General features: G+C 71.8%; 51 protein-coding genes and 1 pseudogene (1 of these 52 running past the window's edge). 27 read left to right on the forward strand and 25 right to left on the reverse strand.

Features of this window, described 5'->3' with window-relative positions; translation table 11 throughout:
* Positions 1-924: RICIN domain-containing protein (locus IE267_RS37945; protein ID WP_373304642.1), on the forward strand; the 924-nt coding region annotated here is incomplete at its 5' end.
* Positions 925-1,521: 597 nt separating this feature from the next.
* Here the strand turns inward: IE267_RS37945 and IE267_RS37950 are convergent.
* The 4 genes from IE267_RS37950 to metG form a co-directional block, all read right to left on the reverse strand.
* Positions 1,522-3,501 carry an ATP-binding protein gene (locus tag IE267_RS37950; RefSeq protein ID WP_189766393.1) on the reverse strand — a complete coding sequence of 660 codons (1,980 nt, stop codon included), beginning with the start codon at positions 3,499-3,501 and terminating at the stop codon, positions 1,522-1,524.
* Positions 3,498-4,280: a Pvc16 family protein gene (locus tag IE267_RS37955; RefSeq protein WP_189766394.1), complete on the reverse strand. Its 783-nt coding sequence runs from the start codon at positions 4,278-4,280 to the stop codon at positions 3,498-3,500. The genes IE267_RS37950 and IE267_RS37955 overlap by 4 nt, the downstream gene beginning before the upstream one ends.
* 110 nt (positions 4,281-4,390) lie before the next feature.
* Positions 4,391-5,068 (reverse strand): helix-turn-helix transcriptional regulator, encoded by a 678-nt coding sequence (locus tag IE267_RS37960; RefSeq protein WP_189766395.1) that lies wholly within the window; start codon positions 5,066-5,068, stop codon positions 4,391-4,393.
* Between the two features lie 181 nt (positions 5,069-5,249).
* Positions 5,250-6,830, reverse strand: a complete 1,581-nt coding sequence (gene metG, locus IE267_RS37965) for a methionine--tRNA ligase (RefSeq protein ID WP_189766396.1) — start codon at positions 6,828-6,830, stop codon at positions 5,250-5,252.
* A gap of 271 nt (positions 6,831-7,101) precedes the next feature.
* Here metG and IE267_RS37970 point away from each other — a divergent pair, with 271 nt between their 5' ends.
* Together IE267_RS37970 and IE267_RS37975 are read left to right on the forward strand one after the other, a co-directional pair.
* Entirely contained in the window at positions 7,102-7,755 is a 654-nt protein-coding gene (locus IE267_RS37970) for a response regulator transcription factor (RefSeq protein WP_167159723.1), read from the forward strand.
* 13 nt (positions 7,756-7,768) lie between these two features.
* Positions 7,769-8,908 carry a sensor histidine kinase gene (locus IE267_RS37975; RefSeq protein WP_189766397.1) on the forward strand — a complete coding sequence of 380 codons (1,140 nt, stop codon included), beginning with the start codon at positions 7,769-7,771 and terminating at the stop codon, positions 8,906-8,908.
* Here the strand turns inward: IE267_RS37975 and IE267_RS37980 are convergent.
* The 4 genes from IE267_RS37980 to IE267_RS37995 form a co-directional block, all read right to left on the reverse strand.
* On the reverse strand, positions 8,889-10,289 hold the full coding sequence (locus tag IE267_RS37980; protein ID WP_189766398.1) for a VWA domain-containing protein: 1,401 nt from the start codon (positions 10,287-10,289) through the stop codon (positions 8,889-8,891). The two genes, IE267_RS37975 and IE267_RS37980, sit on opposite strands and share 20 nt — an antisense overlap.
* 108 nt (positions 10,290-10,397) lie before the next feature.
* A complete protein-coding gene (locus IE267_RS37985) occupies positions 10,398-11,369 on the reverse strand; it encodes a hypothetical protein (RefSeq protein ID WP_189766399.1) in 972 nt (323 codons plus the stop codon).
* 13 nt (positions 11,370-11,382) lie between these two features.
* Entirely contained in the window at positions 11,383-12,870 is a 1,488-nt protein-coding gene (locus IE267_RS37990; RefSeq protein WP_189766400.1) for an APC family permease, read from the reverse strand.
* 221 nt (positions 12,871-13,091) lie between these two features.
* On the reverse strand, positions 13,092-14,036 hold the full coding sequence (locus IE267_RS37995; protein WP_167158597.1) for a LysR family transcriptional regulator: 945 nt from the start codon (positions 14,034-14,036) through the stop codon (positions 13,092-13,094).
* 187 nt (positions 14,037-14,223) lie between these two features.
* On the opposite strand from IE267_RS37995, the gene snpA reads away from it, so the two are divergent.
* Both snpA and IE267_RS38005 read left to right on the forward strand, forming a co-directional pair.
* Positions 14,224-14,865, forward strand: a complete 642-nt coding sequence (gene snpA / locus IE267_RS38000; RefSeq protein WP_167158599.1) for a snapalysin — start codon at positions 14,224-14,226, stop codon at positions 14,863-14,865.
* Positions 14,866-14,885: 20 nt separating this feature from the next.
* Positions 14,886-15,101 (forward strand): hypothetical protein, encoded by a 216-nt coding sequence (locus IE267_RS38005; protein ID WP_161252494.1) that lies wholly within the window; start codon positions 14,886-14,888, stop codon positions 15,099-15,101.
* A gap of 555 nt (positions 15,102-15,656) precedes the next feature.
* Here IE267_RS38005 and IE267_RS38010 read toward each other — a convergent pair.
* The 4 genes and pseudogenes from IE267_RS38010 to IE267_RS38025 all read right to left on the reverse strand — a co-directional run bounded on the left by IE267_RS38010 (position 15,657) and on the right by IE267_RS38025 (position 20,460).
* A complete protein-coding gene (locus IE267_RS38010; protein ID WP_167158601.1) occupies positions 15,657-17,615 on the reverse strand; it encodes an FUSC family protein in 1,959 nt (652 codons plus the stop codon).
* A 267-nt stretch (positions 17,616-17,882) separates the two neighbouring features.
* Positions 17,883-18,890, reverse strand: coding sequence for an endonuclease/exonuclease/phosphatase family protein (locus IE267_RS38015; RefSeq protein WP_373304646.1), 1,008 nt, complete (start codon positions 18,888-18,890; stop codon positions 17,883-17,885).
* An 84-nt stretch (positions 18,891-18,974) separates the two neighbouring features.
* Positions 18,975-19,313, reverse strand: a pseudogene (locus tag IE267_RS38020) (alpha/beta fold hydrolase); the annotation flags it as partial.
* A 271-nt stretch (positions 19,314-19,584) separates the two neighbouring features.
* Positions 19,585-20,460, reverse strand: coding sequence for a hypothetical protein (locus IE267_RS38025; protein ID WP_189766401.1), 876 nt, complete (start codon positions 20,458-20,460; stop codon positions 19,585-19,587).
* A gap of 176 nt (positions 20,461-20,636) precedes the next feature.
* Between IE267_RS38025 and IE267_RS38030 the strand changes: the two genes are divergently transcribed.
* From IE267_RS38030 to IE267_RS38040, 3 genes are all read left to right on the forward strand, one after another.
* A complete protein-coding gene (locus IE267_RS38030) occupies positions 20,637-21,047 on the forward strand; it encodes a hypothetical protein (RefSeq protein ID WP_167158605.1) in 411 nt (136 codons plus the stop codon).
* 284 nt (positions 21,048-21,331) lie between these two features.
* Positions 21,332-22,420, forward strand: coding sequence for a tryptophan--tRNA ligase (trpS, locus tag IE267_RS38035; protein WP_189766402.1), 1,089 nt, complete (start codon positions 21,332-21,334; stop codon positions 22,418-22,420).
* Positions 22,421-22,873: 453 nt separating this feature from the next.
* Complete coding sequence (locus tag IE267_RS38040) at positions 22,874-23,545, forward strand: lytic transglycosylase domain-containing protein (RefSeq protein ID WP_189766403.1); 672 nt, start codon at positions 22,874-22,876, stop codon at positions 23,543-23,545.
* Here IE267_RS38040 and IE267_RS38045 read toward each other — a convergent pair.
* Positions 23,542-24,261, reverse strand: coding sequence for a helix-turn-helix domain-containing protein (locus tag IE267_RS38045; protein WP_189766404.1), 720 nt, complete (start codon positions 24,259-24,261; stop codon positions 23,542-23,544). The genes IE267_RS38040 and IE267_RS38045 overlap by 4 nt on opposite strands.
* Before the next feature lie 147 nt (positions 24,262-24,408).
* Positions 24,409-24,789, reverse strand: coding sequence for an SH3 domain-containing protein (locus tag IE267_RS38050; protein ID WP_189766405.1), 381 nt, complete (start codon positions 24,787-24,789; stop codon positions 24,409-24,411).
* A gap of 572 nt (positions 24,790-25,361) precedes the next feature.
* On the opposite strand from IE267_RS38050, the gene IE267_RS38055 reads away from it, so the two are divergent.
* Positions 25,362-26,753, forward strand: coding sequence for an MFS transporter (locus IE267_RS38055; protein ID WP_373304647.1), 1,392 nt, complete (start codon positions 25,362-25,364; stop codon positions 26,751-26,753).
* 52 nt (positions 26,754-26,805) lie between these two features.
* Here the strand turns inward: IE267_RS38055 and IE267_RS38060 are convergent, their stop codons facing one another.
* Positions 26,806-27,501, reverse strand: coding sequence for a TetR/AcrR family transcriptional regulator (locus tag IE267_RS38060; protein ID WP_189766406.1), 696 nt, complete (start codon positions 27,499-27,501; stop codon positions 26,806-26,808).
* A 91-nt stretch (positions 27,502-27,592) separates the two neighbouring features.
* Here IE267_RS38060 and IE267_RS38065 point away from each other — a divergent pair, with 91 nt between their 5' ends.
* Both IE267_RS38065 and IE267_RS38070 read left to right on the forward strand, forming a co-directional pair.
* Positions 27,593-28,807, forward strand: coding sequence for an alpha/beta hydrolase family protein (locus IE267_RS38065; RefSeq protein ID WP_167158619.1), 1,215 nt, complete (start codon positions 27,593-27,595; stop codon positions 28,805-28,807).
* A gap of 127 nt (positions 28,808-28,934) precedes the next feature.
* Positions 28,935-29,417, forward strand: coding sequence for a hypothetical protein (locus IE267_RS38070; RefSeq protein WP_189766407.1), 483 nt, complete (start codon positions 28,935-28,937; stop codon positions 29,415-29,417).
* A 278-nt stretch (positions 29,418-29,695) separates the two neighbouring features.
* Here the strand turns inward: IE267_RS38070 and IE267_RS38075 are convergent, their stop codons facing one another.
* The 4 genes from IE267_RS38075 to IE267_RS38090 form a co-directional block, all read right to left on the reverse strand.
* A complete protein-coding gene (locus IE267_RS38075; protein ID WP_189766408.1) occupies positions 29,696-30,352 on the reverse strand; it encodes a contact-dependent growth inhibition system immunity protein in 657 nt (218 codons plus the stop codon).
* The gene (locus tag IE267_RS38080; RefSeq protein ID WP_189766409.1) at positions 30,349-31,248 is read right to left on the reverse strand and encodes a hypothetical protein; all 900 of its coding nucleotides are present in this window, start codon (positions 31,246-31,248) and stop codon (positions 30,349-30,351) included. Before IE267_RS38080 ends, IE267_RS38075 begins: the two co-directional genes overlap by 4 nt.
* A gap of 158 nt (positions 31,249-31,406) precedes the next feature.
* Positions 31,407-31,835 (reverse strand): hypothetical protein, encoded by a 429-nt coding sequence (locus IE267_RS38085; protein WP_189766410.1) that lies wholly within the window; start codon positions 31,833-31,835, stop codon positions 31,407-31,409.
* Positions 31,836-31,857: 22 nt separating this feature from the next.
* Positions 31,858-32,352, reverse strand: a complete 495-nt coding sequence (locus IE267_RS38090) for a DUF4279 domain-containing protein (RefSeq protein WP_189766411.1) — start codon at positions 32,350-32,352, stop codon at positions 31,858-31,860.
* Between the two features lie 205 nt (positions 32,353-32,557).
* Between IE267_RS38090 and IE267_RS38095 the strand changes: the two genes are divergently transcribed.
* Positions 32,558-33,034, forward strand: coding sequence for a hypothetical protein (locus IE267_RS38095; protein WP_189766412.1), 477 nt, complete (start codon positions 32,558-32,560; stop codon positions 33,032-33,034).
* 78 nt (positions 33,035-33,112) lie between these two features.
* On the opposite strand, the gene IE267_RS38100 is transcribed toward IE267_RS38095, so the two are convergent.
* A complete protein-coding gene (locus IE267_RS38100; RefSeq protein ID WP_189766413.1) occupies positions 33,113-33,376 on the reverse strand; it encodes a DUF397 domain-containing protein in 264 nt (87 codons plus the stop codon).
* The gene (locus IE267_RS38105) at positions 33,373-34,203 is read right to left on the reverse strand and encodes a helix-turn-helix domain-containing protein (protein WP_189766414.1); all 831 of its coding nucleotides are present in this window, start codon (positions 34,201-34,203) and stop codon (positions 33,373-33,375) included. The genes IE267_RS38100 and IE267_RS38105 overlap by 4 nt, the downstream gene beginning before the upstream one ends.
* A gap of 166 nt (positions 34,204-34,369) precedes the next feature.
* Between IE267_RS38105 and IE267_RS38110 the strand changes: the two genes are divergently transcribed.
* The 6 genes from IE267_RS38110 to IE267_RS38135 all read left to right on the forward strand — a co-directional run bounded on the left by IE267_RS38110 (position 34,370) and on the right by IE267_RS38135 (position 41,309).
* Positions 34,370-36,313, forward strand: coding sequence for an APC family permease (locus tag IE267_RS38110; protein WP_167158633.1), 1,944 nt, complete (start codon positions 34,370-34,372; stop codon positions 36,311-36,313).
* Positions 36,314-36,587: 274 nt separating this feature from the next.
* A complete protein-coding gene (locus IE267_RS38115; RefSeq protein WP_189766415.1) occupies positions 36,588-37,619 on the forward strand; it encodes an alpha/beta hydrolase in 1,032 nt (343 codons plus the stop codon).
* On the forward strand, positions 37,612-38,817 hold the full coding sequence (locus IE267_RS38120) for an acyltransferase family protein (protein WP_189766416.1): 1,206 nt from the start codon (positions 37,612-37,614) through the stop codon (positions 38,815-38,817). Before IE267_RS38115 ends, IE267_RS38120 begins: the two co-directional genes overlap by 8 nt.
* Positions 38,818-38,827: 10 nt before the next feature.
* A complete protein-coding gene (locus tag IE267_RS38125; protein WP_229861659.1) occupies positions 38,828-40,174 on the forward strand; it encodes a histidine kinase in 1,347 nt (448 codons plus the stop codon).
* Positions 40,171-40,833, forward strand: coding sequence for a response regulator (locus tag IE267_RS38130; RefSeq protein ID WP_268251643.1), 663 nt, complete (start codon positions 40,171-40,173; stop codon positions 40,831-40,833). Before IE267_RS38125 ends, IE267_RS38130 begins: the two co-directional genes overlap by 4 nt.
* A gap of 134 nt (positions 40,834-40,967) precedes the next feature.
* On the forward strand, positions 40,968-41,309 hold the full coding sequence (locus IE267_RS38135; protein WP_167158635.1) for a hypothetical protein: 342 nt from the start codon (positions 40,968-40,970) through the stop codon (positions 41,307-41,309).
* 71 nt (positions 41,310-41,380) lie between these two features.
* Here the strand turns inward: IE267_RS38135 and mgtA are convergent, their stop codons facing one another.
* Positions 41,381-44,101, reverse strand: a complete 2,721-nt coding sequence (gene mgtA, locus IE267_RS38140; protein ID WP_189766417.1) for a magnesium-translocating P-type ATPase — start codon at positions 44,099-44,101, stop codon at positions 41,381-41,383.
* 541 nt (positions 44,102-44,642) lie between these two features.
* Between mgtA and IE267_RS38145 the strand changes: the two genes are divergently transcribed.
* From IE267_RS38145 to IE267_RS38160, 4 genes are all read left to right on the forward strand, one after another.
* Positions 44,643-45,077, forward strand: a complete 435-nt coding sequence (locus IE267_RS38145) for a hypothetical protein (RefSeq protein ID WP_189766418.1) — start codon at positions 44,643-44,645, stop codon at positions 45,075-45,077.
* 106 nt (positions 45,078-45,183) lie between these two features.
* Positions 45,184-45,792 carry a trimeric intracellular cation channel family protein gene (locus tag IE267_RS38150; RefSeq protein WP_189766419.1) on the forward strand — a complete coding sequence of 203 codons (609 nt, stop codon included), beginning with the start codon at positions 45,184-45,186 and terminating at the stop codon, positions 45,790-45,792.
* Between the two features lie 140 nt (positions 45,793-45,932).
* The gene (locus IE267_RS38155) at positions 45,933-46,358 is read left to right on the forward strand and encodes a hypothetical protein (RefSeq protein WP_189766420.1); all 426 of its coding nucleotides are present in this window, start codon (positions 45,933-45,935) and stop codon (positions 46,356-46,358) included.
* A 361-nt stretch (positions 46,359-46,719) separates the two neighbouring features.
* Positions 46,720-46,992, forward strand: a complete 273-nt coding sequence (locus tag IE267_RS38160; protein WP_189766421.1) for a hypothetical protein — start codon at positions 46,720-46,722, stop codon at positions 46,990-46,992.
* An 89-nt stretch (positions 46,993-47,081) separates the two neighbouring features.
* On the opposite strand, the gene IE267_RS38165 is transcribed toward IE267_RS38160, so the two are convergent.
* Complete coding sequence (locus tag IE267_RS38165) at positions 47,082-50,117, reverse strand: AfsR/SARP family transcriptional regulator (protein ID WP_189766422.1); 3,036 nt, start codon at positions 50,115-50,117, stop codon at positions 47,082-47,084.
* A gap of 178 nt (positions 50,118-50,295) precedes the next feature.
* On the opposite strand from IE267_RS38165, the gene IE267_RS38170 reads away from it, so the two are divergent.
* Entirely contained in the window at positions 50,296-51,660 is a 1,365-nt protein-coding gene (locus IE267_RS38170; protein WP_189766423.1) for a helix-turn-helix domain-containing protein, read from the forward strand.
* 277 nt (positions 51,661-51,937) lie between these two features.
* Positions 51,938-52,864 (forward strand): ornithine carbamoyltransferase, encoded by a 927-nt coding sequence (locus tag IE267_RS38175; RefSeq protein WP_189766424.1) that lies wholly within the window; start codon positions 51,938-51,940, stop codon positions 52,862-52,864.
* An 89-nt stretch (positions 52,865-52,953) separates the two neighbouring features.
* Here the strand turns inward: IE267_RS38175 and IE267_RS38180 are convergent, their stop codons facing one another.
* Both IE267_RS38180 and IE267_RS38185 read right to left on the reverse strand, forming a co-directional pair.
* Entirely contained in the window at positions 52,954-53,166 is a 213-nt protein-coding gene (locus tag IE267_RS38180) for an MbtH family protein (RefSeq protein ID WP_161248062.1), read from the reverse strand.
* A 147-nt stretch (positions 53,167-53,313) separates the two neighbouring features.
* Positions 53,314-53,595, reverse strand: coding sequence for a hypothetical protein (locus IE267_RS38185; RefSeq protein WP_161248064.1), 282 nt, complete (start codon positions 53,593-53,595; stop codon positions 53,314-53,316).
* Between the two features lie 397 nt (positions 53,596-53,992).
* Between IE267_RS38185 and IE267_RS38190 the strand changes: the two genes are divergently transcribed.
* The 3 genes in view from IE267_RS38190 to IE267_RS38200 are tightly spaced (at most 2 nt apart) and all read left to right on the forward strand, a layout consistent with a single transcriptional unit that may run on beyond the window.
* A complete protein-coding gene (locus tag IE267_RS38190; RefSeq protein ID WP_189766425.1) occupies positions 53,993-54,574 on the forward strand; it encodes a cobalamin B12-binding domain-containing protein in 582 nt (193 codons plus the stop codon).
* A complete protein-coding gene (locus IE267_RS38195; protein ID WP_189766426.1) occupies positions 54,571-55,887 on the forward strand; it encodes a methylaspartate mutase in 1,317 nt (438 codons plus the stop codon). Before IE267_RS38190 ends, IE267_RS38195 begins: the two co-directional genes overlap by 4 nt.
* A 2-nt stretch (positions 55,888-55,889) precedes the next feature.
* Positions 55,890-55,901, forward strand: partial view of an asparagine synthetase A gene (locus tag IE267_RS38200; RefSeq protein WP_308428890.1) — the start only. 1,005 nt of this gene lie beyond the right edge of the window; the window shows 12 of its 1,017 coding nt (coding positions 1-12); the start codon lies at positions 55,890-55,892; its stop codon lies beyond the right edge, outside the window.

The raw sequence follows: 55,901 nt of genomic DNA on the forward strand, positions 1-55,901 counted from the left end.
GACCCCGGCCGGGCCGGTTTCGCCGAGGTGGAGCTCACCGCGGTGAACGTGAGCTGGTTCGGCGGAACCCGCCAACACCCGTTCACCGTCGCGGTGTTGAGGTCCGGCGACCCGGCTCCGCAGGAGTTGCGCGGCACCTATCTGCAGCCGTCGGTGTTCCCGCGCTGGGTCCTCGCGGTGGGTTCGATCCTGCTGGCGCTGCTCGTGGTGTTCGTCATGATCTGGCTCCGGCACGACACCGGCGTCAAGAGCCAGGCCGCCGAGCAGGCGCCCGCCAAGCAGATACCGCTGCCGCAGGGCTCCCAGAGCCCGCTGCCCTCCGCGCCGCCGTCGCCGTCCAAGGCGCCCGAGCCGCCGCCGTCGGCCCCGGCGCCGCCCGCACCCAAGCCGAAGCCGGAGGGCGGCGGTTCCGGTGGCGGTGGTGGCGGTGGTGGCGGCGGTCCGAAGAAGCCCACGTACGACCCGACCAAGCTGGTCCGCATCCAGTCCGGGCTCGGGATGTACCTGACGACGGCGACGGACCAGAAGCCGGAGGGGCGGTACGTCTACACGGCGAACGAGATCAAGGACAACCCCACGTGGGACCAGTACTGGTACGTCCGGCCGCTGCCGCGCAACGAGTTCGCCTTCACCTCCTCCTCCGAACCCTGGGCCGTCGCGGACAACACCCGTGAGGGCAACCAGATCCAGATGTGGGGGGCTTCGGGTGGCAAGCCGAGCCTCACGAACGGGCAGATGACCAGCAACCAGAAGTGGTCGATCGAGCCGATCGAGGGGGCGGACGGGTTCGTGCGCCTGATCAGCAAGGACGGGGCCTGGTGCATGTCCGACCTGTCGCCCAACGACAAGGTGCTCCAGGTGTCGGAGGTCCGCCCCTGCGGCGCCCTCCCCGCCGACCAGCAGCGCTGGCGCATCGTCCCCTAGCCCCCTGGGGCTCCGCCCCGCCCTTCCCCAACGGCCCCCGCGGTCCGCAGACGACAGCGGGTTGAGGGGCGCGGGGAACTGCGCGAGCAACCACGCACGGTCCGCAGGCGACAGCGGGTTCGGGGGCGCGGGGAACTGCGCGAGCGGCCACGCACGGTCCGCAGGCGACAGGGGGTTGAGGGGCGCGGGGAACTGCGCGAACGGCCCCCGCGGTCCGCAGGCGAGAACGGGTTCAGGGGCGCGGGGAACTGCGCGAGCAACCACGCACGGTCCGCAGACGACAGCGGGTTGAGGGGCGCGGGGAACTGCGCGAGCAACCACGCACGGTCCGCAGGCGACAGCGGGTTCGGGGGCGCGGGGAACTGCGCGAACGGGCCCCTCGGTCCGCAGGCGAGAACGGGTTGAGGGGCGCGGGGAACTGCGCGAGCGGCCACGCACGGTCCGCAGGCGACAGGGGGTTGAGGGGCGCGGGGAACTGCGCGAACGGCCCCCGCGGTCCGCAGGTGACAGCGGGGTTCAGGGGCGCGGGGAACTGCGCGAGCGGCCACGTGCGGTCCGCGGCCGAAGGCGGGGTTGGGGCCGCGGACCAAGGGGACGCTAGGGGGCCCAGGGCATGCCCGTGCCCGGGACGAGGCGGCCGGACTTCACGTACTCGCGGCGCGCACCCGCCCGCACGTCCGCGACGGACACGGCGGAACCCCGCCCCGCCGCGAGATACCCCGCCGTCACCGCCGCGGAGCGAATCGCCCCGCCCGCAAGCTCGAACTCCTTCGCGCACGCGTCGAGTTCCGCGTCGAGATCCGGCTCCTGCGGCACCCCGGCCAGACAACTGCGCCACAGCACGGCGCGCAGCGCCACATCCGGGAACGGGAAGTCCACCACCAGGTCGAGCCGCCGGGTGAACGCCTCGTCGATGTTGGCCCGCAGGTTCGTCGTCAGGACCGCGATCCCGTCGAACGCCTCAAGCCGCTGCAGCAGATACGCGCTCTCCAGGTTCGCGTACCGGTCGTGCGAGCTCTTCACCTCCGACCGCTTGCCGAACACCGCGTCCGCCTCGTCGAACAGCAGCACCGAGTCCGTCCGGTCCGCCTCGACGAAGATCTTCTCCAGGTTCTTCTCGGTCTCCCCGACGTACTTGTCGACCACGGACGACAGGTCGACGACATACATGTCCAGGCCCAGCTCACCCGCCACGACCTCCGCCGCGAGCGTCTTGCCGGTGCCGGAGTCGCCCGCGAACAGTGCGACCACGCCCCGCCCGCGTCCGCCGCCCGTACGCAGCCGCCACTCCCCGAGCACCCTGTCCCGGTGCCGGGCCCGTCCGGCCAGCTCGTGCAGCATGCCGAGGGGTTCCTCGGGCAGGACGAGGTCGCCGAAGCCGACGGCCGGCCGCACCCGACGGGCGTGCCGGTCGAGCAGCGGTGCCGAGAGCAGCCGGGCGCTCCGCTGGACGTGGGCCAGCCCCACCGGCGTCCCCTCGAACCCGGCGAGCGCCACCGCGCCCCTCGCGGCCCGCCGCACCTGTCCGGCACCGAGCCGGTAGGGGCCGACGGCCTCCGCCAAGTCGCCTTCGTATGAAGGGAGTTCCTCGGTCCAGGCGGTCAGCGGATCGGTCTCGGCCGTCGTGTCCTCCAGGGCGAGCAGGGATGCCCCCGGGGCCCACGTCGGGTCGTACGGGACGGTCCCGGCGAACACCACGGTCACGTCCGGCACCGCCAACTCCCGCACCAGCGGCCCGGGTTCGTCCGGCAGCTCGACGACGACGGCGGTCCCGGCGCCGCGCAGCCGCGCCTCGCGCAGCAGGGCGCGGGCCGCGACGGGGTCGGCGCGCTCGGGGCGGTGGCGCAGGACGGACCGCCCGGCGCCGCGCAGGGCCGAGGTCACCGCGTCCGCGCCGCTCCCGGCCCGCCGCTCGCGCAGATGGACGGCGACCGGTTCCGGGGCGAGCGCGATGCGCGCCGCGAGGCCGTCGGTGGGTGCGGTCCCGTTCGGCGTCAGCAACTCGACGTGTGCGTCGGCCAGTTGGCCGTCCATCGTGTCGTCGCCCAGCAGGTGGGCCACCACCCGCTCGGGCACGCGCAGCGCGCGCCCCGGCAGCGGCCGGTCCTCGTCCTCCAGGGTCACGAGCCCGCCGGTGATCAGCGGTGCCGCCGCGTGCAGCCGGGCCCGTGCGGCCGGGTCGTGCGGCCCGGTCCCGGCGAGTTCCAGGGCGAGCGCGACCGAGGCCCGGCGGCGGCCCACGTCGTCGTTGAGGTAGCCGTACAGCGGCTCGAAGCGCCGGTCCACGTCGGGCGCGAGCGCCGCCACGAGGAGCAGCGTGTCCAGCTCGCCGAGTCCGAAGTCCTGTGCGAGCGCCGCCATCCGGTCACCGGGCGCGGGCGTGAACGAGTGGTCAGGGACCGGGAGTTCGGGGGCCGGGGAGTTGGCAAGGCGGGACGCCGTCTCCGCCGAGACGTACAGGCCCCGCAGCGGGTCCTGCGCCGTCGGATCGTCGGCGGAACGGGCCTCGACCAGGGCCGCCACCGACGTCCGCAGATGGTCGAGCCGGAGCAGCAGCGCGCGGGCAGCCTCGTTCACCGGGCGCCACCGTCCTTGCCGGCCCCGTCCTTACCCGGGGCGCCCTTCCCGGCCCCACCCTTCCCGGCCCCACTCTTCCCCGAGGCGTCCTTCCCGGCACCGCCCTTCCCGGCACCGTCCTGCGGGCCACCGTCCTGCGTACCGGCGTCCTTGCGGGCATCGCTCAGCGAGCCCCGCATCAGACGGGGCTTCGCGTCGGCGGGGACGCCGTCGCGGCCGCGTACCGTGATGACGCCCTCGGTGACCGGCGGTGCGACCGGGTACACCGGCGTGACCGGGAACGGCGTCGTGATCACCACGTCGAGCGAGGGCTTCAGCTCGCCGCCGAGCGCCGACCAGATGTCGGCGAGCGAGCGCGACTCGGCCGGCGGCACCGCGACGGTCAGCGGTATGGACACGTTGTAGGCGTCGAGCGCGCGCGGCACGAACTCCTGCGGCAGCATCTCGTGCGGCAGCAGGCACGCCAACGCCCCCGAAAGAAGCCGGTGTTCGTCCTCGGGGCGGCTGGTCCACGCGGTCAGGAGATACGAGAGCCGGTACCAGCGCGGCGGCTGGCGCCTGCGCAGCACCACGCCGTTGGCGTCCCGCTCGGCGTACGAGCCGCGCTCGCGGCGGGCCACGTCCTCGCGGATGTCGTACAGGTAGGCGTTGAGGGTGGGGGTGTTGCGACGTGCCGCCCAGTCACGGGTGGGGGCCTCGAAGACGACCTCCCCCGTTCCGTCGGGCAGCGCTCCGCCGCGCAGGATGCGCCGCAGCGCCTCGTCGATTTCGTGGATCATTGAGCCAGTTTCCCGAGTTCCCGGACACGGCCGCACCGCGGGGTGCGGCGGTGAGTGAGCGGTGCGGGCCCGCGGTGGCCGGGCCGGCCCGGACCGCGAGCCGCGGCGGCCTAGATGTAGCCCTCGCGCAGCGCGTAGGCCACGGCGTGCGCGCGGTTGGTGAGCTGGAGGCGGGTCATCAGGGCGTGCAGGATGTTCTTGACGGTCCGTTCCGAGTAGGCGAGCTTCTCGGAGATCTGCCGAGTGTCGAGCCCCTCGGCGACCAAGCGCAGCACGTCGACCTCGCGCGGCGCCATCCCGAACAGCGGCGGGGCCGAGGACGAGCCCGCGGAGGCGGAGGTGGTCTCCGAGCGGCGCAGGCGGCCCACTTGGACGAGCAGTCGGCTGATCAGGTCCGGCGGCAGCTCTCCCTCGCCGCGCGCCGCACTGTGCACGGCCTTCAACAGGCGCTGTTCGGTGGCCTGGTGGCGCCACAGGATGGCCCGCACCCCGTATTCCACCACCGTCAGGAGATCGGGTTCGCGCAGCTCGCGGGCTATGAGCACGACGCGCTGCTCACCGCCGCGCACCACCCGGCGCAGCTCGGCCGACGCGGCGTCGTCGACCTGGTCGACGAGCATGACGGCGACCGTGGGGTCGGCGGGACGTCCGTCGGTCTCACGGGCCTCGCGGCTGTCCCGCAGGACTTCCACGGTCGGCTGGTGCTGGAGGTGACTGATGACCCCGGCCCGGCTCAGCGGATCGGAGGCGTGAACGGTCACCGTGACACGATTCGCGAGCAATGGCATTCCCTGTCCTTTCCTTCCCCGTGCTAACCGACCGATACAGACTGGTCGGCCCCGATCAACAGCGAATCAACAACCGTTGAATGGGCCACGGATACTGCCAAGAACAGTCGAAGTCGGCAGGAAAAGTGGTGGGGGCCCGGGATCGGTACGATCCCGGGCCCCCATCCCTCAAGTCGCCGCCCTATGCGGGCTTCTCCTCCAGGCGGGGGAAGAGCACCGCGCCCTTGGTGACCTTCGCACCCGGAGCCGACGCACCCCAGACGCCCGCGTCCTGGACCCGCTGGCCGGCGAGCGCGCCGAGCGCCGCCTCGGCGCCGAGCGAGTCCCACAGCTTCTGCGAGGTCTCCGGCATCACCGGGTTGAGCAGCACCGCGATCCCGCGCAGCGCTTCGGCGGCCGTGTACAGGATGGTCGCGAGCCGGTCCCGGCCCTCGGCCGATTCGTCCTTGGCCACCTTCCACGGCTCCTGCTCGGTGAGGTAGCCGTTGACCTGCTTCACGAAGTCGAAGACGGCCAGGATGCCGCCCTGGAAGTCGAGTTCGTCGCCGATGCGCCGGTCCGCCTCGGCGACCGCCGTCGCGAGCCCGTCGTGGACGGCCCGCTCCGCGTCCCCGTCGGCGGGCGCGGCGGGCAGCTCCCCGCCGAAGTACTTGCCGACCATCGCGGCGACCCGGGACGCCAAGTTGCCGTAGTCGTTGGCGAGTTCGGAGGTGTAGCGGGCGGTGAAGTCCTCCCAGGAGAACGAGCCGTCCTGGCCGAAGGCGATGGCCCGCAAGAAGTACCAGCGGTAGGCGTCCACGCCGAAGTGCGAGGTCAGGTCCTGCGGCTTGATGCCGGTCAGATTGGACTTCGACATCTTCTCGCCGCCGACCATCAGCCAGCCGTTGGCCGCGACCCGGCCCGGCACGGGAAGGCCGTTGGCCATCAGCATCGCGGGCCAGATGATCGCGTGGAAGCGCAGGATGTCCTTGCCGACGAGGTGCACGTCGGCCGGGAAGATCTCCTCGAAACGGGCCTGGTCGGCGCCGTACCCGACCGCCGTCGCGTAGTTGAGCAGCGCGTCCACCCACACGTAGATGACGTGCTTGGTGTCCCACGGCACCGGGACGCCCCAGTCGAACGTCGACCGGGAGATCGACAGGTCCTGAAGACCCTGCTTCACGAAGTTGAGCACCTCGTTGCGGGCCGACTCGGGCTGGATGAAGCCGGGGTTCGCCTCGTAGAACTCCAGGAGCTTCGGGCCGTACTCGCTCAGCTTGAAGAAGTAGTTCTCCTCCTTGAGGAGCTCCACCGGCTTCTTGTGGATGGCACACAGCTGGGTGCCGCCCTCGCCCTCGATCAGGTCGCCGGGGAGCTTGTACTCCTCGCAGCCCACGCAGTACGGGCCCTCGTAGCCGCCCTTGTAGATCTCGCCCTTGTCGTACAGGTCCTGGACGAACTCCTGCACCCGGTCGGTGTGCCGCTTCTGGGTGGTGCGGATGAAGTCGTCGTTGGCGATGTTCAGGTGCTCCCAGAGCGGCTGCCACGCCTCGCCGACGAGCTTGTCGCACCATTCCTGCGGGGTGACGCCGTTCGCCTCGGCCGTGCGCATGATCTTCTGACCGTGCTCGTCCGTGCCCGTCAGGTACCAGACCTTCTCGCCGCGCTGGCGGTGCCAGCGGGTGAGCACGTCACCGGCGACGGTGGTGTAGGCGTGGCCCAGGTGCGGGGCATCGTTGACGTAATAGATGGGCGTGGAAACGTAGTACGTCGGCGAAGGCATGCGCTGAATCCTATCCGCCGGTGCCCGGGCACCCGCCCGGGATGTCCGGATGCCGGACGGCCTGCAGGCGCCTGCCGGACGCCCGGCGGACGGGTTCCGGTGGTCCGCCGGGGAGCTGTGACGACGGCTGCCCGGCGGGCGGGTGCAGGCCGTCCGCCGGGGAGCTGTGACGACGGCTGCCGGAACGCGGAGAGGTTTGCGAAACACCCCCTGTCGTAACAAGGACGCATCCTGGGACGGAAGGGGGCACGTGCACACGAAGGACGAGAACATGCGGGTACTGGTCGCCGAGGACGAGGAGGTCCTCGCCGAGCTCGTCGCCACCGGGCTGCGCCGGGCAGGCTTCGCCGTGGACACGGTCTACAGCGGGGACGCGGCCCTCGCCTACCTGGGCCTGCACGACTACGACGTGGTGGTCCTCGACCGGGACCTGCCGCGCGTGCACGGCGACGAGGTGGCCCGCCGTCTCGTCGCGGACGCCTCGCGCACCCGCATCCTGATGCTGACCGCGTCCGCCTCCATGGAGGACCGCGTCGAGGGCCTCGACCTCGGCGCGGACGACTACCTGGGCAAGCCCTTCGAGTTCCCCGAACTGGTCTCACGCGTCCGCGCGCTGCGGCGGCGCAGCGCCCGCCCGGTCCCGCCGGTCCTGGAGCGGCACGGCCTGAGCCTGGACACCGTGCGGCGCACCGCGCACCGAGACGGCCAAGAGCTCGACCTCTCGCCCAAGGAGTTCGCCGTGCTCCAGATCCTCCTGGAGGCCGACGGCGCGGCCGTCTCCGCCGAGGAACTCCTGGAGCGCGCCTGGGACGCCAACGCCGACCCGTTCACCGGCGCGGTCCGCGTCGCCATGAGCAAGCTGCGCGGCAAGCTCGGCGAGCCCGCGCTCATCCGTACCGTCCAGGGCGTGGGGTACGCGCTGTGAAGGGACGCCCGCGGTGATCAGGGCCCGTATCGCGCTGATCTTCGGCGGAGTCTTCCTGACGCTCGGCGCCGCGCTGCTCGCCGTCGTCAACCTGCTCTCGCGGGCCGGCACCCAGGAGCAGGCGACCGCGATCGCGACCCGCGCGACCACGCTCCGCACGCCGGGGCTGCCCGCCTACTACCGGACCCAGGGCGGCACGGCCCTCGAACCGCTCACCGTCTACCGGCTCAGCGCCGACGTCAGCGACGCCGCCTCCGACCAGACCGCACTGTGGTCCACGCTCGCGCTCATCGCGATCGCGCTGCTCGCGGTCGTCGTCGGCTGGTGGACGGCGGGCCGGCTGCTGCGGCCCGTGCACGTCATGACCGCCCGGGCCCGCAAGCTGACCGCCAGCAATCTGCACGAGAGGGTGGGGGCCGCGGGTCCGGACGACGAGCTGAAGGAACTCGGCGACACCATCGACGACCTCCTCGGCCGTCTCGAAGCGGCCTTCGACAGCCAGCGCCGCTTCATCGCCAACGCCTCGCACGAGCTGCGCACCCCGCTCGCCACCCAGCGCGCCGCGATCCAGATAGGCCTCGACGACGACGCGAGTCCGGCCGACCTCGCCCGCACCCGCACGACGCTGCTCGACAACAACCGGCGCAGCGAGCAGCTCATCGAGGGACTGCTGATGCTGGCCCGCAGCGAGCGCGGCCTGGAGCGGCGCGAGGAGGTGGACCTCGCGGAGGTCGTGCGGGAGGAGGCGGCGCGCTACGACACCGTGACGGTGGACGCGGCGCCTGCCGTGGTGCGGGGCAACCGGGCGCTGCTCGCCCGCCTCACCGCGAACCTCCTGGCCAACGCGGTCACCTACAGCGAACCGGGCGGCCCGGTCGAGGTCACCGTGTACGGGGGCCGGCTCGTGGTGGCCAACCCCGCGGGACCCGAGGTCGCCGCGGACCGGATTCCCGCCCTGTTCGAGCCGTTCCGGCGGGGCGAGGGGCGGGACCGGATGGGGCCGGGGGCGGGCCTCGGCCTGTCCATCGTGCGCTCCATCGCGGTGGCCCACGGCGGAACGGCCACGGCGGAGCCCGGCGCCGAGGGCGGGCTCACCGTGACCGTCTCGCTCCCGAAGGCGACGCGGGCGCGCGTTACGGGCGGTAGGAGCTGAGCAGTCCCCGGTAGACCTCGGCGTCGCTCAGCTCGCGGGGCGCGGGCCCGGCGTGGAAGAACCCGACGTGGTCGTGCTCGCCCTCGGCGCCGCGCAGGAAGTCGAACGCCTTGGAGTCGTCCTCGCCGAACGCCACGAACTGCCAGTACAGCGGCTTGTCCGAGACGTCGGTGAGGGCCTGGCGCGCGGGCAGCTTGGCGTCCGGTGCGCCGTCCGTCTGGAACACGACGAGCACCGGGCCCTCGTGGCCGGACTTCTCGACGTGCTCGACGACCTCCTCGACGGCCCGGTGGTAGCTGGTCCGGCCGAGCCGGCCGAGCCCGGCGTGCGCCTCGTCGACGACACCTTCGTACGCGTCGAGGGTCACGTCGACCGAACCGTCGATGTCGGTCGAGAAGAACACGGTGTGGACGGTCGCCTCCTCGTCGAGGTGCGCGGCCAGGGCGAGGACCTGCTCGGCGAGACCCTGGGCGCTGCCGTCCTTGTAGTACGGCCGCATCGACCCGGACCGGTCGAGCACGAGGTACACCTTGATCCGGGCCCCGTTGAGCCCCGCCTTCTTGAGCGCGGCCCCGGCAGCCTTGTAGGCGCCGGACAGCCCCGGAGCCCGCGACTTGACCCGGGCGGCGGAGACGGCGGGCTTGGCAACGACGGGCTCCGCCCGGACGGCGTCGGGCTCGGGCTGTACGGGCTCGGCCTCGGCCTCGGCCTCGGCCTCGGCCTCGGCCTGTACGGGCTCGGCTTCGGGCTCGGGCTCCGCCTTCGGCTCGACCACGGCTTCGGGCTCGGGCTCGGGCTCGGCGACATCCTCAACCGGTACGGGTACGGGCTCGGGCTCTACGACGGGCTCGGCCGGTACGGGCTCGGGCGCGGGCTCCGGCTCGGCGATGGGTGCGACCTCGGCCTTGGCCGCTGCCGGCCCGGGCTCCGCCTTCGGCTCGACCACGGGCTCGGGCACTGCGGGCTCGGCCGCGGGCTCCGCGACGGGCTCGGCCTTCGCCGCTGCCGGCTCGGGCTCCGCCTCGACGGGCTCCGGCTTCGCCTCCGTGCGGGGCTGGGGGACATCGGCGGCACCCGTCGAGCCGTCGGCGGGGGAGCCGTCGGAAGAAGGGGCGTCGGAAGGAGAAGCGTCGGACGGGGAGGCGTCGCCCGGGGTTCCGGCCGGCGGGCGGGGCCCGTCGAACGCGGCGGCGACGAGCTTCTCCGCCGGGGACAGGTTGCGCCGCCCCGGCGCCGGGACGGAGGGCGCGGCCGCGTCGGCCGGCGTCTCGGCGGCCTCGGCGGTGCGTTCCGTCTGGGGCGGTACGGAAGCCGCCGTCGGCTCGGCACGCTCCGTGCCTTCGCGTCCGAACACCTTGCGCAGCAAGCTCCGAATGCCCATGGGAGAGGCCTTTCGCATGAGTTGGGTGCGATACGTACCGCACTGCGCCACAGATCCGGGAGCAGACCCCTGGCCAGCGCAGACACGTAAGGTTAGCGACCCGGTGGGCTAACTCGGCGGAGCGCCCCCGCGCCAGCGCCCGATCTGCTGGGCGGGATCGCCCGTGTAGACCCAGGGAACCAGGGCGATCCGCTCTCCGAGCAGCCCGACCAGAGCCGCGCCCTCACGCGTGAGCCCCGCACAACAGGCCGCGTGCGCAAGGTAGTTGAGCTCCGCGGCCTCCTCCGCCCGGATGGGCCCCGGGACGCGGCCCCCGAGCCAGCGGTCGTAGGTGCGCAGGAGCTCGGTCACGGCGAGCTCGTGGTTCCAGTGCTGCCCGAACCCCCGCACGGGACGCCCCTTCGCGGCATCGGAGACGTACCGGTACTCCTCGACGCGGGCGATCTGCACGAGCACGGGCAGCGGGGAGCCGGCCGGGGCCGCGCCCGCCGCGTCCCGCGCGAAGTCGTACATCGAGCCGTGCGTCCCGTGCCAGCGCGCCGAGAAATAGCGCAGCATCTGGACGTGCCCCTCCAGGTGGTACGGGTCGCGCCGCCGCAACTCCTCCCACCATGACCGGAGTTCACTGCGGGCGACCCCGCCCTCGTACAGGCGCACCACGGTGAGCAGCGAGGCCCAGGGGGTCGGGTCACCGGGGCGGGCGTCGGCGGCCGCGAGGCAGGCCATGACGGCGACGTCGATCCGGTCGCGGTCCGTCCCGGCGCCGCGCCCGGCGGCGATGGCGCCGTTGAACACCCGGGTCACCTCTGTGGCGGCCCGCAGGACCGCCACGTCCGGGTTGGCCGGTTCGGCCGCCCGCCAGGCCTCGACGACGGACGACCCGGCTGCGGCGTTCGCGAGTGCCCGGATGCGATGGGTGCGCAGCGGCCAGTGGTCGCCGGTGGCCCGCAGCAGGTCGCGTACGCCCTGCCAGCGGCCGATGACGATGTCGTGCCGGGCCGTGGTGAGCGCGCGGTCGCCGAGGTCGGCGTCGAAGGACAGGTCCGCGCTCCGGCCGGAGCGGCGGCGCAGCGCTGCCATCCGTGTCCCCCTCTCAGAAGTCGGTGGGGTGACCGGCGTTGACGTAACTCGGGCCCCTGGTCGGCGAGTTGGGGTGACCGGCACCGGCCTCGAAGGAGCGGGTCGCGTCCAGGCGGGCGGGGCGGTAGTAGGCGCTGCCCCGGCGCCAGTACCAGAGCAGGGGAATCAGCCCGGCGAGCAGGCTGCCGAGGCCGATCGTGACGGCGGCGGCGCTGAGCCGGGTGAGCGAGGCGCCGAAGACGCAGAACATGAAGACCGAGCCGAGCAGCGGCCAGAGGCCGCCGAGCAGGAACGAGCCGAGGGATTCGGTGAGGGTCCTGCGGTAGGCGACGACGGCGGCGAGCCCGGCGAGGCCGTAGTAGAGGGTGGTCTGGAGGCCGATCGCGGCGAGCGCGTCGGCCATGATGTCCCGCACCGAGCCGAGCGCGTTGGAGGCGACGAACAGGAGCAGCGCCACCGCGCCGACGACGAGGATCGCCACCCACGGGGTGTTCCAGCGGCGGTGCACGGCGCCGAGCGCGCCCGGCATCGTCCGGTCGCGGCCCATCGCGAACAGGGAGCGGGTGACCTGGATGAGGGTGGTCTCCAGGGTGGCGATGGTGGACAGGACGACGGCGAGCACCATGAGTCTGCCGCCGAAGCCGGGCCAGATCCGTTCGCCGAGCAGGGCGAGGACATTGGTCTGGCCGGCCTCGATCTCGCCGCTGGTGAGGAGGATGTTCACGGCGACGGTGTAGGCGACGAACAGGGCGAAGACGACGGCGACGCCGACCAGCGCGGAGAGCCCCGCGGTGCGGCGGCTGTCGCGGGTCTCCTCGCTGAGGTTGCTGGTGACGTCCCAGCCCCAGTAGTAGAACGCGGCGATGAGGGTGCCCGCGGCGAACCCGGAGACCCCGTCGAAGTGCCCGAAGCCGAGCCAGGCCCAGTCGAACGCGACGACCCCGCCGCCCTCCCCGATGTGCACGAGCGCGCCGACGCAGAAGCCGCCGAGAATGGCCAACTCGACGCCCGAGACGACGAGTTGGGCACGGGCGGAGAGCCGGGCGCCGCCCAGGACGACGGCCAGCATCAGGAGGAACCACCCGGCGCCGGTGGTGGTCGCGAGCGCGGTGTTGTGGGCGAGGGCGGGGTCGAAGAGGCCCAGGGTCATCTGGCCGGCGGGCAGCGAGCCGGCCACCATGAACAGGGTCGCGGCGACGACGAGCGCCCAGCCGCTGATGAAGCCGAGGAAGGGGTGCAGGGTGCGGCCCACCCAGGAGTAGGCGGCCCCCGCGTTGACGTCGATCCGGCCGAGGCGCCCGAAGGCGAGGACGATGCCGAGCATGGGTATCGCGCAGTAGAGCAGCGCCGCCGGGCTGGCGAGCCCGACCGCCGCCACGAGGACGGAGGTGGTGGCGGCCAGCGAATAGGCGGGCGCACTGCCGGCGACCGCCATGACAACGGTGGCGAACGTGGACAGTACGTTGGGTTGCAGTCCTCTGCCACCGGTGCTGTTGCTCATGGCCCGAACATCCTTTGACGGTGCGACATATGGCGGTATGTCAGAAACTCCGGGCCTTGCGACGCTTTGCAGTACCACGACAACCCGAAGTCGACGGCATCGTAGTCGTCACCCCACCCCTCCAGTGGTCCAGACCGGACAGGTCGGTAGACAGGGCGAGAGACAGGGCGGGCCGACCGGCCGGACGGGTCCGGGCCGCCGGTGCGTCCGCACCCGGGCGGCTACGGCAGGCCGCGCTCCTTCAGCCAGCTGCGGTACGGGGGCGAGTGCGAGGCGGCCTCCCAGTACGCCGACGCCAAGTCGGCGCCCACACCCGCCAGTTCGCCCCCATAGGCCCCGCTGCGCACCGCGAGGAAGAGCCGCACGCCCAGCGGGTCGCCGCGCAGCGGGCGTACGACCATGTCCGGGCGCGGCCGCGAGGTGGGCTGGCACAGCGTGACCACCTCGCCGGTGGCGACCAGGCCCGCGGCCGTCAGGTAATCACCGTGCAGTACACGGGGGTTGAGCCCGGCGGCATTGAGGACCCGCCGCAGTCCCTCCCACTCGCCGTCGACGCTCGGGTCGATCATCCACTGGTCGGCGGCGAGGTCGGCCAGGTCCACGATGGTCCGGTGGGCGGCCGGGTGGTCCACGGCCAGACACACGAACTGCGGCTCGCGCTCCACGAGCGTGCGGATGTCGAGTCCGGGCGGCAGCCGCAAGGGGCAGCCCTCCACCTCGTGCACGAAGGCCATGTCCAGTTCGCCCGCCGCGACCCGGCGCAGCAGCGCGGTGGCCGAAACCGCCACTTGGAGCTCGGTCTCCGTCCCCGGCAGGCGCTCGCGCAGCCGACGCAGCCAGCCCGGGATCGCACGGCTCGCGGTGGAGCCGATGCGAAGCCGCGGCCCGCCTCCGGTGCGGGCGGCCGCGGCCCGCGTCTCGGTGACGAGCGCACTCAGCGAGGCGAGCAGCGGCCGGGCCCGGCCGACCACTCCCTGCCCAAGGGCGGTGGGCACACAGCCGGTTCGTTCGCGCGAGAAGAGCTGTCCGCCCAACGTGTTCTCGATGCGCCGCAGTTGGTTGGTCAGGGCAGGCTGGCTGGTGCCGAGCGCCCGCGCGGCCCCGTGCAGACTACCGGCGTCGGCGATCGCGCACAGCAGCCTCAGATGTCTCACCTCCAGCTCCATGCGGCAGAGGTTAGGACGCGCTAACTCTTTCCACCAGATGTCCAAAACCACTCTGATACGCGGGAGTTATCGCAGATCGGCATCATTCCCGTACGCCGCTGTGGCCTCCACAATCACCGGGAACACCCCCACCCGTGGCCGGCCCACCCAGCCGGACGCGGATCCCCCCAACGATTGGTAACCCCCCATGAGACACCCCCGTACCTTCGCCGTGACCGCTGCCCTGGGCCTGGCCCTCGCCGGTTTCGGCGCGATCCCCGCCACCGCCGCCCCGGCTCCTGCGGGCGCCGCGCACTACACCGCCGCCGGCAAGCACTCCGCCGCCAACGACCAGGCGTTCTACGACGCCGTCATGAAGTCGGTCGCCAAGAAGCGGGCCGCGAACCCGCTGGCCGCGGCGGTGACCGTGTACTACAGCACCTCCAACGCGCCGAGCTTCCGCTCCCAGATATCGCAGGCCGCGCAGATCTGGAACGGCTCGGTGCAGAACGTCCGCCTCGCCGAGAGCAGCTCGGGCGCGGACTTCCAGTACTACGAGGGCAACGACCCGCAGAACGGTTCGTACGCCTCGACCGACGGGCACGGCAACGGCTACATCTTCCTGGACTACGGCCAGAACCAGCAGTACTACTCGGTGCGGGTCGTCGCGCACGAGACCGGGCACGTGCTGGGTCTGCCCGACCACTACTCCGGGCCGTGCAGTGAGCTCATGTCGGGCGGCGGTCCCGGTACCTCGTGCCGCAACGCGTACCCGAACGCGACGGAGAAGTCCCGGGTGAACAGCCTGTGGCGGAACGGGCTCGCCTCGGCGTTCAAGCCGGCCGCGTAGGCCTCTGGCAGCATGGGGGGATGACGTCCGTATCCCCTCGCCGGTCTTGCCCGTCCTGCGGTCGCTCCGTCGCCGTGGTGGCGGGCAAGTTCGTACGCCACGATCCGCGTACGCACGAGGGTGCGGAGCTGAAGCTCTGCCCCGGCTCGAAGCGCCGGGCACCCTTGGATGCCACCCAACGAACCCTGGCCGCCTTCGAACTGTCCCCCACCCCGGGCCAACTCCCGCTGTTCTAGCACCCCGGGGGGCGCCCACCCGTGCAGCGGGTTGCATCGGCTGAGCCCTGGGCGGGGGCTCCGCCCCCTGCACCCCCGTTCGCGCCTGAACGGCGCTCGTCCTCAAACTCCCCCAAGGCCTCAAGGGCCAGGGGGGACCCCCATGACGGGCTGAAATGCCCTGGTGCTGGCCAGCACCGAAGCTTTTAGGGGCGCGGGGAACTGAGCGAGAAGCGACCACGGCGCGAGGCCGACCACGGGTTTCCAGGGGCGCGAGGAACCGCGCGACCAGCCACCCACGGTCCGAGGCCGAAAAGGGGGTTGGGGGCGCGGGGAACTGCGCGAGAAGCGGGCACGGTCCGCAGCCGAAAACGGGGTTGGGGGCGCGGGGAACTGCGCGACCAGCCACGCACGGTCCGCAGTCGAACCACCGGGCCCCGGGGCGCAGCCCCAAGAGGCGGCCCACTTCACCCCCGGAGGGTTGCGGGAAGGGGCGGGGAGGGGCCAGAAACCGGGGCCCGGGGCGGAGCCCAGGCGCACCCCGGGTAAGCGGCAACAGCCCGCCCCCGCAGGGGGCTACCCGCCCGGGGAGGCGATCGCTCGGGCCGCGCGGACCTCCTGGCGGAGGGGCGCGAGGACACCTTCCTCGGGGCCCGCCAGGGCGACCCGGACGCCCACCAGCCGCGAGCTGCGCCGCAGGCCATCCGCCAGCTCGCGGAGCTGAACCGCGACCTCCACCGCCTCGCCGGCCGCAGGCCACGGCGCCCCGTGGTTGACCCGGACCCGCGCCGCGGTCGTCGCATCCACGATGCGTTCGACGGCGACGACCAGCGGCCACCACGCCGCCGCCCGCGCCCCCATGGGCGGCGGCTCCGTCAACGCCCGCTGGAATTCGCTCCGTACCGTCGACAGGTCCCGGTAGAGCCGGCGTCGGCGCCGGACCCGTTCGGCCCGGTCGTCCTCCGAGCCGAACGCGTACTCCACGTAGTCCGCCGTCGCCGAGACCGCTTCCGCGAGCCGCGCCCCGATGCGCGTGTGCCAGCTCTCGGGCCACAGCAGGTACCCCGCGACCAGCGCGATCGCACAGCCGATCAGGCTGTCCCACAGGCGCGGCATGACCAGGTTGAAACCCTGGTGGTTGAGGACGTCGGAGAGCAGCAGGATCACCGGCGTGATGGCCGCGGTCTGGAAGGCGTACCCCTTCGCGGAGAACGCCGGGATCAGGGCCGCGAGCACCAGCATCACCGGCACGTCCCACCACCCGCGCGGCACCTCCGCGAGGACGGCCGCCGCGACGACGAGCCCGCCCGCGGTGCCGATCGCGCGCATCAGCGCGCGGGCGAAGACCGATCCGAAGTCGGGCTTCAGGACGAAGACGATGGTCAGGGCGACCCAGTACGAACGCTCCACCGGCACCACCGAGACCAGCACCTGCGCGAGCCCGATGCACAGGGCGAGCCGCAGTCCGTAGCGCCAGGAGGCGCCGGAGAGCAGGACGTTGCGCGCCGCGCGGCGGAACCGGATGCGCAGGGCCGCCGGACGGCCGAGGCGGTCGTCGATGTTGGTGTGGTCGGGGTCGGGGTGGTGCACCACGGCGAAGGCGTACCGCAGCGCCGAGTCGAGGGCGCGCTCGGCCGGGGTCGTGGGCTCGGGCAGCTCGGGTTCGACGGTGCCGGTGCGGCCCTCGTCCACCGCGTCCGCCAACTGCCGTACGGCGGACGGGATCGCGGGGTCCACGCCCCAGCCGCGCAGGTGTACGGCGGGGGCCGCCTCCACGATCGGGATCAGCACGTTGAGCTGGGCGGAGAGCCGTACCAGCTCGCCACGGCGGCCGTGTTCACGGGCGCGCCGGCCGAGGATGAGGTCGTACGCGGTGTTCAGGTCGTTCGTGACGGCCTGGCGTCTCGTGTCGTACGCGTCGGTCGCGGCCGCCTCGATCGCCGCGGCGACCGCACGGTACGTCCCCGCGACGGCGTCCCGTTCGGGCTCGGTGCGCCGCAGCGGCCAGGCGAGCAGGCTCAGGAGGAGCACGAACAGGCCGCCGAGGGTGAGCAGCAGCGGCGCCTTCCACCACGGGCTGGGCATCGGAAGGCCCGCCCCGACGACGGCGTTGAGCAGGAGCAGCAGTCCCGAGACGGAGGCCACCGCGCCGATCGAGGAGATCATCCCGGACACCAGGGCCACCAGTGTCAGTGCGCCGACCGCGAGCCAGCCGTGCCCGAAGACGAGGCTGCCGACGGTCACGCCGATCGCCCCGTACAGCTGCGGTACCGCGATGTTGAAGATCCGCATCCGGTACGCGTCGGCGGTGTCGCCGATGACTCCGCTGAGCGCGCCCATGGAGGCGAGCGCGCCGTACGCGCTGTGTCCGGTCGCCATGCCCACGGCGAGTGGCGCGGCCAGGGCGATCGCGGCGCGGGCGACCGCGGGCCAGGGGATCGGCGTGGGGGCCGGCCGCAGCCCCCCGATCAGCCACTCCGGCGGCGCGAGCCGCCCCTGCCGCCCGCGCTCGTCCGCCCGCTTCCGATCAGCCATGAACACACGACACCGTAAAAAGATCACTTGGTGCAAACGGGGCGCCCAACAAAACCGTAAAACTTGTCCACAGCCTGTGGATAATTTTTACGAATCCGATCACGACGCCGCGTCATCGCTTCCGGATCATCCCCGAGATGCCCGCCCCGCACGGCGAAACCGGGCCCGCCCCGCGCGCCGCCCGCCCCACCGCCCGCCTCGGCCCCTGTGGATAGTGGACAGAGGGAGGCGGGGAGGCGGGAGGGGGAGAACTCCTCTGCGGGGCGGCTAGCCGCCGTACAGGCTCAGGCCCACGAGCAGCGCGCGATGGTCCGTGCCGCGCAGCTTCAGGAAGCGGGCCGACGTCGCCTTGAAGTCGCCGCTCACCAGGACGTGGTCGATCTGGGTGCGCAACGGCGTGCTGCGGTCGGCCGGCCAGGACCAGGTACCGGATTGGCCGGTCAGACGGGCGCTGTCGTGCAGGGCGCCGTCGTCGAGCACCGAGCGGAACAGGGCGTGGTCCTGGGTCGCGTTGAAATCCCCGGCGACGATGACCGGGCCGCCCTTCGCCTCCCGCGCGAACTCCCTTATCCTGCCCAGCTCTTGATGCCATTTCGTATCGTCGCCGGGCAGCGGCGGCGAGGGATGCGCGAGCTGGAGCCGTACGTCCCGGCCGCCGATGGTGACCACCGCGCCCGGCATGGCCATCACCGACTCGATCGGCTCGACCATCCTGAGTGGGAACCGGCTCAGGATCGCGGAGCCCGCCGAGCCGTCCTCCCGGACGACGTCGCGGTACGGGTAGTCGCCCTTCGGCAGGTCGGCGGCGAGCGCGTCGGCGCAGCGGAAGCTGCACTCCTCGACGAACACCAGGTCGGGCCGCTCGCGCTTGACCGTGGCGATCAGATCGTCCGTCGCCCACCCGAACTCCGTGTTGGAGGTGAGGACTTGGAACTCGGCGAGGATCGAGCCCTTCGGCTGGGTCGAGGCGGCGCCGTACGGCTGGGTGTACCAGCCGGTGACCGCGAGCACCGCGACCCCCCACACCATGCCGGTACGCCACCGTCCGAGCACGGCGAGCGCGAGCCCGGCGCCGCCCGGCACGAGCAGCCACGGCAGGAAGGCGAGGGCCTGCGGGACCGGGGTGACCCCGTCCGAATCGGCGGCCCGGCAGCCCACCACCACACTGACCCCGGCAAGGAGCAGGGCCCCGGCCAGTGCGGACGCCACCCGCCAGGGACGCCGGCGGCGCACGCCCACCATGCCGTCCCGGTACGGCATGGTTCCGGTGCCCATGGTGTCCATGGCGGCCGCCTCCCGCTGGCTGGTCACAGAGCTCGCATCCTCCCTCAAGGACGGGCCCTCGTCCGGCACGGTTGCTCAAGCCTTTGCGCGAGCCTTGGTGTGTACAGGGGCTTTGGTGTGTGCACGGGCAGGGGAGTGTGGTGCGGGGGTGTGCGCCGCCACGCGCGACAGCAGGCCGCGCAGGGCGTCGTTGAAGACGCCGGGCTGCTCCAGGTTGGGCAGGTGGGCCGCGTCCTCGACGACGGTCAGGGCCGAGTCGGGGAGCGTGGTGTGCATCGCCTCCGCGTCGGCGACGGGCGTGTGGACGTCGTCCCGGTCGACGACCACCGGCGCGGGAACATCGACCGTGGTCAACAGGGCACGATAGTCCGGCCGTTGGGCCCGTCCGCGCAGGGCGGCCGCCGCGCCCGCGGGGATCGCGGAGTTCTCCCGTACGCACCGGGTGATCGCCCCCGACCTGCGCGGCTACGGCAGCGCACCGCTCGACCCGCGCACCGCGAACGGAACCCCGCCGCCGCTGGCCGCGTACGCCCCGGACCGGACTACTGCTGGTGGAAGCTGCCCGCACCCTGGCGGGCCGAGACGTTCGCGGCGGCCGCGGCGGGGCGGCTCGGGATCGCGGTGACGCCCGGCACCGCGTTCGCGGTCGGTGCCGCCGTGCCCGATGCGGTCAGGATCGGCCTCGCTACTCCGCCGGTGCCGGTCCTGGACGGGGCGCTTCGGCGGCTCGCCGCCCTCGCTGCCACGGCCGGCCCGTGAGCCACGCCCCGAGCGCGAGCGCGAGCCCGAGCCCGAGAACCACCCAGGCCGCGGTGCTGAGGAAGTCGGTGAGCGCGTCGTAGACCGCACCCGCCGCCGACGGGTCGGAGTCCGTGGGCAGCCCGTCGAGCGTGAGCTTGCGGCCGACGGCGACGAGGACCCGCAACACCACCGCACCGACCGCGAGCCCGAGCCCCACCCCGACGAGCGCGCGCCGGCGGCGCACCGCCACGAGCACGGCACCGGCGGCGGCGACCAGGCAGCCGACCGCACCCCAGATCCCGATGCGCCGGAGCAGGCGGAAAGCGGTGCGTACCGGGCCGAGTTTCGTCGACTCGACGACGGTCAGGTCGGTGTGTTCCACGGGAATCCTGTTCGCGAACGGCACGCCCTGTGCCACGAGTTGGCGCTTGACCTGCTCGATGGCGGGTGCCAGGTCGATGCGTACGTCATTGCCGCCGCCGTTCTTCGTGAGGGCGGACACGACACTCGCGTGCGCGGCCCGGTTGGCGGTGTTCCACACCCCCTGGAAGGCGGAGGTGGCGGTGAAGGAGCGCACCGCCCCGCCCGTCAGCGCGGCCACGGAGTCCTGGAGCGGGCCCACGTCGATGTTCTTCATGATCGCGTCGGTGACCTTGGTGATCACCTCGCCCCGTACGGCCTCGTCGCGGGCGAGCGGAGCCATGGTGGCGACGTACCGGTCGCTGTCGCCGATCTCGGTCTTCACCCAGGCGGCGATCGCGCCGAGCGGGACGAGCACGGCCGCGAGCACGATCAGCACCACCGACAGGAAGCTGCGCACCCGTCCACGTAATCCCGGGTTGCCGGTCGGCGCGCGCGGGTGTGGGCTGTATGGGGGACGCACACAAAGGCGTGCCACATGGGTGGGCCCCGCCTGTGGGTGTCCCCGTACGGGCCCGGCAGATGGGTCCGGTACGGGCCCGGCAGGCGTTCCGGGCAAGCGGAAGGAGTGCCGCCATGGCCGCACACGCTTCACACGCTTCGGTACCCGTGACGAGCCGGCCCACGGCTCCCCGCCTCGGCAGGGCCGCCGTCGCGGTCCCCGTCGTCCTGGGAGTGGCGTACGGAATCTGGGCCGCAGGCATCCAGCGCAACGGCGGCAACGGCGTGATCACCTGGGGGCAGGTGGTCCTGGGCGTAGTGTCGGGCGTGGTCCTGATCGCCCTGGGCATCGGCCTCCTGCGCATCCAGTCGGCCCTGCCCCGCGAGATCCGCGCGGCGGCCTACGGAGCCCTCTTCGGGTGCGCGATGGGGTTCCTCTACAGCCTGTCCGACCACAGTGTGCTGCGGTCGTCCGGGATCGGGGCGGCGTTCGGCGCGGGGATGTTCCTGACCGCGTTCTATGTGTTCTACACACACGAGAACTGAGCGGGCTGTGGGCGATACGGGCCCCGGGTGACGATGGACCCTGGGCCCCGGTCCGCGGCCGGGCTAGAGTGAAGCCATGTCGTCCGCAGCGCAGCACCGCTCCCAGCTCTGCTGGTGGCGCTCCTCCTAGGAGCGGCCACCCCAGACACGCACGACATCGTCACCCGGGCCGTTCCTCACTGGACGGCCCTTTTCGTTGCCCTCGCCCTGCCCTCGCCGGGATACCGCAGTGGCCGCCGCCGTCCAGGCCCGCCCGCCGTCCCACCGCCTGGCAAGGAGCCACGATGACCACGCAGATCCACGAGATCCAGCGGATCCACGAGACCCACCAGACCCACCAGACCCACCAGATCGAGCCGACCGGCGTCCCCGGTGCCGTCCCCGGTGCCGTTCCGGCCAAGGACCGCATCCTGACGGGCGACCGGCCCACGGGACCCCTGCACCTCGGCCACTACTTCGGCACGCTCCAGAACCGGGTCCGCCTCCAGAACGAGGGCATGGACCTCTTCCTGGTCATCCCGGACTACCAGGTGCTCACCGACCGGGACGTGGCGGACCGGCTCGCGGAACACGTCGAGGGGCTGGTCCTGGACTACCTGGCGGCGGGTGTCGACCCCTCCCGGGCGACGATCTTCACGCACAGCGCGATCCCCGCCCTCAACCAGCTCCTGCTGCCGTTCCTGAGCCTCGTCTCGGTCGCCGAGCTCGGCCGCAACCCCACGGTGAAGGACGAGATCGCGCACTCCCGGCAGGCCGCCGTCTCCGGCCTGATGTTCACCTACCCCGCGCATCAGGCCGCCGACATCCTGTTCTGCAAGGCCAATCTGGTGCCGGTCGGCAAGGACCAGGAGCCGCACCTGGAGCTGACCCGGACGATCGCGCGCCGCTTCAACGAGCGGTACGGCCCGGTCTTCCCCGAGCCGCGCACCCTGCTGTCCGAGGCGCCGCTGCTGCTCGGCACGGACGGCACGAAGATGAGCAAGAGCCGGGGCAATTCCCTTGCGATCCGGGCGAGTTCGGACGAGACCGCGCGGTTGATCCGGGGCGCGAAGACGGATGCGGTCCGCCGGATCTCGTACGACCCCGAGGGCCGGCCGGAGGTGAGCAACCTGGTCCTGCTCACCGCACTCTGCCAGGGCCGCTCTCCGTACGAGGTGGCGGCGGAGGTGGGGGATGCCGGGGCGGCGGGGCTCAAGGCCGCGGCGACGGATGCGGTCAACACGCACTTCGCTCCGCTGCGGGCCCGGCGTGCGGAGTACGCGCAGGACCTGTCCTACGTAAGGGAGTTGCTTCGTGAGGGCAACGCCCGGGCGGGCGAGGTGGCGGACCGGACCCTGGCGGAGGTCCGCGACGCGATGGGCATGCGCCGCTGACCCCTGTCCTCGATCTCCCCCAAGGCCTCAAGGGCCAGGGGGGACCCCCATGACGGGCTGGGCGCCTGCCTCGGTCGGCGAACCGGCTTCCGGGCCGGCACGTACAGCGGTCCTCGCCGTGGGGTAGGACGGGTGGCCGAAACCCCCTCGGTCGAGCGGCGGAGACCGCATGGTCCCGGGGGTTGATGACCCCGGCCACCCGCTCGGGGAAGCTCTGAGTACGGGGGAAACGGGGAACCCGGGGCAACCCGGGGACGTGGCGGCGGCCTCCTGCGGCTCGGCCGCCGCCACCAACTCCTTCCCCACCCGCTCCTTCCGCACCGACTCCTCCTCCGCCACCTGACTCCGCACCAACTCCCGGCCCTCGGCCGTCCCCCCGCCGTCCCTCCGCCGGTCGCCCCGCCTTCGGGGCCTTCGTGGCGGCCGCGCCACAGGGCGTGTTTAGCTGGCTGCATGGTGAAGGCTGAGCGGAGGCGCGGCGGGCGGGCCCGGTGGCTGGTGCTGCCGGTGGTCGCGCTGGCCGCGTGGGGATGCGTACGCGGCGGAACGGACACGGGGAGCCCGGCGCACAAGCCCGCACCCTCGGCCTCCGCGTCCGCCTCGGCCGCGCCGGCGCCCGGTGCGTCGTCGCCGAGCGGTACGTACGACCCGGCCGACTACGCGCCCCAGGTGCGCAAGTACGCCAAGCAGGCCGGGATCAGCGCCCAGTTGCTGATGGCGATCCTCTACAACGAGGACTACAAGCCGCACGACCCGGCCTTCGAGCGGAGCTGGCAGAAGTACAAGCCGGACGCCGCGTTCGGCATCGCCAACATGCACCGGGCCGCGTTCGACCAGACCAAGCGGGGCCGGGACTTCGCGGGGCGTAAGTGGGAGGAGCTGCCCGACGACCGCGCGCTCGCCGTCGAGGCGGCGGCCTGGTACCTGCACGACATGTCCGCTCAGCTCCCCGCGCACTGGGCGGGATCGTTGTCGCGCGACGAGCTGATGGCGCTCGGGTACAACGCGGCCGGCGGCAATATGGCGGCGTTCGCGCGGGGTGTGAAGCCGGGGAGCCAGGCGTCGGACTACCTGACGCGGCTGCGCGACAACTGGAAGAAGTCCGGCACGGCCGTCGCGGGCTAACCCGGCGGCACGTCGCCCGTGCAGAGCATCTTGTGGTTGACCTCCGCGCACGCCTCGGCCTGACGGGGGTCGGGGGCCACCAGCATGGGGCTCTCGGTGCGGGCGCCGGTCGAGCTGTTGCGCACCTCCGACCAGATCGTGTCGCAGGACGGGCTGAACCGGAGCTTCACCGCGTACGAGGCCGTCTTCAGGGCGCTCTGGGTGCGGGCGTCGGTGCGGCAGGAGGTGCGGGCCGGGTCGTCGCCCTGGCAGCTGGCGCCCCGGCAGGCGGGCGGCGCGGGCGCGGCCGGAGTCGCCTCGCGCAAGTGCGGGACGGCCGCCCAGGCGGCGCTGCCCACGAGGGCGAGCGCGGCGGCGACGGTGAGTGTCCGGTGATGCGTTCGGCGGGGGCGCGGGGGCGCGGGTGGCGCGGGGGCGGCCTCGGGGGGCCGGGGCGGTGGCGCGGGCAGGGCCGGGGTCCGGGTCGCGCGGTCCCAGAGTTCCAGCAGACGCGCATGGTGCTCGGCCCCGCCGAGCGCGCCGAAGGCGTCGACCGCGTCGCGCGGCGGGAGGTTGTCCCCGTTGAGATAGCGGTGCCAGGCCGACTTGCTGTACGTCGTGCGGGCGGCAAGCCCCGCCAGGCTCAGGCCCGAGGTCTGTTTGAGGTGCCTCAACTCCTCGATCAGGAGCCGGAGTTCGGGCCGGGTCGTGTCGGGCAGCGGTCGCCACTGGGCCACGCGGTCCCTCCCAAAAGTCCACAAAGTCCCGTTCAGGGGCCATCTGTACCCCAGTGGGGCCGGAGCCAAGCTCCGGCCCCCGGGGCGAACGGGCGAAGTTGTGGATTCAGCGGCCGGCGTCGGTCCCGGCCGCTCCCGTACCGACGGTCAGCACCACGGAACGGTGGACCCGGCCGCGACCCGCACATAGTGCGCGGACACATAGCGGCCGTGGTGCCCGGCCAGGCGGTACCACACCCGGTTGCCCTGCACCGAGGACCCGTTCCGCTTGCAGACCAACGACACCTGGCGCCCCGAGCGCAGGGTGCCGGTGGTCCGGTAGGTGGTGCCGGCGCCGCTGCGGACGTGCAGCCCACGGCCGTTCCCGGTGACCACCACACCCTGGGCGTGCATCTTGTGGTGGTGGGCGGTGGCGACCGTCGCCCGAGCCGGTGCGGCCGTCGGGGTCGCGGCCATCGCGGCGGCCGGGAACAGGGCGAGCAGGGCGGTGGCGGCGACGACGGCGTTGCGTACGGTGCTGCGGTTCATGTGTTTTCTCCAAGGTGCGGGGCCCCCGAGTGGTGACCCTGTGTCAGCAATCGTGTCCGGAGCGCGACGCCCGCATTCGTCCCAGCCGTACCTGGGACGAATAGGGACGGGCCGCCGGGACGCGGGCCACCTCTGGAGCCTCGCCCCGCCGCACGCGGCCACGCCCGTTCACTCGCGTGGCGGAAGACCTGGGCCTCACTTAGCGTGAGGGAGGGGCGATCACGGGACGCCGACCACCCGGGGGAACCCACCAGGGAACCGGGTGGATCGGGTCACCAACGGGAGATCACCGAGGAGACCGGCACATGGGCCGTCACACCAAGGACTCTGTCGAGGCCGGACGCGCCGAGCGGATAGCCGGCGCGTCCGAGCGGCTGGCCGCCGCTTCCGCCACCACTCCCACGGCATCCGGCGCACACAGGTCGTCCGATGCGCACACATCGACGTCGAGCACCCCGCCGCCCGGTGCCGCGTACGCGGGCGACGGGGTGCCACCGCCGCAGGCCCCGCACACCGGGGCCCGGCACGAGCACCGCTGGCTCGTGCTCGGGGTGATCGCGCTCGCCCAGCTGATGGTGGTCCTGGACGCGACCATCGTGAACATCGCGCTGCCCTCCGCCCAGCAGGACCTCGGCTTCTCCGACGGGAACCGCCAGTGGATCGTCACGGCGTACGCCCTCGCCTTCGGCTCGCTGCTGCTGCTCGGTGGCCGGATCGCCGACCTCGTCGGACGCAAGGTCGTCTTCCTCGTCGGACTCGTCGGCTTCGCCCTCGCCTCGGCGATCGGCGGTGCCGCGCCCAACTTCGAGGTCCTGGTCACCGCCCGCGCCCTCCAGGGCGTGTTCGGCGCGCTGCTCGCACCGGCCGCGCTGTCCCTGCTGACCACGACGTTCACCGACCCGAAGGAACGCGCGAAGGCGTTCGGCATCTACGGCGCGGTCGCGGGAACGGGCGGCGCGGTGGGGCTGCTGCTCGGCGGAGTGCTCACGGAGTACCTGGACTGGCGCTGGTGCCTGTACGTCAACCTGCTCTTCGCCGCGCTCGCCTTCTTCGGCGCGCTGCGGCTGCTGCACCCGGGCGCCCCGCAGGACCGGCCCAAGCTGGACATCCCGGGCACGGTCCTCGTCTCGGCCGGGCTGTTCTGCATCGTGTACGGCTTCTCCAACGCGGAGACGCACGCGTGGAGCTCGGTGCAGACGTGGGGCTTCCTCGCGGCCGGCGGGGTCCTGCTGCTGGCCTTCGCCTGGTGGCAGACGCGCGCCAAGCACCCGCTGCTCCCGCTGCGCGTCGTACTGGACCGTGACCGGGCCGCGTCCTACCTGGCCATGTTCATCTCCGGCGCGGGCATGTTCGGGGTGTTCCTGTTCCTGACGTACTACCTCCAGCAGATCCTCGGCTACACCCCGGTGAAGACCGGACTCGCCTTCCTGCCCATGGTGTTCGCGATGATCGTGAGCTCGGTCGTCGCGCAGAACAAGCTCGTCCCCAAGCTGGGCGCGAAGCCGATCGTGCCGCTGGGCATGGGCCTCGGCGCGGCCGGCCTCGCCTGGATGACGGCCCTGGACGCGACCAGCGGATACGCCGGGCACGTCCTGCCCCCGCTCCTGGTGATGGGCGTAGGCATGGGCCTGATCTTCGCCCCGGCGATGAGCATGGCCACGGCCGGAGTGGCCGCGCACGACGCGGGTGTCGCCTCCGCGATGGTCAACACCAGCCAGCAGGTGGGCGGTTCGATCGGCACGGCCCTCCTGAACACCCTCGCGACGAGCGCCGCCACGAGCTATCTGGTCGGCCGCCGACCCACCCCCGCGGCGCGGGTCCAGGCCCAGCTCCACAGCTACTCGACGGCGTACTGGTGGTCGGCGGCCTTCTTCGCCCTCGGCCTCCTGGTCTCGGTGATCCTCTACCGCAAGGGCCCGCCGCGCCCGGCGGTCGGCACCTCGGAAGGTCCCGTCCACATGTGACCCACCCACCCGCAGGGCCCGGCGGCGTCTCCCTCCGTCGCTCTCGCCGTCCTCAACTTGCCGCGTGCGCAAGGCACTTGTCGACCAGGGAGCCGAGGTAGGCGTCGTCCATGCCCGGGATGCGGAAGAGGGTGCGCAGATAGATGGGCGCGAGAATCCCGTCCAGGACGTCGAAGAGGCGCAGCCGGGGTTCGCCACGGGAGGCCGCCCGGTCGAGCATGTCCAGGAGGTCCCGGCCCCGTTCGGCGAGGGGGTGCGTGGCGGGGATGTTCCCCGCGTCGACGTAGGCGGCCACGCTCTCGGCATCGACCCCGGCATTGTCCCCGGCCGCCGCGTGCTCGGCGGCCCCGGCGATGAGTGCGCGCAGGAGTACGGCCCCGTCCGGCTCCGCCATCGCGGCGGCCGCCCGCTGGGCGTAGGCGAGGAGGTCCCCGTGCAGGCTGCCGGTGTCCGGTACGGCCCACAGGGAGGTCAGCCGCTCCTGCGAGAGGTCGAGCACGATGGCGTTGGTGGTGCGCCAGCGCCGGTAGATGGACGTCTGGTGGACGCCGGAGCGTTCGGCGATCTCGGCGATGGGGATGCGCTCGTGGCCCTGCTCCGCGATGAGTTCCGCCGTCGCCTTGAGGACGGCCTCCCGCACGCGGGCACTCCGGCCGCCGGTGCGCCGGCGCGGCCCGCTCTCCGGCTCCGCCCGGTTTGCCCGGCCGGGCTCGTGGTCGTCGGTGGTGTCGCGCTGGTTTCCGGTCATATCGAAAGGCTAACGCAAGTCCTCTTGCGTTAGCGCTCTCGGTCGCGCTACGTTCTTAACGCAAGGAAAACCTGCGTTAAGGGAGACGGTCATGAAGCCGATGCTGTTCGAGGACGACCCGCAGTTCTGGTACGAGACCCTGCGCGCGCTGGGCCACGCCGCGTACGGCGGCTCCGACTTCGGCGAGGTCGTCGCGACCGCCGAGAAGATCACCGCAGGGGACTACGACGGCTGGTACGAGCAGTGGATGGCCACCGCCGAGCGCACCGAGGCCGAAGCGCAGGCCGCGCTCGCAGGCGGCCACGAGGTGTCGGCGCGGGACGGGTTCCTGCGGGCGAACAACTACTTCCGCTCGGCCGAGTTCTTCCTCCACGGCAACCCCGACGACCCGCGCATCGCCGCCTCCTACGAGCGCGCCGTCGCCGCCTTCCACGCCGCCGCCCGGCTCTTCGACCCGGTGATCGAGCCGGTGGAGATCCCGTTCGAGGGCACGTTCCTGCGGGGCTACTTCTACCGTGCCCCGGGCGAGGGGCCCGCGCCGACCCTCGTCATGCACAACGGATTCGACGGCACGGCCGAGGAGATGCACTTCTTCGGCGGCGCGGCCGGTGTGGAGCGCGGCTACCACGTCCTGACCTTCGACGGCCCCGGCCAGCCCGGCGCCCGCTTCAACGACGGGCTCCCCTTCCGCCCCAACTGGGAGAGCGTGATCACCCCGGTCCTCGACTGGCTGATCGACACCCGCCCCGAGGTCGACCCCGAGCGCATCGGCCTGCTCGGCCTGAGCATGGGCGGCCTGCTCGCCCCCCGCGCCGCGGCCTTCGAGCACCGCCTCGCCGCCGTCATCGCGGTCGACGGCGTCTACGACCTCGGCGAGCTCGCCACCAAGAACATGCCGATGCCGCGCCCCGAGGCCGAGGCGCTGCTGCGGGCCGAGCACGCCCCCGAGATCGACGCCTCGATCGAGGCCCTGATGAAGACGAACTCGACGATGCGCTGGGCGATCACGCACGGCTCGTACGTCATGGACGTCGCGACCCCGCGCCAGTTCCTCGCCTCCTACCTCGACTACACCCTCGCCGACGGAGTGGCCGAGAAGATCACCTGTCCGACGCTGGTCTGCGAGGCCGAGGACGACCTGTTCTTCGACGGCCAGCCGCAGCAGCTCTACGACCACCTCACCTGCCCCAAGACCCTCATGCGCTTCACCGTCGCGGAAGGCGCGGGCGCCCACTGCCACACCGGCGCCGAGCGTCTGGCCATGGCCCGCATCCTCAACTGGCTCGACGACACCCTGAAGAACTGACGGCCCCGGGACATTTGTCCTGCGGGAGTCGGGATTCTTCGCTCTGCCGCCGGCCCTGCCTCGGGCGGGAGTATCAGTGGTGTCGGCAGGGGCCGGCGGTCACGGGAACGAGGGTGAGGGGAACGCCATGAGTGCCACGGTCGCGATGGAGATGCCGGTCCAGGTCAGCACTGCCCAGGAGGTCAACTCGGTTGCGGGTGACGGGGGTTCGGTCCTGAAGGGTCTGCCGAACTGGTACTTCCCGCTCGTCGGCCTCTTCGCGGGGATCTTCGACATCGCCCGGGCCTACCCGGTCCTGTACGCGCTGATCCCGGTCGTCGCGATCGTCCAGATCGTGCTCGCCTTCACGGTCCTGAAGGCCCGCATCCGGTACATGAAGTCGCTGTGGAAGAACAAGCGCACCCGCTTCCTCGCGCTCGGCCTGCTCGCCGTCCGTTTCGCGATCCGTTACGGCCTCGGCATCGCGGGCCTGGCGCTGGGTGCCGCGACCGGTCAGCTCACCCTCGGCATCGTCATGGCGGTCATCGGCACCGCGATGGCCTGGGGCGACCAGTGGCTCATCCTCCGCACCCTCCGCCACGCCCAGGCGGCGCAGGCCAAGACCGTCTGACCCCGGCCAGTGCAGCCCCTACCCGCAAACCCGACAGGGCCCCAGCCGCACACCGCGGCCCGGGGCCCTTCGCATGGGGCGGTGGACCTCGAATGGGCCCGTCATCTCCGAGCGTCGACAGCCCCTCCCGGAAGCCGCGAGGATGGCACGGCCCGACTCACCATCGAACACTGCGTGTACGCGCCGGTCCACGGCTGTTCCCAGGGGAGGGGATCGGGGCGGCGGTGCCACCACCAGCCGGTGAGCCGGGGTTCGGACGGGCGGCGCCTTGGCAACGCTCATCCCTGCAAGTGGTGGGCGATGATGCCCTGCACATCCACAAGCCACTGCCGTAGCCGCACGCCACGCGGGGGAGCGACGCGCAACCCCAGCGTCGCCGCTGCTTCCCTGAGCTGGTGGTGCGATTCGCTGAGGCTCAGGAAGTCCTGGATTTCTCGGGTCACGCACAGCAGATCACCCGGCGAAACCCCTGAAATGTAGTCTTCCAGAGCTTCCTTGTGCGAGGAGTATTCGTGGGAGAAGTCCTGATGGAAATACGAGCCCAGAAGATGTGAGAGTTCGGGGAATCGCTCTTTCCACTCCCACGAGGTCCGCGGAGTGATCCTGGACGGCTCCCCCGGTTCCGCGAGGAAGCTTGCGAGGTGGTTGCGAACAACAGCCAAGCAGCTCTCCACCGACTCTCCCTGAGCAGGATTGATGTGCGGTAGCAGGTCGACGTCGTCCGCGATCTCGCTGCTGAACAGGCCCACGGCCAGAAGATCGTCGATCTCTGCGGCCGCCCGGGCGGCACGCGCGGGGTGGAGCGCGGCCTGTCGGAGGTAGGCATCGAGCGCCGCTCCGGGCTGCTCTTCCGTGTCGTCAAAGGCGTAGCCGACCACCTCGTAGGAGCGCAGGAGGCTGCGGAGCTCATGGAAGCGATCGTTGGGCGTGGTCACTCTTCACACCTCTTTCTGGGCCTACGGAATATGCCGGTGGGCCGATGATCGGACGGGCGGCCGCCCGGCAACTGTTCCTGGAGGCCTTCGGCATCCGCCACGGTCGCAGCGGCGAAACGCCTGTCCAACTGATCGAGAGCCTCGCTCAACAGCTCGGCCACGTCATGCGGAACTCGGCCGACGAGATCCACGAGAGCGTCGCGACCCTCCAGCCGCTCCCGATAGAGACCGGCTGAATACCAGCCCGAGGGCGCCCACCCCGATTCCATCTGCGTGATGACCCGTTCCCATACGGCCAGCTTGTTCTGGGCGGTCCATTTGGGGCTGCCGGTGTCCTCATCGAGAGAAAGCCGCGCCAAATACGAAGCCGACTCCCTCACTCTCCCCAGGGAGGCTACGAAGTGGTCGGTGACGGGACTGTCGGGTTGCTGCTCCCGCACGATCTCCTCGAAGTGTTCCACCGTGGCCCCGGGGAACTGGGGTACAGGCGCTTCAAGGGACGTGACCTTATAGACGGGCGGCTCGTCATCGGAGGGTTCGAGCCGGGCACGGGTCATCAGCCCCTGGGGCGTCGCCGCCCAATACGCGCTGGGAGGCGCCTCCTCAGCGGGGAACAGGACGGTCGTGTTCATGGCCTCCGCGAACCTCGCGGCGAGTTCTGCTTCTGCCGGTTGGTTGGCGACCGCCTCTTGGGCGTAGATATCCATTGACCAGGTCAAGTCGCCCAGAACAGGCCGCAGTTCGCACGACACGGCGGCATCCCAGCGCCGGAGTTCGGGATCGGTTTCGGGGGCGCCGACATTCACCTCGTCCACCGGCACGTCCAGGCACTCGGCAAGGGCGATGGCCACGATGTCAGGCTTCAGGGCGTCAACGGTAAGGAGGTTGTATGTCACGGATACGTCCCGTTGTAGATGGCCCATGAACGCGGCGCCGACCCGCGAACGACGACAGGGCCCCAGCCGCGCGCCGCGGCCCGGGGCCCAGTGCGCGGGGATCGACAGGAGGGCGGATGTACCTGGCAGGGCGGATGTACCTCACTGTCAGGGCTTCGTCAGTCGAGCCAGTCCAGCGGGTCGCTCGCCGGCTCTCCGGCGGGAGAGATGACCGTGCATCGCACGGGAAGAGCCATGGCCGCAAGGTGCAGCTGGGCAGCGGGAGAGATGTACAGAGCGTCGCCCGTTTCTGCTACCCCAGAGATTTCGATGTGCACTGAATAGCCCAAGGAAATCAAGTCCCTGACCTTCGCGGAGCGGGGCTGGATCTGTTCGGCGAGCGACTGAAGCTGCTGCTCCAGTTCAGGGGAGTTGCTCCCCGAATAGACAAGAGCCCACCACCCTGGTTGGGAGACTACGCCCGCTCCGGATTCATTGATGCTCCCGGCCTGGGGCAGTTCAAGCAGGCCGCTGACGGCTTGAGAATCGAGGCCGGGTCGAGTCACCACCAGTGATGTCGAAACGGTTTTCCAAGACTGTGCAGGCAATCTAGTATCTCCGCGCCTGAGCTCAGCGTTCGTTCAAGTTAGGGGTCATTACGAGAGGGAGCCCGATGCTCGCGGCACGCGCCATCTGCTGTGCTGAGAAAGGCAGCGAACAATCGTGGCCGGCGAATCCGGACACGGCAAGCACTGCCTCGTACCCCTGCCTCGTCAGGTTCTCGATCTCTCCCCTCTTTTCCTCGGCAATGGAAAGAACTGCGTCCATCTGCAACGAAAAATCGCGAGAGTAGTCGTTGTCGAACTCCAGCCTCCATCGCCCGTCCGTTGAACCAGTGGTGTCCCATCGGTCGATCCCAGGTGATCGAGTTGAGGTCGGATCCAGCGCCAACTCCCTCGTGACCACGGAGGGATCCATGTCTGCACCCGTAACGATGAGTGCGGCCTCTGTCATTACCCAGGGCCAGGGAGCACGCTCCACCGCCACGCTCTGCTGATGAAACGTCGGCGCGGTCGCCTTCAGGTCGGCGGTTTTGATGTCGAGTATCTCGCCCTCATCGGCCACTGGTAGCCCCTCCCCCTGGTCGCCGCGACCGTACGACCCTAACCAGCGGCCCGAGTTGAGGTCCGGCCGGGGCCGTGTGGTGCCCGGGACATTTGTCCTGCGGGAGTCGGGATTCTTCGCTCTGCCGCCGGCCCTGCCTCGGGCGGGAGTATCAGTGGTGTCGGCAGGGGCCGGCGGTCACGGGAACGAGGGTGAGGGGAACGCCATGAGTGCCACGGTCGCGATGGAGATGCCGGTCCAGGTCAACGCGGAGGTCAACGGCGTTGCGGGTGACGGGGGTTCGGTCCTGAAGGGTCTGCCGAACTGGTACTTCCCGCTGGTGGGCCTCTTCGCGGGGATCTTCGACATCGCCCGGGCCTATCCGGTGCTGTACGCGCTGATCCCGGTCGTCGCGATCGTCCAGATCGTGCTCGCCTTCACGGTCCTGAAGGCCCGCATCCGGTACATGAAGTCGCTGTGGAAGAACAAGCGCACCCGCTTCCTCGCGCTCGGCCTGCTCGTGGTCCGCTTCGTCATCCGCTACGGCCTCGGCATCGCGGGCCTGGCGCTGGGTGCCGCGACCGGTCAACTCACCCTCGGCATCGTCATGGCGGTCATCGGCACCGCGATGGCCTGGGGCGACCAGTGGCTCATCCTCCGCACCCTCCGCCACGCCCAGGCGGCGCAGGCCAAGACCGTCTGACCCCGGCACCGACCGCGAACGACGACAGGGCCCCAGCCGCACCCGCGGCATGGGGCCCTTCGCATGTGCGCCACCCGCTCAGGACGCCTTGACCGCCCCCACGAACCGCGCCCACGCCCCGGCCCCCACGACCAGAACCGGCCCGGCCGCCACCTTGCTGTCCCGCACGGGCACGACGTCCCCGAAACCGTCCGCCACCTCGACGCAGCTCCCGCCCTCAGCGTTGCTGTACGAGGACTTGCGCCATGCGCCTTCGGCCACCTCCACGCAGTTGCCGCCATCAGCGTTGCTGTACGACGACTTCCGCCAGCGAGCATTGGCCAGAGAGCGCGTTATGTTCATGGTGCGGAATCCTCCATTGCTGCCCGGATCATGGCCAGGGATGCGTCCGGCGACAACGCCACGGCCCTGCCCAGATCGTAGGTCTTCGTATAACTGGCTACCAGGGCCGGACTGTCCAACAGCTGCCCTGAGTAAGCCGATTCGGTGTACGCGACAGGTGGTGCGTCGGTGAAGGTCATCACCCTGAACGGCCCGTCCATGAGGGGATGGGCACCTTCCGACATCGGAATCACCTGCACCACCACGCGATGCTTCTCGATGAGCTGCACAACGTGGGCGAGTTGGGCATGCATGACCGCCGCGTCGCCGACCGACGTGCTCAGCACGATCTCGTGGACGATGAACCACACCTCCGGCGGCTCCGGCCCGTCCAGTAGCTGGGCCCGCTCCCGCCGAGTGATGACGCTCTTCTCGATGAACTCCTCGCTCGCGAACGGACGGGATGACCGGATGAGGGCCCGGGTGTACTCCGGCGTCTGAAGCAACCCCGGCACGATCATCGGCGCGTACTCGCAGATCGTGGCGGCCATCGCCTCAAGCTCGGCCGCGAGGCGGAAATACTCCGCATGCTGCGAGGCCTGCTCCATCGCCTCGCACATCCGGGTCAGAATCCCGTCCGTATGCAGCACGGCGTCAAGCAGCTTGGCCATTTCCATGGGGGGACGGCGGGTCGCGTTCTCCATCTGGCCGATGTACGCGCCCGAGCAGAAGACGAGCGCGCCGAGTTCGTCCTGGGAGAGACCGGCGGCCTTCCGCTTGCCTCGTAGTTCGGCTCCGTAGAACGCGCGCGGTGAGTCCCAGGGGTTGAGGTCATTGGGGCGGGTCATGGTCAACTCCCTTGTGCGTTCAGCGCGTTGCCGAGTGCCGCCGTACGGCACACGAGCGTAGCGGCGCCTGGTGACGAAGGGTTCACGGAACGTGAATTCACCCATACGGGCCCACCCGGTGCGGCAAACCATTAGATATGCGGCATTACGGCTACTTTCCTGGGTTATGGGAGTTTCGAGTTCCGCCAAGCGGATGCTGGTCGGACGGCCGCTGGACACCAGCCGCCTGGGCGAGACGCTGCTGCCCAAGCGGCTCGCGCTGCCGATCTTCTGCAGCGACCCGCTCTCGTCCGTCGCGTACGCCACCGAGGAGATCCTGCTGATCCTCGCGCTCGGTGGCGCGAGCCTGCTGCACCTCACCTGGTACGCGGCCGCGGCCATCGTCTTCCTGCTCGTAGTGGTGATCGCGTCCTACCGGCAGACCTGCCACGCCTATCCGGGGGGCGGCGGCGCCTACGTCGTCAGTGCCGAGAACCTCGGGCCGACAGCCGCGCTCACCGCGGCGAGCGCGCTGCTCGTCGACTACGTACTGACCGTGGCCGTGTCCGTGGTGTCGGGCGTGGCCGCCATCACCTCGGCGATCCCGTCCCTCGCCACCCACGAAGTCGCCCTGTCCGTCAGCTTCGTGGTGATCCTGACCCTGATGAACCTGCGCGGGGTCCGCGAGTCCGGGCGGATCTTCGCGATCCCGACGTACGGCTTCGTGTGCGTCATCTACCTCATGTTCGCGTTCGCCGTCGTGCGGCTCGCCACCGGCGCCACCATCCGCGCGGAGTCCGCCGACCTGCCCATCCACGCGGCCGGGAACTACGCCGGGATCGCCGTCGTGCTGCTCGCGCTGCGCGCCTTCGCCTCCGGGTGTACGGCCCTGACGGGTGTGGAGGCGATCAGTAACGGCGTACCTGCCTTCCAGAAGCCGAAGGCCCGCAACGCCGCCAACACCCTGGCCGCGATGGGCCTGTTGTCGGTGACCATGTTCGCCGGGATCACCACGCTCGCCATGGTCTACAAGGTCCATGTGGCAGCCGATCCAACGGAGTTGGGACTCCCGGCCGGTACCGCCACCGCCACCGCGCTCGCCCAGATCGCCCGGGCCACCTTCGGCAACGTCGACCTGCTCTTCTATCTGGTGCAGGCGTTCACGGCGGGCGTCCTGATCCTCGCGGCCAACACCGCGTTCAACGGCTTCCCGATGCTCGCCTCGATCCTGGCCCGGGACCGGTACGCGCCGCGCCAGCTCTACAACCGGGGCGACCGGCTCGTCTACTCCAACGGCGTCGTGCTGCTCGCGCTCGCCGCGATCGCGCTGATCGTGGCGTTCGACGCGCAGCTCACCCGCCTGATCCAGCTGTACATCATCGGCGTCTTCGTGTCGTTCACGCTGTCCCAGGCCGGCATGGTCAAGCACTGGCGCAAGGTGCTGGCGACGGACGCGGGCCGTGCGAACCGCCGGCACATCCACCGCGCGCTCGCCATCAACACGGTGGGCGCGACCCTGACCGGGCTCGTCCTCGTCATCGTGCTGATCACCAAGTTCACGCACGGCGCGTGGCTCGTCATCATCGCGATGCCGATCCTGTTCTTCGGCATGAAGGGCGTGCGGCGCCACTACGACCAGGTGGCCAGGGAGGTCGCCGTCGAGCCGGATGCCAAGCCGCGCAGGCCCTCGCGCCACCACGCGTTCGTCCTGGTCTCCAATGTGCACGCGCCGACCCTGAAGGCGATCGGCTTCGCCCAGGCGCTGCGGCCCGACACCCTGACCGCGCTCACGGTGGCCGCCGACGAGGAGGCGGACCGGCTGCGCGAGCAGTGGGCCTCGTACGACCTGGGCGTACCGCTGACGATCATCAACTCGCCGTACCGGGAGGTGGTCGGGCCGGTCCTCGCCCATGTGAAGGAGACGGCGGACGCGGACCCGAGCGCGATGGTGTCGGTGGTGATCCCCGAGTACATCGTGGGCCACTGGTGGGAGCAGCCGCTGCACAACCAGAACGCGTTCCGCCTGAAGGCCCGGCTGCTCTTCATGCCCGGCGTGACCGTGATCGACGTGCCGTACCGGCTGGAGTCGGCGAAGGGGAAGGGCGAGCGGAAGCAGCCAGCCGAGCGCTGAGCCCATCGGACCGGCCCCGCTCCAAGCCCCCGGCCGGGCCCGAACCGTGGCGCCGGGTCGCTCGGCCCGGGCCCGGCCCGTAGAACCTGCCCCGGGCCCGGCCCGTAGTACCCGCCCCGGGCCCGGCCCGTAGTACTCGAGAGCCACCCCTACCCCCGGGGAGCCACCCGCCAAGTGAGCTCCCCAGCGCGACGCCGACGAGGGCCATCGCTTCGTAACTTCCTTACCGACAGCACCGCTTCACCCCGGTCACTTCGGTACGGAAGGCCTCCTCATGGCGTCGCGCCGCCCACCCGAGCAACAGGATTCCGACGGCAGAACCCCGCGCCCCGCACCCCCGCGCCCCGCCCGCCCGCGCTCCGGTCGGCTGCGGCGCACCCTGATCGCCGGTCTCGTCGCCGCCTCGGTCGCGGTGCCGCTGTCGGGCGCGGCCCGCCCGGAGGCGGTGCCCGCGCCCGCCCCGGCGGCGCTCGCCCCGCTCTCCCTCGCCGGGCTCGACGCCCGGTACGCGGCCAACCGGGGCACCATCCTGGACGCCGAGAGGATGGCCGAGGACCACGGAAACCTGCGCAGGGCACGGGCGTTGGAGGCGATGGCCGCATCGGACCGGCACTTCCTCTCCTTCGACGGGCGCGACGGCGGCCGCACCGCCGAGGTCTTCGGCGACCTGGCGCACGCCGAGCGGATCGCGGTCCTCGTCCCCGGCTCGGACACCAGCCTCGACCGCTACGGGCGACTGCGCGACGGGGCTGGGGCCCTGGCGGACCAGCTGGGCCCGCGCGCGGCCGTCATCGCCTGGATGGGGTACGAGGCACCGGCCACGATCAGCCCCGAGGTCCTCACTTCGGGCCGCGCCGCAGTCGGAGCCTCCCAACTCGCCTCATTCGTAGAGACGTTGAGGTCCGCCGCGCCGGTCGCCCGCATCTCCCTCCTCTGCCACTCCTACGGCTCGGTGGTGTGCGCGCGGGCGGCGTCCGGGGCCGAGGTGTCCGACATCGTCCTCTACGGCAGCCCCGGTACGGGCTTCGACACCGCCGCCGCGCTGCACACCGGCGCCACCGTGTGGGCAGGCCGGGGCGGCGACGACTGGGTGGCCGATGTTCCGCACGTCAGGGTCGAACTCCCCTTCTGCACAGTGGGGTTCGGAACCGACCCCGTGTCGCGGCACTTCGGGGCGCACCTCTTCGACGCGGGCCCCGGAGGGCACAGCGACTACCTGCGGCCCGGGTCCGTACCACTGCGCAACCTCGCCCGGATCGTGAACGGCCGGACGTCACAGCAGGCGCGGGAGGCCCGCCATGCGTGAAACCGGCAGACGGGCGACGGGCGTGCGTGAACTCGTCCGGCGCATCGAGGCGGCGACCCCGCCCGACCGGGACCGTGCCGTGGACGCGCTGCGCGCCCTCGCCATCCTCGGGGTGGTGCTCGGCCACTGGCTGGTCACGGCACTCGTCGTCGACAGCGGCACGGTCCACGGCGCGAGCCCGCTCCAGTACCTGCCCCAACTGGCGCCCATGTCCTGGGCGTTCCAGACCCTGGCCGTGTTCTTCCTGGTGGGCGGGCAGGTCGCCACGAAGAGCTACGTCGGCGCCCGCGCCCGGGGCGAGACGTACGGGCGGTGGCTGCGGGCCCGGCTCGGCAGGCTGTTCCGGCCGGTGGCGGCGGTGCTCGTGGTGTGGCTGGTCGCGGCGGCGGGCCTGCTCGTCTCGGGCGTCGGCCCCGACACCCTGCACACCCTGATCAAACTGGTCCTGTCCCCGCTGTGGTTCCTGCTGGTCTTCGCGGCCCTGACGGCGGCGACCCCGCTCGTCTCGCGGATGCACCCGCTGTGGCCGCTCGCGGTCGTCCTGTACGTGGACGTGTACCGCTTCGGACAGGACGGCGCCGCCTCGGCCGGCTGGCTGAACCTGCCGGCGGGCTGGCTGGTGCCGTACAGCCTGGGCGCGCTGTGGGCCAGGCGCGGTGCGGGCACGTCTGCGCGCACGACGGGCTGGGTGCTGCTGGTGGGCGGCGCCGGGGCCACGGCCCTGCTCGTACGGTTCGCGGGATACCCCGCGTCCATGGTCGGGGTGCCGGGCGCGGCGATGTCCAACCTGAACCCGCCGACGCTGGCCGCCGTCACCTTCGGGCTCGCCCAGTGCGGCGCGGCGCTGCTGCTGCTCGGGCCGCTGCGCCGGGTGCTGCGCAGGCCCGCGCTGTGGGCTGCGGTGGCCCTGGTGAACCTGTCCGCGATGACGGTCTTCCTGTGGCACCAGACCTCGATGATCGCGGTCACCTGCCTCGGGCTGCTCGCGGGAGACGCGCTGCCCGGACTGCACACCGTGCCCGACGGCAGCGGCTGGGTGCCGGCCCGGCTGTGCTGGCTGCCGGTGTTCGCGCTGATGCTGGCGCTGTGTTGGCGCACGTTCCGTACGTACGAACAGCCGGGGCGCCGGACCTCGCGCGTGGTGCGCGAGGGGCGTCCGATCGGGACGCGGGAGACGAGGGGGATGCGGCGTGCCTAGGGTGAGCGTCGTGAAGACGGGGGACGGCGGAAGCGGGCGCGGGATCAGGGAGACGGCGGGGGACCGGCTGCGGGCGGTGGCGCGCGCCCTGCGGCAGGATCTGCTGACCGTGCCGGAGCCGGTGACGGAGCGGGGCCGGGCGACGGAGGGCTGGCTCGCGTGGCGACCGGCCCTCGTCGTGCCGCTGATGATCGGCGCCGTGATCGTGATGGTGGGCGGCACCGACGAGTACGCCCACCGGTTCCACCTGGGGGTGCAGGCGGGGGTGGCGCTCGCCGGGGTGCAGTCGGGGGCGCTGGTCGCGGCCCTGTACCGGCCGCTGGCGGCGTGGTGGGTGACGACGGCGGTCACGCTCGTCGCCGGGGTGTGGGCGGGGGGCCGGGCCGATCCGGCCGTGCTCTATCCGTGGAGCGGCGTTGGGGTCGGGATCTCCGCCCTGATCCTCTTCTTCGTCGCGATCACGCACCGGCCGAGGGTCGCGATCGAGACATCCGTGATCGGCTACGGCGCGGGCATGCTGTGCGTGGCCCTCGCGGGGGAGCGGCACAACTCGCCGAGCGGCGGCCTCGCGCTCGTGCTGTTCGCGATCGCCGTCGTGGTGGGCGCCGCGCTGCGCGGACGGCGGGTGGCACGCAAGCAGCTCGTCGCACAGGAGGAGATCACCGCCGAGGAACGCGCCCGGCGCACCCTGCTCGAAGAGCGCAGCCGCATCGCACGGGAGCTGCACGATGTGGTGGCCCACCACATGTCGGTGATCTCCATACAGGCGCAGGTCGCCCCGCACCTGGTGGCGGACCCGTCCGACGAGCTGCGCGAGAACCTGGCGGGCATCCGGCAGAACGCGGTCGAGGCGCTGACCGAGCTGCGCCGGGTGCTCGGCGTGCTGCGCTCGGAGGACCCGTCGGCGGAGGCCGTGCGGCACGCCCCGCAGCCCTCGCTCGACCGGCTCGACGAGCTGGTCGCCAACGTCCGGGGCGCGGGCCTTTCCGTCACCACGGACGTCCTCGGCACCCGGCGCCCGCTCTCGCCCGGGGTGGAGCTGTCCGCCTTCCGCATCGTGCAGGAGGCGCTGAGCAACGCGATGCGGCACGCGCCGGGCGCCGCGGTACGGATACTGATCGCCTACCACCGGGCCGGGCTCGCGGTGCGGGTCACCAACACCGCACCGGGCCGCCCGGTCGCCCCGTCGCCCGGGGCCGGGCACGGGCTGCTCGGGATGCGGGAGCGTACTGCGATGCTGGGCGGCGAGCTGGCCGTGGGCGCCACGCCGGACGGGGGGTACGAAGTGAGCGCGACGCTTCCACTGGAGCCGCAGCCGGCGGAGCCGCTTTCCTTGGAGCCGGAGGACAGGCCGTGACGATCCGGGTGCTGATAGCCGACGACCAGGTGATGGTCCGTCAGGGATTCACGGTGCTGCTCAACGCGGAGCCGGACATCGAGGTGGTCGGGCAGGCCGTCAACGGCCTCGAAGCGGTGGCCCGCGCGGCCGAACTCGCCCCCGACGTCGTCCTGATGGACATCCGCATGCCGGAGCTCGGCGGCATCGAGGCGACGCGGCGCATCACCGAGGTGGCCGGGTCGCCCGTCAAGGTCCTGGTGCTGACCACCTTCGACCTCGACGAGTACGTGTACGAGGCGCTGCGCGCGGGAGCGTCCGGCTTCCTCCTGAAGGACGCCTCCGCCGATGAACTCGCCCACGCGGTCCGGGTGGTGGCGGCGGGCGAAGCGCTGCTCGCCCCGAACATCACCAAGCGCCTGATCGCCGAGTTCTCCCGGCTCAGCCAGACGCCGAAGGCCCCGCTGAAGGAGCGGGTGGGGGCGCTGACGGAGCGCGAGACGGAGGTCCTCGCGCTGATCGCGCAGGGCCTGTCGAACGCCGAGATAGCCGGCGCGCTGGTCCTCGCCGAGCAGACGGTGAAGACCCATGTCGGCCGGATTCTGGTCAAGTTGGGGGTGCGCGACCGTACGCAGGCGGCGGTGTACGCGTACGAGTCCCGCCTGGTGACTCCGTCCTGACCGCTCTGTTCTCCGCCGGTCCGCCCGGTGTCGGGGCACGGGGCGGACAGGGGAACCGTAGGGGTCGATCTCGGCCGTTCGGGCGATCGGGATGGGCCGGACCTCTATCTGGGTAGCCACCCATGTGGTACGCCATGCGGACCATCGAGAGGAAGACCGATGCAGTGCACGAACTGCGGACAGCTGATGACGACGACACAGGACGGCTGGTGGATCTGCTACCCCTGCGGGACTTCCCAGCCTGCGTAGACGCGGTTGACCCGGCCTGCCCCCGGTGTGCGGCTGACCTCACCAGGGCCCGCGGCGATTGGCGCGCGTGCCCGGAATGTGAGTACGAGATGGACGCCGACGCCGTCCGTCTCTATCAGCTCTTGTCGGCCGCGTTTGAAGCACAACCGAAAGAGTTCTTCGACTGGGTCGAACGCCGGAGGGACAGGCTCCGGGACGAGGAACCGATCTGGCAGCGCCGGCCGTAGCGGGCGGTGCGCGAACGGCCCCGGCCACCCGTCGTACAGGACGGGCGGCCGGGGCCGTTCGTGACGCGTGGCTACAGCCAGGTGTTGTAGCGGCGGATGTACCAGCCCTTCACCAGCTGCGTCAGCGTGCAGTACGCCAGCAGCACGCCGATCAGCCAGGGGAAGTACCCCATCGGCACCGGCACGAAGCCGATCGTCGCGGCCAGCGGCGAGAAGGGCAGGAACAGTCCGGTCGCCACCGCGAGCACCGTCATCACCATGACCGGCCAGGTCGCCCGGGACTGGATGAACGGGATCTTGCGGGTACGGATCATGTGGACGATCAGGGTCTGCGACAGGAGGCCCTCGATGAACCAACCCGACTGGAACAAGGCCTGGTTGGCCTCGGAGTTCGCCCCGAAGACGTGCCACATGATGACGAACATCGCGATGTCGAAGATCGAGCTGATGGGCCCGATCGTCACCATGAACCGGCCGATCCCCTTGGCGTCCCAGTTGCGCGGCTTGCGGAGGTAGTCCTCGTCCATGCGGTCCCACGGCGTGGCCAGCTGGGCGATGTCGTAGACCAGGTTCTGCACGAGCAGCATGATCGCCAGCATCGGCTGGAAGGGGATGAAGGCGGACGCGACCAGGACCGAGAAGACGTTGCCGAAGTTCGACGAGGCCGTCATCTTGATGTACTTGATCGTGTTGCCGAAGGTCGTGCGGCCCTGCACCACGCCCTGCTCCAGGACGGTCAGGTCCTTCTCCAGGAGAATGATGTCCGCGGACTCCTTCGCGATGTCGACCGCCGTGTCCACGGAGATGCCGACGTCCGCGTCGCGCAGCGCCGCCGCGTCGTTGATGCCGTCCCCGAGGAAGCCCACCGTGTGCCCGTCGCTCTGGAGCGCGCGGACGATCCGGGCCTTCTGTACGGGGTTGACCTTCGCGAACACCGTGGTCGTCGCGGCCAGTCGGCGCAGCGCCGCGTCGTCGAGCGCGTCGGCCTCGGGTCCGGTCACGACCGTGCCGACCTCGATGCCGACGTCGGCGCAGACCCGGGCGGCGACCAGCTCGTTGTCGCCGGTGACGACCTTCACGGCGATGCCCTTGTCCGCGAGGCCGCGCAGCGCCGCCGCGGCGTCCGCCTTCGGCGGGTCGAGGAAGGCGAGGAAGCCGACGAGGGTGAGCCCGGACTCGTCCGCGACCGTGTACGTGTCGCGCGCGGTCGGCATCGTACGGGTGGCGACGGCAAGCACCCGAAGGCCCTGGCGGTTGTTGTCCTCGGCGGTGCGCGTCACGTGCCACCGCAGCTGGTCGGTGAGCTCCACGCGCTCGCCGCGGTCCTTCATGTGCGTGCACAGGGAGAGGACCTCCTCCACCGCGCCCTTGGTGATCAGGACGTGCTCGGGGCGTCCCGCCCCGCCCAGCAGCCCGTTGCGGTTGAGGACCACGGACATCCGGCGCCGGGCGAAGTCGAAGGGGATCTCGTCGACCATCGTGAACCGTGCGTCGACGACAACCTCCTCGGCCTCGTTGACGCGGTCGATGACCGCCTGGTCCATGAGGTTGCGCAGCCCGGTCTGGAAGTGGGCGTTCAAGTACCCGTATTCCAGTACCTCGTTGTCCTCCGAGCCGTGCACGTCGAGGTACCGGTCGAGGACGATGCGGTCCTCGGTGAGGGTTCCCGTCTTGTCGGTGCACAGGACGTCCATCGCGCCCAGGTTCTGGATCGCGTTCAGCCGCTTGACGACGACCTTCTTCTTCGACATGGCCACGGCGCCGCGCGCCAGGTTCGCGGAGACGACCATCGGCAGCATCTCGGGGGTGAGCCCGACGGCCACGGCGATGGCGAACAGGAACGCCTCGTTCCAGTCGCCCTTGGTGATCCCGTTGATCGCGAACACGACCGGGACCATCACCAGCATGAAGCGGATGAGCAGGAAGCTGACCTTGCGCACCCCGTTGTCGAAGTTCGTCTGCGGGCGCTCTCCCACGAGCGAGCCCGCCATGGAACCGAAGTAGGTGTCCGCGCCGGTCGCGACCACAACTCCCGTGGCGGTGCCCGAGGTTACGGAGGTTCCCATGAGGCAGAGGTTCCCCGCCTCGACGGGGTCGCCGCCGGGAGCGGCGCTCCGGTTGTCCTCGCCGGCCCGCACATCGGCCTTGGCGACCGGCAACGACTCGCCCGACAGCGAGGCCTGACTGACCATCAGGTCTTTGGCGCCGATGAGCCGCAGGTCCGCGGGGATCAGGTCGCCCGCGCCCAGCTTGACCACGTCGCCCGGGACCACCTGGTCCATGGGTACCTCGACGGTGGTGCCGAGCGCTCCGCCGCCCGCCCGGCGCTGCACCGCGGTGGTCGTGGTGACCAGCTGCTTCAGCGCGTCGGCGGCACGGCCGGAGCGGTACTCCTGCCAGAAGCGCAGCAGGCCGCTGATGCCGACCATCACGGACAGGATGATGACGCCGGGGTCCGCCGGGTCCTGCCAGTACATGACGGCCGCGAGGAAGACGAGTACGGCGATGAACGGGTTCGCGTACGCCTTCGCCAGCTGGACGTACCAGCGCGGGGCGCGGTCCTGGGCGACCGTGTTGAGGCCGTGCCGCTCCTGCCGGTCGAGCACCTCGGACTGGCAGAGGCCGTCGCGGTCGACGCCGTACTCCTTGAGCACGTGCGCGGTGGGCTGCGCGGCGATCGCGCCGAGCCGCTCGGCGACCGTACGGGTGCGGGCCTCCAGCTCGGCGGCCCGCCGCTCACGGCGCCGGCCCGGCGGCGCGAGCTTCTGGGGGGTGGGGGTCAGTGTGGTCATGACGAAAACTCCCTGGGGTGTCAGGGGTGGGTATGGCTTGGTGTGTGGGGCGCCTCGGGGCGCGGGGGTGCGCATCGCGTGCCGCGCCGCTGCGTACTGGGCGTGTACGCGGGCGGTGTCTGCCGCGTGCCGAGCACTGCTGCGTACTGGGCGCCGCCGCGTACTGGGCACCGTGTGCGGAACGCGGGGTGCGGGCGGGCGAAGCGTGCGGGAAGGCCGGCCGGGCTGACGGGGACTGCTGGTCAGCCGGCGGGCAGCGCGCTGCGAGGACTTCGATCGGGACTCATCCCGAACACCTCCTCGCTACGGGTGCGACGCGGAAGGCGGCCGCACGGTTATTTGCGTCGATACGAAAGTAGCATACTTGCGCGGATGTGAAAGTAGGGCCGAAAGGCCCGAGCGGGGGCGGCCGGGCCCGGGGTGGCCGGGGTGGCCCGGGCTGGAATGGCTCGGCGCCTTGGCCGGTCTCGTGCTTTCGGCGGGGTGGGGTATGGCCCAACGGCCGATCCGCGCGGCCGGTGGTCCCCGGCACCATCGTGGGATGGACCTCACCCGTCGTATCGCGGTGACCGCGGTGCTCGCGGGAGCCGTCGTCATTCCGGCCACGCTCGCCGCCCCGGCACAGGCGGCACCGGCGATGCGTGTGGGCGCAGCCCATACCGTCCCGGGCCATGTGGACCCGTTTCATGAGGGCTCGGCCCATGAGCGTGGGGTCCCCGCACATGTCCGTTCGGCTCATGTCCGTGCCGCTCATGTCCGTGCCGCACATGTGGGTGCTGCCCGTGTCGGTGCGGCACATGGGGTCGCGGTACATCAGGCTGGCGCGCCGGTGGGTGTGGCCCAGGGGGACGCGGTCGCGCCCGAGCCCGCGTCCCGCGCGGCCGACCGCGGTGATCCGATGCTCGACGTCGTCGCCGTATCGGCTGCCGCCCTCGCCTCCGCCGGCGGGCTGCTGCTCGCGCGCCGCAAGCGCTGACCCGCGCGGCTCCGGCCGCCTGCTTCTTGCTCCTGCCGTAAGTCCCTTGTCGCACCTGCCCTTTGCACAGGTCCGCCACGTTTTCGCATCACCCGGGGGTGCCCACATGCTGCACGTGCTCTACCTGATCGGCGTCGCCGCGTTCGCGGCCAGCGGTGTGCTGGCCGCGCACCGGGCCAACATGGACCCCTTCGGCGGTCTGGTGCTCGCCTTCGCCGCGTCCGTGTCCGGCGGGACCCTGCGCGATCTGATCCTCGACCGGCATCCGCTGTACTGGACCCACGACTGGCTCCTGCTGACGGTCATCGCCTGCGCCGGCATCGGCACGATGCTGTATCTGCGCAGGTGGGAGTTGCCGCAGCGGTCGCTGATGGTGGTGGACGCGGTCGGCCTCGCGGTGGTCACGGTCATGGGCGCCCGGGCGGCCGTGGACGCCCATGTCACCCCGGTCGCCGTGGTGATCCTCGCCGTGCTGACCGGCGTCACGGGTGAGGTCGTACGCGACGTACTGTGCGGACAGTTCCCGCCGCTGCTGCTCCGCGAGGAGGTCTACGCGACCGCCGCGCTGGCGGGCGCGCTCTGCTACCAGCTGCTGCACTGGCTCCAGGCGGGCCCGGCCCTGACGACGATCGCCGCTGCCGGGGTCGTCCTGTGCCTGCGCCTCACCGCGGTCTTCCGCGATCTGCATCTGCCGAGGCTGCAGAGCGTGCGATGAGTGCGGCTCAACTCCCTTTGTGGAGTGCGTAGTTCACCGCTCATGTGGCCCTGCGGGCGGCGGACGGGAGCCGGGCGGGACGCGGACGGGAACGGGAGGCTTCAGGGTGCTGGAGTAGTTCTTTCCAAGAGGAGTCTCCAATGAAGCATCCCCCGGACCGGATCGATGTCGCCGCGGGGCTACGCCGCATCCTTCAGGACCTGTCGGCCGTGGAGCGGTGGACCGAGGGCGGGGCCGCGCCACCCGTGCCGTACGCGGACGAAGAGCCGTGGGACGGGCCCGAGTTCAGCGTCGAGACGATCAGTGACAGCAGCATGCACACGGTCGTGGACATCGTCCCGCGGTGCTGTTCCGGCTCGGTGCGGGCCGGCCGGGACGGACCGAGCGACGACGAGGTGGCGGCGCTGCGCTCGACCGTCCGGGCGCTGCTGGATCTGGCGGACGTCGGTTCCGGGCGCGCCCGGACGACCGTGGTGCTGACCGAGCGTGGCCCGCGCGTGGTCAGTTGCCAACTGGGCGCGGGAGAGCCGGTGTTCACCCGTGAGCCGGTGCCGGGCCGGGACTGAGCCCCGGCACCCGTGAAAGGCAGAGGCAGAGGCAGAGGCAGAGGCAGAGGCGGAGGGGGAGGGAGGGGCAGAGGGGAGCGGGAGGGGGGGGAGCGGATAGCGGATAGCGGGCTTCGGATGCCGGACGGCGGTTCCGCGGGCCCCGTCCCGGGCCGTCCGCAACCCCGGAACGGGCCGCCCCGAGCGCGGCTCCGAGCGGCCGTGAAACCCCCTCCCACCTGCGGATACCGTCTGCCTTCCCGCCTGGGTGCGGGGGGCGGTATCGGTGTGGGAACGGTCCGGGAACGGGTCTCGGGAGAGTTCGTGGTGTCGGGAAGAGGAACCGGGCCAAACCGGGGATACCACGTAAAGGGGATACGTCATGGGGCGCAAGTCGGCTGGTCTCGTCGGAATCGTCGCCGCTGTCCTCGCCTTCGGCCTGGGAGCGACGATCGAGGCGGGGCACCCGCAGGGCCGGCCGGCCGGCGTGCAGGTCGTCGCCGACGACCGCGGCCCCACCGTGATCACTCCGCACGGCTCGTCCACCGTCACGCTCGCCGACGACCGCGGTCCCACCGTGATCGCCCCGTACGGAACCCCCACCCCCACCCCCAAGCCCGCCGATGACCGCGGCCCGACCGGCGCCGCCGCCTGAGGCACCCCGGCCACCACCGCGCCCCGCCACCCGCTCCCTCCGGAGCGAGTGGCGGGGCGCGGCCGTACGGGGGTGGCGGCGGGGCCGGTTCAGCGGCGCCGGTCCGCGGGCACCCCCATCGCGGTGAACAGTTCCTCCGCGGCCCGCTCGTGCCGGGCCGCCTCCTCGGTCCGGCCGAGTGCCGCCTGCGCGCGGGAGATGCCGGAGTGGGCGTAGGCCATCTCGATCCGGAAGTCGAGCGAGCCCGCCAGCTCGTACGCCCGCTCGTGCAGGGACAGGGCGGCCACGGCGTCGCCCCGGCGGCACAGATAGCGGCCGACGGTGTTCTCGATCTTGGCCCGGCGCAGTGGAGAAACGTTTGAGCTGACGGTACTCAGCGCGTGGTCCCCGAACTCGACGGCCTGCTCGGTACGGCCCAGCCGGTGGCATACCTCAGCCGACAGGGCGAGGGCCAGCGCCACCTGGCCGGGGTCGCGGTTCTCCTCGCACAGGGCGCGCGCCTGCTTCAGGCTCACCTCGGCCGCCTCGTCGTCCCCGATGCAGGCCTGCGCGAACGCCAGGTCGGTGAGCGCGACCAACTTGTTCTCGTGCCGCCCGACTTCGTCGCACAGCGCGATCGCCCGGCGGGCCGCCGCCGCGGCCTCCTCGTGCCGGCCCCACTGCTCGTACAGCGTGCTGAGCAGCGTGAGGCTCTCCGCCTCCGCACGGCTCGTGCCCAGTTCCCGCTCGTAGCCGATCGACTTCTCCAGATGCGAAAGCGCCTGGGGGAAGTGCCCGAGCAGACTGTTGAGCTGCCCCAGCGTGCTCTCGCTGTGGGCCAGGGTCTGGAGATCGCCGAGCTGCTCGGCGACGTTCCGGCCTTCGGTCGCGATCTCGACGGCCTCGGTGAACCGCCCCAACTTCCAGCAGGCCACGCCCAGGTTGGACAGGCTGACACCGAGCAGCGACAGCTCGCCTAGCCGTCGCGCGGCGGACACCGCCTCCAGGCCCATCGAGCGGAACTCCTCCAACTGGCCGCGCGCGCTGAGCTGGAAGGCCAGGTTGCGGGTCAGGAGCACGGTGTGCCGGTCGCAGCCGAGCCGCCGGGCCACCCCCACCATCCCGAGCAGCGCCCCCTGTTCCCGTGCGAACCAGTGCTCCGCCTGCCCGCGCCCGGCGAACCGCGGCGCTGCCACGGAGGTTTCCTCGGGGCCGGCGGGTATTCGGCGGCGTCCCGGGAACATGACCTGGCACGCCGAATCCGTCGCCGCCAGGTAGTAGTCGAGGAGCCGGTGCACCGACGCGTCGTCGTCCCCCTCCGTCGCCCCGGACCGCAGGCTGTGCGCGAAACTGCGCACCAGGTCGTGGAAGGTGTAGAGGCCGATCTCCGGCTGCTGCAAGAGGTGTACGTCGAGGAGGAGTTCGAGGATGTCCTCGGCGTCGCGCGGGTCCGTACCGAGCAGCGCGGCGGCGGAGTGCACGTCGATGTCGCCGCGCGGATGCAGGGCCAGGATGCGGAACGCGGTCCGGCACTCCTGGTCCAGGGCCTGGTACGACAGGCGCAGGGTGGCGGCGACGCTGCGCTGGCCCGAACTCAGCTCGTCCAGGCGGCGCGCCTCGTCGCGCAGCCGGTCGGCCAGATAACGCAGCGTCCAGCGGGGCCGGTTGCGCAGCCGGGCCGTGGCGATGCGCAGCGCCAGCGGCAGATGGCCGCAGAGCCGGGCCAGTTCAGCGGCGGCCTCCGGCTCGGCGGCGTACCGCTGCTCGCCCAGGGTCTCCGCGACCAGCTTCGCGCACTCCTGGGGCGACATCACGTCGACCGAGATCCACTGCGCCGAGTCCAGTTCCACCAGACGGGCCCGGCTGGTGACGAGCACCAGACAGCCCGGCCCGGTCGGCATCAACGGGCGCACGTCGGCGGCGTCGGCGGCGTTGTCGAGCAGGAGCAGCAGCCGTCGGCCCGTGATCGTCGCCCGCCACAGTGCCGTGCGGCCCGCGAGGTCCTCCGGGATGCGCTCGCCCGGTACGCCGAGCGCGCGCAGCAGGCTGTCCAGCGCCCCGCCCGGCGTGACCGGCTCCTCGCCGGGGGTGTAACCGTGCAGGTCGATGTAGAGCTGCCCGTCGGGGAACTCGCCGGCCAGACTGTGGGCCGCGTGGACGGCGAGCGAGGTCTTGCCGCTGCCGCCCATGCCGTCCAGGGCCACGATCCGCGAATGACGCGCGTAGTCCCGCCCCGCGCAGTCGAGGAGCTCCGCCAGTTCCCGCTCCCGGCCGGTGAAGTCCGCCAGGTCGTAGGGCAGGGTGCAGGGGGCGTCGGCGGGTGCGGCCGGTGCCGGGGCGGCGGGGGTCACCGGTGCCGGGGTGGGGGCGGGCACGGGCGCGGCCAGCTCCGGGCTCTCGCGCAGAATCCCCTCGTACACCCGGGTCAGACCGGGGCCCGGGTCGACGCCCAGTTCCTCGACGAGGAGCTCGCGGACCCGGCCGTACTCCTCAAGGGCCTCCGCCTGCCGACCCGCCCGGTACAGGGCCAGCATCAACTGGGCGCGCAGCGTCTCGCGCAGCGGGTGGCTCTGCGCGAAGTCCCTAATGTCGCCGACGAGTTCGGTGCTCTCGCCGAAGCCGAGCCGCAGCTCGAAGAGGGACTCGGCGGCGGCGAGCCGGCGTTCCTCGAACGCAGTGGCCGCCGCCTCGATCACCGGACCGCCGGCCCCGGACAGGATCGGGCCGCGCCACAGGCCGAGCGCCGCGCGCAGCGCCTCGGCCGCCTCGCCCGGCCGGCCCCCGCCCGCCGCGTCCCTGGCCGACTGCACCAGCAGCGCGAACTCGGTGAGGTCCAGCTGCTCGGGGCCCAGCTCCACGCGGTAACCGGGGCCGTCGGTGACGATGACCTCGCCGCCGTCCGGTATGCGCCGCCGCAGGTCGGCCACGGCCTTGCGCACCTGGTGCGAGGCCGTGGCGGGCGGGTTCTCCGCCCACGCGGACTCCACGAGGCGGCCGATCGGCAGTACCCGGCCGGCCTCCAGCAGGAGGGTTCCCAGCACACGTTCCTGGATGAGTCCGCCCAGCCGCAGCCGGGACCCGTCCGCCCAGCCCTCCAGCGGACCCAGCACGTTGAAGCGCAACGAACCCGCCTCGGCATCGCTCATGCCGTGAGCCCTCCCCCAGGTCACGAATCCCCGCCCCGGCCGGATCATAGCCCGTTCCCTGCCCTAGGTAACGGGGCGGTACGCGTTCGGTAAGCACCACCGTCACCTTGAGGTCCACCAGGCGGAATTGAGACAGGCCCTCGTCGACGGGCCCACACGCAAGTCGAGGAGAGTGGCCATGACGGAGCAGGCAGCTACGGACGGACTCGCCAGACAGCTGAGAGCGGCACGCCGGTGGGCGGGAATCACCCAGGAACAGCTCGCCGGCCTGTCCACCGTCAGTGTTCGAGCCATCCGCGACCTGGAGCAGGGGCGGGTACGGCACCCGCGCCGCGAGACGCTCCGGCTGCTCGCCGACGCCATGCGGCTGGGCGACGCCCGGCGCGCGGCGCTCGAACTCGCCGTCGAGGGCGCACCCGCCGACACCGTGATGCGCGAGGCGTTCGGGGCCGAACTGGCCCCGCCGCCCGAGCCGTTGCGTCGCCTGGTCGGCCGGACCGAGGAGCTGCGGGCCCTCACCGGGCTGCTCGCCACCGAGCACGAGCGGCTGCTGACCGTGGTCGGCATCGCGGGCGTCGGCAAGACCCGGCTCGCCCAGGAGGCCGCGCTGCTGCTGCACACCCGCGACCGGATGCCCGTCCTCTGGGTCGACATGGGTACGGCAGCAGCGGCGGCCGGCTCCGCCCGCAGTCCCCGCGCCGCGCTCACCGCCTGGGCGCGTTCCCTGGCCGACGGCGGTCCGGGCCTCGACGAACTGGCCTCGGTCGTCCGCGACCGCGCCGCCCTCCTGGTCCTCGACGGCCACGACGCCGCATCGCGTCCGGCCCCCCAGCTCCTGGAGCTGCTGCACAGCTGCGAGCGCCTCAAGGTGCTGATCACCGCGCGGGAACCGCACCGCACCCCCGGCAACCGGCTGCTGCCGCTCGCCCCGCTGCCGCTGCCCGCCCCGGAGCCGTCGTCCGACGCCGCCACACCGCTGCCCGGGGCATCCCTCAGCGCCGGGGAGCCTGCCGTGGAACTGATGCTGTCCTACGTCGGCCACATGCGTCCCGACCTGCTGCCCACGGACTCCGTCGTGCGCACGGTGGCCCGGATCTGCCACGCCCTGGACGGGGTGCCGAGGGCGATGGAGTCCGCCGCGTCCTGGCTGCTGCTGCACTCGCTGGAGGAGTTGCTGAGGATAGCCAGGACCAGCCCCCTGGACCTCGTGGACGACGCCACCCTCTCCGACGTCAACGAAGAGGGGCTCGGCGCGGTGCTCGCCGCGGCGGTGGGCCGGATGGACGCCGCGCAGGCCACCCTCCTCGGCGACCTGGGTGCGCTGGCCGACGGCTGGACCGCCGAGCAGGCCGCCGCCGTCCTGGCCGTCCCCGCCGCGACCGTGGCCCGCGAGGTCCACGCGCTGATGCTGCGGGGACTGGTCCGCCGGCTGCCGGCGGCGGCGGAGGGTGCCAGCCGCTTCGGGGTCCTCAACCTGGTGCGGGGGCTCGCGGCGGATCGCGCGGGGGCGGCGGCCCGGCGGTCCGCGGCGCTGGTGCACTGAACCCGGCGGGTGGCCCGGCCGTCCGAGGTGCTGATACGGCCCGGCGGTCTGCGGTGCCGGTGCGGCCCCGCGGTCTGCGGTGCCGGTGCACCAGGGGTCGGCCGCGGCTCGCGGTACGTCCTCAACTACGCCTGTTGTTAAGCCACTTGATCCATTCACCTCACTTGCCCCTGCCCTTGCCTCTCCTATCCGCTACCTGTTGCCCGCTGCTTCTCCCCCCTCTCCTCCCGACCCTCTCCTCCCGACATCCGTCCGTCACCGAAAGGGCCTTCCCGCCATGCGCAACCTGATCTCGCTCGCCGACCTCCGGCCCGAGCAGCTCACCCGTATCGTCGCCCGCGCCGTCGAGTTCGGCCGAGGGGATGTAGAGGACCGTCCGCTGGCCGGCCGCCAGGTGGGCATCTTCTTCCGCAAGTCCTCCACCAGGACGCGTACGTCGTTCTGGAGCGGGGCCACCCGCCTGGGTGCCGACGTCATCACCTTCGGGCCGGACGAACTCCAACTCTCCACCGGCGAGACCGTGGAGGACACCAGCCGCGTCCTCGGCCAGTACCTGGACGCCCTCGTCGTGCGCACCAACGGCGACGTCGAGGAGATGCGCCGGCTCGGCACCAGCCCGGACCTCGCCGTCGTCAACGCGCTCAGCCTGGACGAGCACCCCACCCAGGCCATCGCCGACCTGGCCACGCTCACCGAGCGCTTCGGGTCCCTCGCCGGCCGCCATCTGCTCGTCGTCGGCGAGGGCAACAGCTCCGGAGCCGCCCTCGCGCTGGCCGGGGCGCTCGTCCCCGAGCTGCGCGTCACCCTGCTGTGCCCCGAGGGCTACGAGGTGCCCAAGACCGTTCTGGACGCGGTCGACGAGCTGAGCGGCGGTCACCACCAGGTCGTTCAGATCACCGACCCGGACGCGGTCGACGGCCCGGTGGACGCGATCTACACCAGCCGCTGGCAGACCATGGGCGTGCCCAAGGCCGACCCGAACTGGCTGGCGTCCTTCGAGGGGTTCCGCATCGACCGCGACTTCTTCGACCGCCACAGCGGCGCGCACACCGTGTTCCTGCACGACCTGCCCGCCGTGCGCGGCCAGGAGGTCACCGACGAGGTCCTGGACGGCGAGCGCAGCCTCGCCTGGCGACAGGCGCACCACAAGATGACGGCCGCGATGGCGGTCCTGGAGTGGTGCGTGGTGGGCCTGGACGACTGAGGACGTACGGGGCCCACGCACACCGGGGCGGCGTCGGTACCGGCTCCGAGCGAGCCGTACCGACGCCGCCCCGGTGTGGGCCGGACGGTTCAGGCTCCCATCGCGGCCACCACCGAACGCGGGCGCAGGTCGGTCCAGTTGGCCTCGATGTACTCGGTGCACTCCTGCTTGCTGCCCTCCTCGTGCGCCTGCTGCCAGCCGTCGGGACGACGGATGCGGGCGGGCCACAGCGAGTGCTGGCCCTCGTCGTTGACCAGGACGACGAATCGGCCGTCGGCGTCGTCGAACGGGTTGGTTGCCATGGAAGTCACCTCTGTCGGTCCGTGGAACAGGTCGGTACGGGGCGTCGCCTCCGCACCGCTGCCTCGACGCTAGGCAGCGCGGCCCGCGAAATCGGGCAGCACGGGCGGCAGTTGGGCGGCATGACGTCGACGCCGCCGGCTCCGCGGTCAGGCCGGCACGGCCGTGACCTGGCGGGCGCGCGTGACGGCGACCCCGGCGGCGACCGCCGCGGCCCGCACCGCGCCGAGCGCCTCGCGCAGCAGTTCCGTGCGCAGCTCGGGCTGGTCGGCGAGCTCGGGCCGGTCGGCGTCGAGCAGTTGCACCGCCGCCTCAAGGACCGCGAACTTCGCCTCACCCACGGCTTCACGGCGATCGGCCTGGGACATGGCCTCGCGCAGCGCCGCGGTCAGCAATTCGTCGGGGGCGGCGACAGGGGCGATCTGGGACATGGGTCCACTCCTTCGCAAGGTACGGCAAGGCAGGGTCGAAGCCGGTAACTCGCTTGTCCGCTTTCCTCGTTGATCTCAGCCATTCGATCCGGGTCGTTCGATCCGGGTGGTTCGATCTCGGACGTTGATCCCGCGCGAGTGCGCCGGCTGTGCGGGCGGGTACCGAAGTGGCGACGCGATCGCGTTCCTTCGCGTCCTTCACACCGGTCCGGCACCGGAAAGCGACTGTACGTCGGGCCGTGAATCCCGTATCGACCGGCAGCGGCAACTGCCGCCCGGCTGCCGCCTCGGGCGCCGGTGAGCCGCGTGACGCGTTCCTACGATCAATGGCGTAAGGAAGTTCCGAGCCATCCAGGACCTCCTTCTCCCATTGACATCCCATGATGCGGACGAAGTGATGAAGCAGCCTGCGGAATTGGCGCCCCGAGATACGTCCGGGCCGCTGGACGTCGTGGTCACCGGACTGCCGTCCGATGCCCACACCTGGAATCTCGTGTTCATGCAATTGCTGCTCGAAGACCTCGGACACCGAGTCGTCAATCTGGGGCCGTGCATCGCCCAGGACGAGATCGTCGAGTCGTGCTGCAAGTACCAGCCCGACCTGCTCGTGGTGAGCAGTGTGAACGGCCACGGATTCCACGACGCCGAATACCTCGTGCGGGCGCTCCGGGCACGCTGGGAGCTGGCCGGGCTGCCGGCCGTCGTCGGCGGCAAGCTCGGTGTCCGGGGTGCCGAGGGACAGGACGGGCAGCGCCGGCGGCTGCTGGCGGCGGGCTTCGACGCCGTGTTCCACGACGAGCAGGGCCTCGCGCCCTTCGAGGCGTTCGTCGCCGCGCTGGCGGCCGACCGCACCCGAGTCGTGCCGGGCGACGGTCAACTCAGCGCACAGTGCGCCGAGTTCGAGGCCAATGACAGTCAACTCACCGCCGGTCGCGGTGCGCTCGTACCGGTCGGCGCTCGGGAAGGAGCGGCTCGATGACGTCCTTCGGCCGGTTCGTGGCCGCCGCCCGCGCCCGGGGCACCCTCGTGGTGCAGCCTCGCATGGGCTTCTCGGAGCCCGCCCGGATGCGGGCCGGACTGCTCGCCACCAAGGGCGCGGCGGAAGCGGTCGCCGGCACCCTCACCATCGACAGCTACACCCGCGTCTGCGACGAACCGGCCGCCGTACGCGCCCTCAACGCGGACGTCTCCCTCAACGGCTACCCCATCACCTCCTACAGCCCGCACACCTCCCACTGGGTCCTGGACGGCATTCCCGGCCCGGGCTTCCCCGTCCAGGTCCGGCACGGCTCGGCGAGCCCGCAGCGGATCGTCGCCGCGCTCGCCCGGCTGGGCCTGACCGCCACCGAGGGCGGCCCGGTCTCCTACTGCCTGCCCTACGGCCGCACCCCGCTGGTCGACTCGATGCGCAACTGGCAGGAAGCCTGCGAGCAGTTGGCCGCGCTGCGCGCCCAGGGCGCCGAACCGCACCTGGAGAGCTTCGGCGGCTGCATGCTCGGCCAACTCTGCCCGCCCGGACTGCTGGTGGCGATCAGCGCCCTTGAGGGGCTCTTCTTCCACCGGGCCGGACTGCGTTCCATCTCCCTCAGCTACACCCAGCAGACCAGCCCCGAGCAGGACCGGCAGGCCGTGCGCGCGCTGCGCCGCCTCGCGGCCGAGCTCCTGCCCGACACCGACTGGCACGTCGTCGTCTACACCTACATGGGGGTCTACCCCCGCTCCCCGCACGGCGCCCGCGCCCTGCTTGAGCGCTCCGCCGAACTCGCGGTCCTGGCCGGCGCGGACCGGCTCATCGTGAAGACCGCCGCCGAGGCGCACCGCATCCCGACCGTCGCCGAAAACGTGGAGGCCCTGCGCGTCGCCGCCCGGGCCGCCGCCCGCACCACGGCGCCGGCCGCCGCCGTCGCCCTCGACACCGCCGACAACCCCGTCTACGCCGAGGCCCGCGCCCTCGTGGACGCCGTACTCGACCTGGACGGCGACCTCGGCAGCGCGCTGCTCAAGGCGTTCGAGCGCGGCTACCTCGACGTCCCCTTCTGCCTGCACCCCGACAACGCCGGCCGCACCCGCAGCCACATCGACGCGGACGGTCGGCTCACCTGGTCCGACATCGGGGCGCTGCCCATCGGCCGGGTCACCGGACAGCGCGGCGCCCGGCTCACCGCCGCCGGCCTGTACGACGCCCTGACCTACGTGCAGCGCCGCTACGACGAGGCGCCCGACCCCCGCCCCGCTCCCGGCCCGCAGCGTGCTGCCGCCGACGGGCCCGCCCACGAACTGCTGGAGGTATGACCATGACCGTGACC

This window comes from Streptomyces xanthochromogenes, assembly GCF_014650455.1.
Lineage (GTDB): Bacteria > Actinomycetota > Actinomycetes > Streptomycetales > Streptomycetaceae > Streptomyces > Streptomyces xanthochromogenes.

What these genes read in the sequence shown, in the direction of transcription:
- IE267_RS37955 (WP_189766394.1), bottom strand. Translation starts at nt 4,280, where the DNA reads ATGATCCACGAAATCGACGAGGCGCTGCGGCGCATCCTGCGCGGCGGA.
- IE267_RS37960 (WP_189766395.1), bottom strand. Translation starts at nt 5,068, where the DNA reads ATGCCATTGCTCGCGAATCGTGTCACGGTGACCGTTCACGCCTCCGAT.
- metG (WP_189766396.1), bottom strand. Translation starts at nt 6,830, where the DNA reads ATGCCTTCGCCGACGTACTACGTTTCCACGCCCATCTATTACGTCAAC.
- IE267_RS37970 (WP_167159723.1), top strand. Translation starts at nt 7,102, where the DNA reads ATGCGGGTACTGGTCGCCGAGGACGAGGAGGTCCTCGCCGAGCTCGTC.
- IE267_RS37980 (WP_189766398.1), bottom strand. Translation starts at nt 10,289, where the DNA reads ATGGGCATTCGGAGCTTGCTGCGCAAGGTGTTCGGACGCGAAGGCACG.
- IE267_RS37985 (WP_189766399.1), bottom strand. Translation starts at nt 11,369, where the DNA reads ATGGCAGCGCTGCGCCGCCGCTCCGGCCGGAGCGCGGACCTGTCCTTC.
- IE267_RS37990 (WP_189766400.1), bottom strand. Translation starts at nt 12,870, where the DNA reads ATGAGCAACAGCACCGGTGGCAGAGGACTGCAACCCAACGTACTGTCC.
- IE267_RS37995 (WP_167158597.1), bottom strand. Translation starts at nt 14,036, where the DNA reads ATGGAGCTGGAGGTGAGACATCTGAGGCTGCTGTGCGCGATCGCCGAC.
- snpA (WP_167158599.1), top strand. Translation starts at nt 14,224, where the DNA reads ATGAGACACCCCCGTACCTTCGCCGTGACCGCTGCCCTGGGCCTGGCC.
- IE267_RS38005 (WP_161252494.1), top strand. Translation starts at nt 14,886, where the DNA reads ATGACGTCCGTATCCCCTCGCCGGTCTTGCCCGTCCTGCGGTCGCTCC.
- IE267_RS38010 (WP_167158601.1), bottom strand. Translation starts at nt 17,615, where the DNA reads ATGGCTGATCGGAAGCGGGCGGACGAGCGCGGGCGGCAGGGGCGGCTC.
- IE267_RS38015 (WP_373304646.1), bottom strand. Translation starts at nt 18,890, where the DNA reads ATGGGCACCGGAACCATGCCGTACCGGGACGGCATGGTGGGCGTGCGC.
- IE267_RS38030 (WP_167158605.1), top strand. Translation starts at nt 20,637, where the DNA reads ATGGCCGCACACGCTTCACACGCTTCGGTACCCGTGACGAGCCGGCCC.
- trpS (WP_189766402.1), top strand. Translation starts at nt 21,332, where the DNA reads ATGACCACGCAGATCCACGAGATCCAGCGGATCCACGAGACCCACCAG.
- IE267_RS38040 (WP_189766403.1), top strand. Translation starts at nt 22,874, where the DNA reads ATGGTGAAGGCTGAGCGGAGGCGCGGCGGGCGGGCCCGGTGGCTGGTG.
- IE267_RS38050 (WP_189766405.1), bottom strand. Translation starts at nt 24,789, where the DNA reads ATGAACCGCAGCACCGTACGCAACGCCGTCGTCGCCGCCACCGCCCTG.
- IE267_RS38055 (WP_373304647.1), top strand. Translation starts at nt 25,362, where the DNA reads ATGGTGGTCCTGGACGCGACCATCGTGAACATCGCGCTGCCCTCCGCC.
- IE267_RS38060 (WP_189766406.1), bottom strand. Translation starts at nt 27,501, where the DNA reads ATGACCGGAAACCAGCGCGACACCACCGACGACCACGAGCCCGGCCGG.
- IE267_RS38065 (WP_167158619.1), top strand. Translation starts at nt 27,593, where the DNA reads ATGAAGCCGATGCTGTTCGAGGACGACCCGCAGTTCTGGTACGAGACC.
- IE267_RS38070 (WP_189766407.1), top strand. Translation starts at nt 28,935, where the DNA reads ATGAGTGCCACGGTCGCGATGGAGATGCCGGTCCAGGTCAGCACTGCC.
- IE267_RS38095 (WP_189766412.1), top strand. Translation starts at nt 32,558, where the DNA reads ATGAGTGCCACGGTCGCGATGGAGATGCCGGTCCAGGTCAACGCGGAG.
- IE267_RS38100 (WP_189766413.1), bottom strand. Translation starts at nt 33,376, where the DNA reads ATGAACATAACGCGCTCTCTGGCCAATGCTCGCTGGCGGAAGTCGTCG.
- IE267_RS38105 (WP_189766414.1), bottom strand. Translation starts at nt 34,203, where the DNA reads ATGACCCGCCCCAATGACCTCAACCCCTGGGACTCACCGCGCGCGTTC.
- IE267_RS38110 (WP_167158633.1), top strand. Translation starts at nt 34,370, where the DNA reads ATGGGAGTTTCGAGTTCCGCCAAGCGGATGCTGGTCGGACGGCCGCTG.
- IE267_RS38115 (WP_189766415.1), top strand. Translation starts at nt 36,588, where the DNA reads ATGGCGTCGCGCCGCCCACCCGAGCAACAGGATTCCGACGGCAGAACC.
- IE267_RS38120 (WP_189766416.1), top strand. Translation starts at nt 37,612, where the DNA reads ATGCGTGAAACCGGCAGACGGGCGACGGGCGTGCGTGAACTCGTCCGG.
- IE267_RS38135 (WP_167158635.1), top strand. Translation starts at nt 40,968, where the DNA reads ATGCGGACCATCGAGAGGAAGACCGATGCAGTGCACGAACTGCGGACA.
- mgtA (WP_189766417.1), bottom strand. Translation starts at nt 44,101, where the DNA reads ATGACCACACTGACCCCCACCCCCCAGAAGCTCGCGCCGCCGGGCCGG.
- IE267_RS38145 (WP_189766418.1), top strand. Translation starts at nt 44,643, where the DNA reads ATGGACCTCACCCGTCGTATCGCGGTGACCGCGGTGCTCGCGGGAGCC.
- IE267_RS38150 (WP_189766419.1), top strand. Translation starts at nt 45,184, where the DNA reads ATGCTGCACGTGCTCTACCTGATCGGCGTCGCCGCGTTCGCGGCCAGC.
- IE267_RS38155 (WP_189766420.1), top strand. Translation starts at nt 45,933, where the DNA reads ATGAAGCATCCCCCGGACCGGATCGATGTCGCCGCGGGGCTACGCCGC.
- IE267_RS38160 (WP_189766421.1), top strand. Translation starts at nt 46,720, where the DNA reads ATGGGGCGCAAGTCGGCTGGTCTCGTCGGAATCGTCGCCGCTGTCCTC.
- IE267_RS38165 (WP_189766422.1), bottom strand. Translation starts at nt 50,117, where the DNA reads ATGAGCGATGCCGAGGCGGGTTCGTTGCGCTTCAACGTGCTGGGTCCG.
- IE267_RS38170 (WP_189766423.1), top strand. Translation starts at nt 50,296, where the DNA reads ATGACGGAGCAGGCAGCTACGGACGGACTCGCCAGACAGCTGAGAGCG.
- IE267_RS38175 (WP_189766424.1), top strand. Translation starts at nt 51,938, where the DNA reads ATGCGCAACCTGATCTCGCTCGCCGACCTCCGGCCCGAGCAGCTCACC.
- IE267_RS38180 (WP_161248062.1), bottom strand. Translation starts at nt 53,166, where the DNA reads ATGGCAACCAACCCGTTCGACGACGCCGACGGCCGATTCGTCGTCCTG.
- IE267_RS38185 (WP_161248064.1), bottom strand. Translation starts at nt 53,595, where the DNA reads ATGTCCCAGATCGCCCCTGTCGCCGCCCCCGACGAATTGCTGACCGCG.
- IE267_RS38190 (WP_189766425.1), top strand. Translation starts at nt 53,993, where the DNA reads ATGAAGCAGCCTGCGGAATTGGCGCCCCGAGATACGTCCGGGCCGCTG.
- IE267_RS38195 (WP_189766426.1), top strand. Translation starts at nt 54,571, where the DNA reads ATGACGTCCTTCGGCCGGTTCGTGGCCGCCGCCCGCGCCCGGGGCACC.